Source organism: Blastococcus tunisiensis, from assembly GCF_900112815.1.
Taxonomy (GTDB): domain Bacteria; phylum Actinomycetota; class Actinomycetes; order Mycobacteriales; family Geodermatophilaceae; genus Blastococcus_B; species Blastococcus_B tunisiensis.
The window spans coordinates 1-57032 of record NZ_FOND01000018.1 but is presented as its reverse complement, the minus strand read 5'-3'; the positions used below and the strand labels follow the sequence as shown (position 1 = coordinate 57032).

Sequence of the window (57032 nt, the reverse complement as noted above, 5' to 3'; positions counted from 1 at the left end):
TGCTGAACGCCGTGGGAGGTGTGCGCGACGGGTTCTCCGACGCGCTCGACCTCGTGCCGCGGGTCGGTGCCGCGGTGGGGCAGATGGAAGAGCTGCTGCGCCGGGTGTCCGGGGTCCTCGACCGGGTCGACACGATCGTCGACCGCGCCGACGCGGCGATCAGCGGCATCGAGCGGACCCGGGCGACCGCGGACGAGGCCATCGCCGGCGTCGCGGCGACCCGGGCCAAGGCCGACGCGGCCATCGCCGGCGTCGCGGAGACCAGGGCGACCGCGGACGAGGCCATCGCCGGCGTCGCGGCGACCCGGGCCAAGGCCGACGCCGCCATCGCCGGCGTCGCCGACACCCGCGCCTCGGCCGACGCGGCCATCGCCGGCGTCGAGCGGACCCGGCTGGCCGCGGACGAGGCCATCGCCGGCGTGGGAGCGACCCGGGCGAAGGCGGACGAGGCCATCGCCGCGGTGGGCGGCACCGCCGCCCGCGCCGATTCGCTCGTCGGCCGCGCCGAGGACATGGTCGGCCGGGTCGAGCCGATGCTGGCCGACTACGAGCCGGCGCTGACCGCCCTGGCGCCGTCGATGAGGCGCCTGGCGGCCTCGTTCGACCCTGGGGAGGTCGATGCGCTCATCACCCTCATCGACCGGCTCCCCCAGCTGGTCGTCCACCTGGACGAGGACATCCTGCCCGTCCTGGAGACGCTGGGGTCGGTCGGCACCGACGTGCACGACCTGGTCGACACCGTGCAGGACATGCGCCAGATCGTGAAGGGCTTCCCCGGCTCCCGGCTCTTCCGCCGCCGGGGCGCCGAGGAGATCGCCGACGACGAGGCGCGGGAGAGCGCCGGCGCCTGACCCGGCGCCCTCCCCGTCAGGCCCCGTCCCGAGGCTCGCCCCGAGCTTGCGAGGGGTGAGGAGGACGGGGTCCTTTCACTCCGTCGGGTAGCCCAGGGCGCGCACCACGTCACCGACCCGCTCGTAGGTCTCCCCCGACGGCAGCTTCGCCAGCTCGGCGGCGACAGCGTCCGGGGCCCGGTGATCGCGCGCGGCCTCGACCAGCTCCGGGCCGGTGGCCGGATAATCGGCGCGGTCCAGCCAGCGCGCCAGCTCGGCGCGGACCTCCACCGCGTCGGCATCCATGCCGACCGGGGTTCCGCCGACCAGCGTCCCCGCCGGGTCGGCGTCCACGTCGGGATCGCCCTCGGCGACCGGCTCGACCTCGCGCCACTCCTCGGCGCGGGTGGCACGCTCCCCCTTCAGCATGCCCTGGATCTCGTGCTCCATCTCCTCGTCGACCCGGGGGCTGTGCTTGGTGCTCCGCTGGGAGGCGAACTCCCCGCTGGACTCGGTCACGGTGTCTCCTTCGATGTCGGGCGCGGCCGGGCCGCGTGGTTCAGTCCTCGTGCAGGGCGGCGGGCTTGTGCACCGCCGTCCGGCCGCTCTTGTCGCTGCGCACCTCGTACTGCGGGTCGTCCTCGCTCGCGCGGACGGTGCGTCCCGACGCCTCGGTGTCCTCGGTGATCTCGCGCTCGACGGTGCCCTCCGTCGTGCTGCCGTGGCTCTGCCAGGTGACGTGGTCACCCGCCGAGAGGTCCTTGGCCATGGCTGTCCCCCTGTCGTGCGGCTGGTGCCCTGCCCGTGCCCGGCGCCGTCGCTCCACACACATCACCCGTTCGGGAGCCGACCTCACCCCTAGGGGCCATGGCAGGACCGATTCCGTCACGTAGCGTCGATCGCGACGGACACCCCGGGGGAGTCCACGCAGGTAGGGAACGAGTTCCGGCTACCCAGCGTGATCCTCGGATCCGTCCTCGATCGCCGGCCCGGTCGACTCCATTCCCCCGGAGTCGGCCGGGTCGGCCCGTTTAGGGTGGGTTCCCGTGACGACCGGACCTGCCGACGACGGACTCCGCGCCGCCGACGTCCTCACCGTCGTCTCGGTGACCGACGTGACGCCGTCGGTGCGCCGGGTGGCGCTCTCCGGCCCGCCGGAGGTCGTCGCCGCGGCCGGGCCGACCGTCAACCTGCTGGTCCCGCGCGTGGACGACGCGGCCCCACGCTGGCCGCGGATCCAGCGGGACGGGCGGATCGTCTGGCCGGAGGGCAGCCACGGAGTGGCGTTGCGCAGCTACACCGCCCGTCACCAGGACCCGGCCACGGGCATCCTGGAGATCGACTTCGTGCTGCACGGGGACGGCCCCGCAGCGACCTGGGCGGCGGGCGCGCGCCCGGGCGCGCTGCTCGCCGTCGCGGGCTCCGCCTCGCTGGCCGAGCGCCCCGCCCGGTGGCTGCTGCTGGCCGGGGACGAGACCGCGCTGCCGGCGATCAGCCGCCTGCTCGCGGCGGCTGCGCCCGAGACGACCGGCGTCGCCTTCCTCGAGGTGGCCGGTCCCGAGGAGGAGCAGCAGCTCAGCGGTCCGGCCGGCATCGCGGTGCACTGGCTGCACCGGGGCACACTCCCGCCGGGCGGGAGCACGCTGCTGGTCGAGGCCGTGGCGGCGCTGGACCGCCCGGAGGGCGACGACGTCTTCGCATGGGTCGGCGCGGAGTCCGCGACGGTCCGCGCGATCCGTGCCGACCTGCGGGGCCGGTGGGGGCTGGGGCGGGCGCAGCACCACGCGATCGGCTACTGGCGGCGTGGCCGCGCGATGGGCGGCTGACGACCGTCCAGGCAGTTCACAGGTAGCGTCCAGATCGAGCGCAGCCGAGGGCGCGACCCTCGGGGCATGACGACGGCACCCGCTCGCGCTACCGGAGGAATCGTGGCCGGCACTTCGCAGTCCCGCACCCCGGAGGCGCGGCTCCTCGTCGTCGACGACGAGCCCAACATCCGGGAGCTCCTGTCGGCCAGCCTGCGGTACGCCGGGTTCGAGGTGGCCACCGCCGCCGACGGCCAGCAGGCCCTCGTGCTGGCCGACTCGTTCCGCCCCGACCTGCTGGTGCTCGACGTGATGATGCCCGGCCTGGACGGCTTCGGCGTGGTCCGCCGGCTGCGCCAGAACGGCCGGCACACCCCCGTCCTCTTCCTCACTGCCCGGGACGCCGCCGAGGACAAGGTCTCCGGCCTGACGCTGGGCGGCGACGACTACGTCACCAAGCCGTTCAGCCTCGACGAGGTGATCGCCCGCATCCGGGCGGTGCTGCGCCGAACGGCCGGCCCCCAGCAGGTGGCGGCGGAGGCCCCGCGGCTCACGTTCGCCGACATCGAGCTGGACGAGGAGAGCCACGAGGTCATCAAGGCGGGCACGGTGATCAGCCTGTCCCCCACCGAGTTCAAGCTGCTCCGCTACCTGATGGCCAACGCCGGCCGGGTGCTGTCGAAGGCGCAGATCCTCGACCACGTGTGGAACTACGACTTCAACGGCGAGGCCAACGTCGTGGAGTCCTACATCTCCTACCTGCGCCGCAAGATCGACACCACCGAGCCGCGCCTGCTGCACACCATCCGGGGGGTCGGGTACACGCTGCGGCTGCCGCGGGGGGCGTGAGCGGACAGGTGCGTGAGCATCGCAGCGAGGAGCGGAGCGCACCGGAGGAGCGAACCGGTGATGTCATGACGGCACCCGTATCGCCGAGTGTCGCCGGCCCGCGGTTCCCGCTGCGGGTCACCCTCGTCGCGCTGATGCTCGTCCTGCTCAGCGCCGCCCTGCTCGTCACCGGCTTCGCCACCGCCTCCCTGCTGCGCGACTACCTGCAGCAGCAGCAGGACGAGGAGCTCCGCGCGACGGTCACGTACAACCAGCGGGCCGAGACGCTCGGCGCCTGCCGGCAGCCCGGCTACTCCCAGGCGAGCTCGTTCTACTTCGCGTGCCTGGCGCCGGACAGCGACGAGCCGGTGGTGATCGCGCAGCCACAGGGCCCCGGTGGCCGCGAGTTGCCGAGTCTGAGCAGCAACGTGGTCGAGCGGCTCCGCGAGGGCGGCGCCCCGCTCACGGTGCGGTCCGACGGCAGGAAGTGGCGCATGGCCTCGGGTGAGCTGCCCGACGGGTACACGCTCGTGGTCGGCGCGGACCTCCGCGGCGACGAGCGGACAGTCGCCCGGCTCATCCGCATCGAGCTGGTCGTCGGCCTGGCCCTGCTCGCGGTGCTCGGTGCTGCGGGCTACGGGCTCGTGCGCAACAGCCTCCGGCCGCTCGCGGAGGTGGAGCGGACGGCACGGTCCATCGCGGCCGGCGACCTCTCCCAGCGGGTCCCCGTCGGGGACGACCGCACCGAGGTCGGGCGGCTCTCCCTGGCGCTGAACGGGATGCTCGCGCGGATCGAGAGCGCCTTCCGCGCCCAGCAGGCCTCCGAGGAAGCGGCACGGGGCTCCGAGCACCGGATGCGCCGCTTCGTCGCCGACGCCAGCCACGAGCTGCGCACCCCGCTGACCTCCATCCGGGGTTTCGCCGAGCTGTACCGCCAGGGCGCCATCCGCAGCGACGAGGAGGTCGCGCGCCTGATGGAGCGGATCGAGGCCGAGGGCGCGCGGATGGGTGTGCTGGTGGAGGACCTGCTGCTGCTCGCACGCCTGGACCAGCAGCGTCCGCTCAGCTTCGCCCCCGTCGACCTGGCCGAGATCGCCGGCGACGCCGTCCACGACGCGAAGGCCGTCCAGCCCGACCGGCCGATCAGCCTGCACCTGGACGAGTCGCTCACCGACGTCCCGGTGGTGATCGGTGACGAGGGCCGGCTCCGCCAGGTCGTCGGCAACCTGGTGACCAACGCGCTCAGGCACACCCCGCCCGGCGCACGCGTGACGGTCTCGGTGGCCGAGGCGCCGGACGACGGCGACGTGCTGGTCCTGCGGGTCTCCGACGAGGGGCCGGGCATGGATCCCGCCGACGCGGCCCGGGCCTTCGAGCGCTTCTACCGCGCCGACGCCTCGCGGACCCGCGGCGCGGAGGGCACCACCGAGGCCGGCGGCACGGGACTGGGGCTGGCCATCGTCTCCTCGCTGGTCGCCGCGCACGGCGGGTCGGTCGACCTGGACACCGCCCTCGGCCGGGGCGCCACGTTCAGCGTCCGGCTGCCCCGCTCGGGACCGGCCGACGTCCCCCGGCGCGGGGGTGCCGCGGGCCCCGGCTAGCGGCCCTGCCACGATCCGGAGGTGACTTCGAACGACAGCGGGACGATCCCCGACGCCGAGCCGCTCGCCGCCGCAGCCGACCTGGGGACCGCGTTGCGCGAGCTCATCGAGGTCTCGGTGACCACCACGGTCGCCGCCGCCGAGGTGCGCGGCGCCGCCGAGCTGGTCCGGCAGGCCACCGAGCGGCTCGCCGTCGCCCGCCGTTCACCGGCCCAGCTCCCGGCGCTGGACGACCTGACGAGGGGCCGGCGCGTGTTCAACCCGGTCACCGGAGTCGGCAGCGCGCTCGCCCCACCGCTCGTCGTCCACCGGGACGGGGACGGCGTCGTCGCGCAGGTGACCCTCGGGGTCGCGTACGAGGGACCGCCCAGCTTCGTGCACGGCGGCATGAGCGCGCTGCTGATGGACCAGCTGCTCGGTTCCGCGGCGGCCGCCGCGGGCCTGTGGGGCATGACCGCCCACCTGGAGCTGGACTACCGCGGCCCGCTGCCGCTGGAGACGGCGCTGTCGCTGCGTGCCGGCGTGGCGGAGAGCTCGGGCCGCAAGTCGGTCATCACCGGCACCATCGCGCTGGCCGACGACCCGGACCGGGTCCTCGTCGAGGCCCGCGGGGTGTTCGTGATGCCGCGTCCGGAGAAGGTCGACGCCTACTTCGGTTCGATCACCGATGCGACCGGCCGGCACACCCCGCCGAGCCGGCCCAGCGACGCCACCGCCGTCGACGAACGGAGCTGACCGCGGCCGGAGCCGGCCGGCGGGGTCCTGGCGGCGGCGGCCGGCTGCCGATAGCGGACACTGGTCGGGAATCCGCACCGTGCCGATGGAGTTGGTGGGTGCGGTACGTCGTCCTGATGCCGACCTCTCGGAGCCCGTCCGCATGACCACCCCCGACTACCGGCTCAGCCAGCTCGAGACGCTGGAAGCCGAGTCCATCCACGTTCTCCGTGAGGTGGTCGCGGAGCTGGAACGGCCGGTGCTGCTGTTCTCCGGCGGCAAGGACTCCATCGTGATGCTGGAGCTGGCCCGGAAGGCGTTCGCCCCGGCCCGCATCCCGTTCCCGGTCATGCACGTGGACACCGGCCTGAACTTCCCCGAGGTGCTGGAGTTCCGCGACAAGCGGGTGGCCGAGCTGGGCGTGCAGCTCGTCGTCGCCTCGGTGCCCGACGCCATCGCCGCGGGCACGGTGAAGGAGGAGCCGAACGGCTCCCGCAACCGCATCCAGACCCCGGTGCTGCTCGACGCGGTCGAGGAGCACGGCTTCACCGCCCTGTTCGGCGGCGCCCGCCGGGACGAGGACAAGGCCCGCGCCAAGGAGCGGGTGTTCTCCTTCCGCGACGAGTTCGGCCAGTGGGACCCGAAGAACCAGCGGCCCGAGCTCTGGGACCTCTACAACGGCCGGATCCACCTGGGTGAGTCGATCCGCGTCTTCCCGCTGTCGAACTGGACCGAGCTCGACATCTGGCAGTACATCCTGCGGGAGGACATCGCCATCCCCGCGCTGTACCTCGCGCAGCAGCGGGAGGTCGTCGAGCGCCAGGGGATGCTCTACGCGGTCAACGAGTTCATCACGCCGCGGCACGGCGAGCAGGTGCGCCGGGAGACCGTCCGCTACCGCACCGTCGGCGACGCGAACCTCACCGCGGCCGTGCTGTCCGAGGCGACCACCGTCGAGGAGGTCATCGCCGAGATCGCGGTGACCCGCATGACCGAGCGCGGCGCCACCCGCGGCGACGACAAGGTGAGCGACGCCGCCATGGAGGACCGGAAGAAGGAGGGCTACTTCTGATGAGCAGCGGGCCCACCGACAGCCCCGTCGACGTCCACTCCCCCGTCGCCGAGCACGCCGTCGAGATCGCGACCGCGCGCAAGGACATCCTGCGGATCGCCACCGCGGGGTCCGTCGACGACGGCAAGAGCACGCTGATCGGCCGGCTGCTCTACGACAGCAAGGCGATCTTCGAGGACCAGTACGAGGCGGTCGAGCGCGCCAGCAAGGGCGACTACGTCGACCTGGCCCTGCTCACCGACGGCCTGCGCGCCGAGCGCGAGCAGGGCATCACCATCGACGTCGCCTACCGGTACTTCAGCACCCCCCGGCGCACGTTCATCCTCGCCGACACCCCCGGGCACGTGCAGTACACCCGCAACATGGTCACCGGCGCCTCGACCGCCGACCTGGCGATCGTGCTGGTCGACGCGCGCCGGGGGATGCTCGAGCAGAGCCGCCGGCATGCCTTCCTCGCCTCGCTGCTGCGGGTGCCGCACCTGGTGGTCGCGGTCAACAAGATGGACCTCGTCGGCTGGTCCGAGGACGTCTACGAGTCGATCCGGGACGAGTTCAGCGCGTTCGCCACGAAGCTGAACGTGCCCGACCTGACCGTCATCCCCATCTCCGCCCTGCACGGCGACAACGTGGTCAGCCACTCGGCGAACACCCCCTGGTACGAGGGGACGACGCTGCTGCACCACCTCGAGCACGTGCACGTGGCGAGCGACCGCAACCTGGTGGACCCGCGGTTCCCCGTGCAGTACGTGATCCGGCCCCAGTCCGACGCCCACCACGACTACCGCGGCTACGCCGGCACGGTGGCCAGCGGCGTGCTGCGGCCGGGCGACGAGGTGCAGGTGCTGCCCAGCGGGCTGACCACCCGGATCTCGGCCATCGAGGGCCCCCGCGGACCGGTCGACGAGGCGTTCGCGCCCATGGCGGTCACGGTCCGGCTCACCGATGACGTCGACGTCTCCCGCGGGGACCTGATCTGCCGCCCGGCGAACGCGCCGCAGCCGACCCAGGACGTCGACGCGCTCGTCTGCTGGATGGCCGACGAGCCGCTGCGCCCCCGGCAGCGGATCGCGGTCAAGCACACCACCCGCACCGTGCGGGCCGTGGTGAAGGAGCTGGCCTACCGGCTGGACGTGAACACCCTGCACCGCGACCCCGACGCCGGCGAGCTCGGCCTCAACGACATCGGCCGGGTGCGCCTGCGGGCCACCCAGCCGCTGTTCGTCGACGACTACACCCGCAACCGTGTGACCGGCCGGTTCATCCTCATCGACGAGGCCACGAACGCCACCGTCGGTGCGGGCATGCTCACCCCCGCCGGCTGATGCAGGAGCCCGCTGCCCCCCAGGCCTCGCACACTCGGCCCGGGCCCCTGCAGCGGGGCCGCACCCGTTTCGCGACCGCCCTGCTCGTGGCGGCGATCGTCGCCGTCGCGCTCAACCAGCGGCCGGCCGTCGTCGCGGTGGCGCCGATCCTGCGCGACCTGCGGGCCGACACCGGGCTGTCCTCCGCGCTGGCCGGCCTCCTGACCACGCTGCCGGTGCTGTGCTTCGGCGCGTTCGCGCCGGTCGCGCCGCGGCTGGCCCGGCGGATCGGGCTGGAGACGGCGGTCGGGCTGTCGCTCGGGCTGCTGGCGGCCGGCATCGCGCTGCGGCTGCTGCCGCCGGTCGCGCTGCTGTTCGCCGGCAGCCTGGTCGCCGGGGCCGCGATCGCCCTGGCGAACGTGCTGCTGCCGGCGTACGTGAAGCGGGAGTTCCGCCGGCCCGGCGCCGTGATGGGCCTCTACTCGGCGTCGCTGAACATCGGCGCCGCCGCGGGCGCCGCCCTGACCATCCCGCTCGCCGGAGCCCTGGGGGTGGACTGGCGGTGGGCGCTCGGGACGTGGCTGCTGCTCGCCCTGGCCGCCCTGGCCCTGTGGCTGCCGGTGGCCGGCACCGGTCGCGACCGGCGCACGAACGCACCGCTCGCGGAGGGCGAGGGCTCGTGGTCGCTGCTCCGCCAGCCCCTCGCCCGCCAGGTCACGGCCTACATCGGCCTGCAGAGCGTCCAGTTCTACTCCGTGGCCGCCTGGCTGCCCACCTTGCTCGCCGACGCCGGCGTCCCGGTGAGCGAGGGCGGGCTGCTGCTGGGGCTGGCCAACGTCGTCGGGGCGGTCGGCGCGCTGGTGGCCCCCGCGCAGGCCGGTCGGATGCGCACGCAGCGGCCGCTGATCCTCGCGGTGGCGGTGGCGTACCTCGTGGGGCTGGGCGGGCTGCTGGCCGACCCCGCCGGAGCCACCCTGGTCTGGGTCGCCGCGTTCGGCCTGGCCCAGGGCGGCGGCTTCGCCCTCGCGCTCACCCTCATCGTGCTGCGCAGCCCGACGCCCCTGGTCGCCGCGCGGCTGGGCGGCGTCGCGCAGTGCCTGGGCTACCTGCTGGCGGCGCTCGGCCCGCTCGTGCTCGGCGCGCTGCACGACGGCACCCGCGGCTGGTCCTGGCCGCTGGCGGTGCTGCTCGTCGCGCTGGTCCCCATGACGTGGGCCGGGTGGGGCGCCGCGCGGGCCACCGTCCTCGACGTCGTCCCCGCCGACGGCGTCACCGCAGCTGCACCGGAAGGTGCTCGAACCCCCGCAGCGTCTGCAGATCGCGCCGGACCGGCCGGCCGCTGACCCGCAGCGCCGGGAAGCGCTCGCTGAGGGCACGCAGGCCGATCACCCCCTCCAGCCGGGCGAGTCCGGCGCCCACGCAGTAGTGGATGCCGGCGGAGAAGGCCAGGTGGTCGCGGGCGTTGGGGCGGCCGACGTCGAACCGGGTGGGCTCGTCGAACACGTCCGGATCGCGGTTGGCGGCGCCGAGCAGCACGGTCACCCGGGTGCCCGGCGACACCTGCCGGCCGGCCACGGAGACGGTGCCCGTCGCCGTGCGGCCGGTGATCTGGACCGGGCTGTCGTGGCGGAGGATCTCCTCCACAGCGCCGTCCCAGCCCGAGGGCGCCGCGCGCAGGGCCTCCCACTGCTCGCGGTGGCCGTCCAGCAGCACCACACCGTTGCCGAGCAGGTTCATGGTGGTCTCGAACCCGGCGCCCAGCAGCAGCATCACCGTGGCGTGCAGCTCGCGCTCGGTGAGCGCCTCGTCCTCCGGGAGGCTCACCAGCCGGCTGACCAGGTCCTCCCCCGGGTCGCGGCGCAGCCGCGCCATGTGCTCCCGCAGGAAGGCGTGCATCGCCCGCAGCGCCCGCTCGGCGGCCACGTACCGGCGGAAGGGCAGCCCCGGGTCGAGCGTGGCCGCCGCGGCCGCGCCCCAGCGGAGGAAGTCCGCCCGGCGCTCGGCGGGCACGGCCAGCAGGTCGGCGATGACCAGCACCGGCAGCTGGGCGGCGTAGGTCTCCACCAGGTCGACGACGCCGCTGCGCAGCTCGAGCGCGTCGAGCAGGGAGTCGGCGGTGCGCTGCACCACCGGCTCGAAGGCCGCGACGGCCCGGGGAGTGAAGGCCCGGCTCACCAGCCGGCGGAACCGGGTGTGGTCGGGCGGGTCCACCACCAGCATGGACGGCGGCTCGGCCACCCCCGTGGCGTCCAGCTCGTCCCCGAAGGCCAGCGCCCAGCGGATCGGGCGGGGCGCCTGCGACCGGTCCCAGCCGACGCCGAACCGGTCGGAACGCAGGATCTCCGAGGCCACGGCGTGGGAGGGGGTGACCAGCCCGATGCTGCCGGGCGAGAGCGGGCCGCGCGCCCGGAGCTCCTCGTACAGCGGGTAGGGCTCGTCGCGGACCGCGCCGTCGCGCAGCAACCGGCCGACCGGATCCCCGTGGCGCGCGCCGCGGTCGAGGTAGACGGCCGGGAGCCCGTGCCGCACGGCCCAGCGGACGACGGTCCGCGCGGGACGCAGGGCACGGGTCGCGACGCCGGTCGACGCCGGCACGGTGGAGGTGCTCACCTGCGGGAGTCTGTCAGCGCCGAGCCGCCCGGTCGGTGCCGCGTCGCACCGGCGGGACGGCTGCCGGGGCTACTCAGGCCTGGTCGGGCGGGGCCGGGGCCTCGCCCGGGTCCCCGTTCCAGTCCTTCCCGGCGGTGTCGGCGTGCTCCGATGCGCTGTCGGTCTGACCGGCGACGGTGTCGACCATCTCCTCGTCGGAGACGCCCTCCCCAGCGGTGTGCACGTCTCCGGTGGGCTCGCTCATCACGGGCGTTTCCTCTCTCTCGCGAACATGCCGTCCCCGCAGCCGGTCCCCGATCACCGCGGACGGCAAACCACCGGGACCCGCCCCTGACCGCTGCGAGGTGGGCTGGGCGGGGTGCACGTCCGCCGGCTCAGCGCTGCGGCGGCCGCAGCTCGAACCAGACCCGCTTGCCGCCGCGGTGGTCCTCGACGCCCCAGCGGTCGGCGATCGCCTCGATCAGCTGCATCCCCCGCCCCCGGGCCCTGTCCGGTGACGCCTCTCGGACGACGGGGCGCACCGGCGAGCCGTCGATGACCGCGATGCGCAGCCAGTCCTGGGACACCGCGAGCTCCAGGGTCAGAGGGCCGGAGTCCCCGACGTGGTCGACGACGTTGGCGACGAGCTCGGTGACCAGCAGCGCGGCGTCCTCCCGGTCGTGCGGCACCTGCCACGAGCGGAGCAGCTCGAGGACCAGATGCCGCGAGACCGTCACGCTCGGCGGAATGGCGGGGAGGTCGATGCAGGCGGTGCGGCTGGACACGTCGGGGATCCGTTCTGCTGTCGCGACCGGGCAGCGCTACGGGGCCACTCCGTTGCACACAACCAATCACACAGGGTCGTCAGGCGCAAGGGCCATTGCGTGTCATGGCGGTTGCATGCAACACCTGTTCACTTTGGTAGTGTGCAACCGACATGACCGCCGATCCCCCCGCCGACGTGGCCGAGCGCGCCCTCCAGGACCTCGTCACCGAACTCGACCGCTGCGTGGACGAGCTCGTCCGTGCCCGCGCCCGCGCCGACAAGCTGCTGGCCGAGCGCCGTGCGGGCCGGGCCTGGCTGGACATCGTGGACGGCGAGCCGCGCCCCCTGGTCGTCGAGCGGATCTCGACGGTGCTGGCCTCGCTCTCCGCGGCCGGCCACCGCTGGCGGCGGGAGCAGGCGGCCGCCCTGCAGTCCGAGCAGGTGAGCATCAACCGGATCGCCGCCATGTTCGGCGTCACCCGCCAGCGGATCTCCGCACTGCTCAGGGAGCGATGAGCGCGTCGATCGCCTTGTAGATGCGCTGCTCGGAGATCGGCCGCGGGGTACCGACGGCCTGGGCGAACAGCCCCACGCGCAGCTCCTCGATCATCCAGCGGATCCGCACGACGGGGTCGTCCGGGGCGTTCCCGCCCGGTAGGCGCGCACGCAACGCCTCGTACTCCTCGGTGACGGCGGCGACCTGGCGCATCGCGAGCTCGTCGCGCACGGCGTTGGCCGGCAGCTTCTCCAGCCGGTGGGCCATCGCGCGCAGGTAGCGGGCCAGGTCGGGCAGCCGCCGCCGGCCCGCGGCCGCGACGAACCCGCGGTGCAGCAGACCCGTCATCTGCCGGCGCAGGTCGGCCACGGCGGCCTCGGGGACCCGCCGGGCCGGCGCCCCACCGATGGCAACCGCGACCTCCCGCGCGCGGGTCAGCACGTCCTCGACCTTCTGCACCGCGTCGACGGTCAGCCGGTGCAGCTCCGCCTTCGCCGTCGCCACGAGTGCGGTGAACGCCACCTCGTCCCGGGGCGGGCCGCCGGCCGCGGCGATCAGCTCGTCGGCCGCCGCGTCGACGCAGTCGGCCACGAGGTCCGCGATCTCGCCGTCGGGGTTGAACTGCAGCGCCAGTCGTGTGCGCGGCGACAGCGTCTTCACGACCTGCTTCGCCGGCGAGCCCGCCACCAGCACCAGGAGGCGGCGGGCGCCGCGGCGCATCAGCCGCTCGGCCTCGGCCTCGGTCGGCACCACGCGGATGCCGGCGGTCGCCCCCTCGTCGACCAGCGCGGGGTAGGCGGTCACGACGTGGACGCCGCGATGCACCTCCACGGTCCGCGGCAGCGCGCCGAAGGTCCACCCGGTCAGCCCGCTGCGCTCCAGGTCCGTGGCGGCCCGCGCGAGGCTGGCGCGGGCCCTCGGCGCGACCTGGGCCCGCAACTCCTGCAGGTCCTTGCCGGTCGCCAGGGGACGCTGCTGGTCGTCGAGCACCCGGAAGGTCGCCCGCAGGTGGCCGGGAACCTGCTCGGGCGCCCACGCGTCCGGCGGGATCGTCACCGCCGTCGCCCGGCGCAGCTCGCGCTCCAGGGCCGGCAGTAGCGGCTCCCCCGGGTCGATGCGCGGCAGCACCTCGCGCACCCGGTCCGGGATCGGCACCAGCCCGCGGCGCAGCTGCTTGGGCAGCGTCCGCAGCAGCGACGTCACCAGTTCCTCGCGGAGCCCGGGCACGGTGAACGCCAGTGACTCCCCGGAGGTCCGCTCGGCGACGCCGTCGAGGACGGCGAGGGGGACGTCGACGGTGACGCCGTCCTCGGCCGTCCCGGGGGCGAAGGCGTAGGAGAGCGGCAGCGTGAGGCCCTGGGTCAGCCGGACCTCGTCGGGGTAGTCCTCGACCCGGACCTGCCCGGCAGCGGCCGCATGGCTGAGCATCTCCGGGGTGAAGGTCAGCAGGTCCGGCTGTTCGTGGCGGGCTCGCTTCCACCAGCGGTCGAAGTGCCGGGTCGAGACGACGTCGGCCGGGATGCGGGCGTCGTAGAGCTCGAACACCGTCTCGTCGTCGACACCGATGTCGCGCCGTCGGGCCCGTTCCTCGAGCGCGGCGACCTGCTCCATGGCCCGCTGGTTGTCGGCCCAGAAGCGGTGGTGCGTCGTCCACTGCCCCTCGACCAGGGCGTGCCGGATGAACAGCTCCCGGGAGACGACCGGGTCGATCGAGCCGTACTGGACCCGCCGGCCGACCACCAGGGGCAACCCGTAGAGCGTGACCCGCTCGGTGGCGACGACGGACCCGCGCTTGGCGTCCCACCGCGGCTCGCTGTACTGGCGTTTCACCAGGTGGGCGGCGAGCCGCTCCACCTCCTCCGGGTCGATGCGCGCCACGGTGCGCGCGAACAGCCGGCTGGTCTCGACCAGCTCGGCCGCCACCACCCAGCGCGGGGGCTTCTTCGCCAGCGGGGTCCCGGGTGCGATCACGAACCTGGTGTTGCGGGTGCCGAGGTACTCCCGGCCGGGCCGGCCGGGCTTGCCGTCGCGCCCCTTGACCGGCTCCAGCTGCATGCCGACGTGGGAGAGGAGACCCGCGAGCAGCGCGGCGTGGATGCCCCTCTCGTCGGGCTCGGCGGCCGGCTCCCCCACGGCCATCCCGAGCCGTCGCGCCGTCCCGCGCAGCTGGCCGTGCAGGTCCTGCCACTCGCGGATCCGCAGGTAGTGCAGGAACTCCCGCTTCACCGTGCGCCGGAACTGGTTGCCGCTCAGCACCTCCTGCTGCTCGCCCAGGTAGCGCCACAGGTTCAGCAGGGCGAGGAAGTCGGAGTTCTCGTCGGCGAACCGGCGGTGCAGCTCGTCGGCCGCCTGCTGGTGCTCGCCGGGCCGCTCGCGCGGATCCTGGATGGTGAGCCCGGCGGCGATGACCAGCACCTCGTCCAGCACGCCGCGCTCGTTCGCCTCGACGACCATGCGGGCCATGCGCGGGTCCAGCGGGAGGGCGGCCAGGACGCGGCCGGTCGGCGTCAGCTTCCCCCGCTCGTCGAGGGCGTGCAGCTCCTCGAGCAGGGCCAGGCCGTCGGCGATCGCCCGGCGGTCGGGCGGGTCGACGAACGGGAAGTCCTCCATCGCCCCCAGGTCGAGGGCGGCCATCTGCAGCAGCACCGAGGCCAGGTTGGTGCGCAGGATCTCCGGGTCGGTGAACTGCGGCCGGGCCTCGAAGTCGTCCTCGGAGTAGAGCCGGATCGCGATTCCCGGCCCCAGCCGCCCGCACCGCCCCGACCGCTGCCGGGCCGAGGCCTGGCTGACCGGTTCGATCGGCAGCCGCTGCACCTTGGTCCGATGGCTGTACCGGGAGATGCGCGCCGTGCCCGGGTCGATCACGTACCGGATGCCCGGGACGGTCAGCGAGGTCTCGGCGACGTTGGTCGACAGCACGATCCGCCGCCCGCTGTGCGGGGTGAAGACCTTGTGCTGGTCGGCGGCCGACAGCCGGGAGTAGAGCGGCACGATCTCCGTGAGCGGGAGGGACCGTTCCGCCAGGGCGTCCTGGGTGTCGCGGATCTCCCGCTCCCCGGCGAGGAACACCAGGATGTCGCCGGGCCCCTCCGCCGTGAGCTCGTCGACGGCGTCGAGGATCGCGCTCACCTGGTCGCGGTCCTCGTCCGCCTCCGGATCGTCCGGGTCCACGACCGGGCGGTAGCGCACCTCGACCGGGTACGTACGGCCGCTGACCTCGACGATCGGCGCACCCCGGAAGTGAGCGGCCACCCGTTCGACGTCGATCGTCGCCGAGGTGATGACCAGCTTCAGGTCCGGCCGGCGCGGCAGGATCTGCGCGAGGTAGCCCAGCAGGAAGTCGATGTTGAGGCTCCGCTCGTGGGCCTCGTCGAGGATGATCGTGTCGTACTGGCGCAGCAACCGGTCGCTCTGGATCTCGGCGAGCAGGACGCCGTCGGTCATGAGCTTGACCACGGTGGTGTCCGAGACCTGGTCGGTGAAGCGCATCTTGTAGCCCACGACCTCGCCGAGCGGGCTGTCCAGTTCCTCGGCGATCCGCTCGGCGACGCTGCGCGCGGCGATCCGGCGGGGCTGCGTGTGCCCGATCCGGCCCCGCACGCCGCGGCCGAGCTCGAGCGCGATCTTGGGCAGCTGCGTGGTCTTCCCCGAGCCGGTCTCGCCGGCGACGACGACCACCTGCGCCGCGCGCAGCGCCGCGGCGATGTCCTCCCGGCGGGCGCTGACCGGCAGCTCGTCCGGGTAGGTGACGACGGGGACGGCGGCCCGGCGGCGGTCGATGCGCTCCTCGGCGGAGGCGACGTCGGCCGCGATCCGCTCGCGCTGCCGCGCCCGGGCCTGCGGGTCGCGGGTCTTCCGCAGCCCGTCCAGCCGGCGGCGCAGCCGGTGCTCGTCGAGCAGCGTGAGCGCCGGGAGCCGCTCCCGGAGCGCTGCCTCGTCGGCCGAGACGGTGGGGGCACTCACGGTGGGGCTCGCGTTCCTTCCGGCGGACGGGTGCAGCCGGGAACCCGGCCCGCCCAGGATCCCACTCACTCGTCGGGGTGCGGCGGCGCACCGTCCGCCGACGGATGCGTGTACCTTGCAACTGGTTGCTTGCTCCGCGCAACCACCCCGTCGTCCCCCCGTCCGGAGGTCCCGTGCCCGAGCCCGACCGGCTCGCCGAGGTCCGCGTCCTGTCCGAGCAGCTGCCGCGCTTCATGCGGCTGGTGCACGCGCTCAAGACACAGCAGGCCGGCACCGACCACCGCGACCGCGCCGCCCTCGTGCTGCTCCACCCGCTCGTGCGCCTGGGCCCCCTGCGCCAGGGCGCCCTCGCCGAGCTGGTGCACGCCGATCCGTCGACCGTGAGCCGGCACGTCGCCGCCCTGGTCGACCAGGGCCTGGTCCGCCGGGTGGCGGACGAGACCGACGGCCGGGCCAGCCGGCTGCTGGTCACCGACGCCGGTCACGCCGCGCTCGAGTCGCTCCGGCGCGAGCGGGAGAACCACCTGGACCAGGTCACCGCGGCATGGGACGCCGGGGACCTCGCCACCCTCACCACCCTCTTCGGGCGCCTGCTCGACGACATCACCGCCACCCTCCCCAGCAGCATCGACGCCGCCGCTGCGCCCGACCCCGCGGAAGAGAACCGATGAGCCAGTCCACCCGTACGACCGCGGCCGAGCGCAGGGGCGCCCGTGCGGCGGCCGCGGCACCCGACGCCGACGGCGGTTTCACGCACCGCCAGATCGTCACGATCCTGCTGGGGCTGGTCACCGCCATGTTCCTGGCGGCGCTCGACCAGACCGTCGTCTCCACGGCGATCCGGACGATCGCCGACGACCTGCAGGGCTACGACCTGCAGGCGTGGGCGACGACGGCCTTCCTGATCACCTCGACGATCGCCACTCCCCTCTACGGGAAGCTGTCGGACATCTACGGCCGCCGGCCGTTCTACCTGTTCGCCATCGGCGTCTTCATCCTCGGCTCGCTGGCCTGCGCCTTCGCCACGACCATGTACCAGCTCGCGGCCTTCCGGGCGCTGCAGGGCATCGGGGCAGGCGGGCTGATGTCGCTCGCGCTGGCCATCATCGGGGACATCGTGCCGCCGCGGGAGCGGTCGAAGTACCAGGGCTACTTCATGGCCGTCTTCGGCACGTCGAGCGTCCTGGGCCCGGTCATCGGCGGCTTCCTCGCCGGCCAGGGCTCCCTGCTCGGCTTCGACGGCTGGCGCTGGATCTTCCTCATCAACGTGCCGCTGGGCGCGCTGGCCTTCGCCGTCGTCTACCGGGTGCTGCACCTCCCGCACCAGCGCCGCGACCACCGCATCGACTGGCCGGGGGCGCTGGCCCTGGTCACGTTCCTCGTGCCGCTGCTGATCGTGGCCGAGCAGGGCCGGACCTGGGGCTGGGGCTCCGGCGGCGCGGTCGTCTGCTACGCCATCGGCGCCGTGGGCTTCCTGCTCTTCGTGCTGGCCGAGCGGTCCTACGGCGACGACGCACTGCTCCCCCTGCGGCTGTTCCGCAACCGCAGCTTCGCCGTCGGCGGCGTCGGCAGCATCGTGATGGGTGCCGGCATGTTCGGTGGCATCCTGCTGCTGCCCCAGTACCTGCAGATCGTGCAGGGCTCCAGCGCCACGGTGGCGGGCCTGCAGATGATCCCGCTGGTCGCCGGGATCATGGCCGGTGCGATGGGCTCGGGCATCGCGATCTCGAAGACCGGCAAGTACAAGGTGTTCCCGCTCGTGGGGATCGCCTTCATGGTGGCCGCGCTGCTCGCGATGTCGTTCCTCGTCGAGGCCGACACCTCGATCTGGACGCTGGTGCCGTTCATGGTGCTGCTCGGCCTGGGCCTCGGCTTCAACTTCCAGCCGGTCATCCTCGCCGTCCAGAACGCTGTCTCGCCGCGGGAGATGGGGGTGGCCACCTCGTCGGTCACGTTCTTCCGGCAGATGGGCGGCACGATCGGGGTCGCGGTGTTCCTCTCGATCCTGTTCACCCGGCTGCCCACCGACATCGGCAACGCCGTGCGGACGGCGGCCGGCGAGGATCCCCGCGTCGCCCAGGCGCTGCAGAGCGGGCAGCTGCAGACCGGCGACCTGTCGGACACCTCGTTCATCCAGGAGCTGCCCGACTACCTCGCGCAGCCGTTCAAGGTCGGCTTCTCCGACTCGATCGACCTGGTCTTCCTCATCGCCGCCTGCGTCGTGGCCATCGGGTTCTTCGTCTTCCTGTTCCTCCCGCAGCTGGCGCTGAGCACCAAGAGCGGCATCCAGGCGCGCCAGGAGGAGGCCGGCACCCCACCTCCGGACGACGAGGCGGGCCAGGTCGTCCACGCCGCCGGTACCGCCGCCCCGACCTCGGTCCCGCCCCCGGCCGGCCGCCCGGGCGACACCGCCGGCTGATCGACGGCGTCAGCCGTTCGGGGTGAAGACGGCCCGCACGCAGCCGTCCTGCTTCTCCTTGAACAGCTCGTAGCCGTGCGGGGCCTCGTCGAGCGGCATCACGTGCGTGGCGAGGTGCTCGGTGACGAGGGCACCCGCCGCCATGTGCTCGAGGATCCGCGGGATGTACCGCGGGCCGTGCACCTGCGCCCCGCCGAACCGCAGGCTCTTGTTCATCAGCGCGCCGAGCGGGAACTTGTCCACCATCTCCGCGAAGACCCCGAGCACGAACACGCTGCCCCCCTTGCGGCAGGACATGATCGCCTCCCGGACGGCGGTCGGCCGATCGGTCTGCAGCCGCAGCTGCTGCTTGACCTGGTCGTAGACCCCCTGCGGGCCCGGGCTGTGCGCCTCCATGCCGACCGCCTCGATGCACACGTCGGGCCCTCGCCCCCCGGTCAGCTCGCGCAGCTCGGCGGCGACGTCGGTGCTCGTGTAGTCGATCGTCTCCGCGCCGATGACCTCCCGCACCTGCTGGAGGCGGTCCGGCAGCCGGTCGATCACGACCACCCTCTCGGCGCCGACCAGTTCGGAGATCCGCGCCGCCAGCTGGCCCACGCCTCCGGCCCCCCACACGGCCACCGTGTCGCCCGGCCGCACGCCGGCCAGGTCCACACCGGTGAAGGCGGTGGGCGCGGCGTCGGAGGCGAAGAGCGCCCGGTCGTCGGACACGCCGTCGGGCACCACGAACGTGCTGCCGTCGCCGTACGGCACGCGGATGTACTCCGCGTGGCTGCCGGCGTAGCCACCGACGGCATGCGAGTAGCCAAGGCACCCGCCGATCGCCTGCCCCCAGAGGCCCTCGGTGATCCCCGGGTTCGGATTCGCGTTGTCGCACAGGGAGTACAGCTCCTGCGCGCAGTACCAGCACGAGCCGCAGGCGACGAAGGAGGAGACGACCACCCGGTCACCGACGGCGCGGTGCCGTACCGCCGGGCCCACCTCGACGATCTCGCCCATGAACTCGTGGCCGATCACGTCGCCGGCCCGCATGAACGGGATGTAGCCGCTCAGCAGGTGCAGGTCCGACCCGCAGGTCGTCGTCCGCCGCACCTTGACGATCACGTCGTGGCCGTTGAGCAGCGTGGGTTCGGCGACGTCCTCCACGGACAGCTGGTTGACACCGGTCCAGGTCAGGGCCTTCACAGCACGCCCTCCTTCGGGGCCCGGGCCGCGGCACCCTCCAGGACGCGTCCCTGCGGGGTCTCCGGACGCCGCCCCTCGGGCTGGGGCTCGATGCGCAGCACCTCGCCCGTCTCGATCAGCTGCTTGGCCTGCCTCAGCGCCTCCCGAAGTTTCCCGACCCGCTCGTCGGTCGCATCTGCGGGGGCGGTGAAGCGGGCGGCCAGCTCGGTGCCCTTGCCGGCGGGAGCCGGCGTCGTCCGCACCTCGATGCGGTCCCCGAAGGCCGCCAGCGGCGCCGGGAGATCCGGCCCGGTGCCGATCCGGTCGGTGAGCACGGTGACCGCACGCCATCGGCGGGCGGCGACCTCCGGTGAATCCTTGGCCGACGCAGTCCCCACCCCCGGGAGACGCAGGCTCTGCGCGCGGCCGAGCAGCGCGCCCCCGGCGCTCGAGGCCACCTCGGAGATCCGGGACAGCAGGGACGACGTGGCCATGGCGTTCCTCTCGACGACGGTGGGGGCCACCTACCCCGCCGTCCGGCGGGACGAACCGGCCTACGCTTGGTGCGTGCCGACGCCGTCGTTGATCCTGTCCCGCCGCGACCTGGACTTCCTGCTGCACGAGTGGCTCGACGTCGAATCGCTGACCAAGCGGCCGCGGTTCGCCGAGCACTCCCGCGAGACGTTCGACGCGGCGATGGACCTGGCCGAGCAGATCGCGACCGACCACTTCGCGCCGCACAACCGGACCGCGGACGAGAACGAACCGCACATGGTCGACGGCCAGGCGGTGCTCATCCCCGAGGTGGCCAAGGCGCTGGAGGTGTTCACCGACGCCGGGCTCATGGCCGGGTCCTTCGACGAGGAGTACGGCGGCATGCAGCTGCCGCACACCGTCGGGCAGGCGGTGTTCGCCTGGTTCAAGGCGGCCAACGTCGGGACGTCGGCCTACCCGTTCCTCACCATGGGCAACGCCCGGCTGCTCCTCGCCCACGGCACCCAGGAGCAGATCGACACCTACGTGCGCCCCGAGCTCGAGGGGCGCTGGTTCGGCACCATGGCGCTGTCGGAGCCGCAGGCGGGGTCGTCGCTGGCCGACATCACCACCAGGGCCGTGCCGCAGGACGACGGCAGCTACCGGCTGACCGGCAACAAGATGTGGATCTCCGGCGGCGACCACGAGCTGACCGAGAACATCGTCCACCTCGTGCTGGCCAAGATCCCCGGCGGACCGCCCGGCGTGAAGGGCATCTCGCTGTTCATCGTGCCGAAGTTCCTGGTGAACCCCGACGGGTCGCTGGGCGAGCGCAACGACGTCGTCCTCGCCGGCCTGAACCACAAGATGGGCTACCGCGGGACGACGAACACGCTGCTGAACTTCGGCGAGGGCGTGCACACGCCTGGTGGGCAGGCCGGCGCGGTGGGCCACCTCGTGGGCGAGCCGCACCGCGGCCTGACCTACATGTTCCACATGATGAACGAGGCGCGGATCGGCGTCGGGGTCGGCGCGACGGTGCTCGGCTACACCGGCTACCTGCACGCGCTGGAGTACGCCCGCACCCGCACGCAGGGCCGCCCGGCCGGGGCCAAGGACCCGGCGTCTCCCATGGTGCCGATCGTCGAGCACACCGACGTCCGCCGGATGCTGCTGGCCGCCAAGTCCTACGTCGAGGGCGGCATGGCGCTGGGGCTGTACTGCGCCCGCCTGGTCGACGAGGAGCAGACGGCGGAGACGCCGGAGGAGCGGGAGCGCGCCCACCTGCTGCTGGACATGCTGACCCCGGTCGCCAAGGCGTGGCCCTCGCAGTGGGGCCTGGTGGCCAACGACCTCGCCATTCAGGTGCACGGCGGGTACGGGTACACCCGCGACTACCCGGTCGAGCAGTTCTACCGGGACAACCGGCTCAACCCCATCCACGAGGGCACCCAGGGCATCCAGTCGCTGGACCTGCTGGGCCGCAAGGTGGTCATGCAGGGCGGCGCCGGGCTGGCCCTGCTCGGGAAGACGATCACCTCGACCACCCGCCGGGCGGCCGGCACGGAGTGGGCGGGTTTCGCCGCGGACCTGGACGCCGCCGTGGCCCGCATGGGCGCGGTCACCGCGGCGCTCTGGGGAACCGGCGACCCGGACCTGGCCCTGGCCAACTCGCACGTCTACCTGGAGGCGGCGGGGCACATCGTCGTCGCCTGGCTGTGGCTGGAGCAGGCGCTCGCCTGCGAGGGGTCGACCAGCGACTTCCACGAGGGCAAGCGCCGGGCCGCCCGGTACTTCTGGCGGTGGGAGCTGCCGCGGGTGGGCCACCGCTTCGACCTGCTGGAGTCGCTCGACCGCACCGTCCTGGACACGCCGCCGCACGTGCTCTGAGCCCCGGAGACGACCGAGCCCCGCTCGCTCCGGGCGGAGCAGCGGGGCTTCGGTGGTCCGGCGGTCTCGCCGGGGTGGTGCCTGCGGGACGGCGACTACGCCGCGGCGCGCACCGGCTCGGCGGAGCCGTGCCGCGGACGCTCGACGGTCTGGGCGCGCTCGGCCTCGTACCGGGCGGTGGAGCGGGTGCCCATCGCGATCACCAGGGCCGTCAGAACCAGGAACCCGATCAGGGTCACGGCCGGCCACAACATCATTCTCGTTCTCCCCCTGCAGTCGGATGCGCCGCCGGGACAGGGGCGGCGCACGTCGTCGGACGCTGTGTCCCCCGTCCGACGAGGTCTCAATCGTCGAATCCGATACATCACCTGACGGAGTGTGACCAGCTTCACGGTCATCGGTCGTTGTCTCGCCCAACTTGAGCGGGGCGACGGCGTGGTCTGATCGACGGGTGCCCCGGTCCTCCCCGCCACCCGTACCGGGCACTCCCGTCCGACCCGGCCTGCTCGTCCTCGCGCTCTCCCTCGGGGTCACCACGCTCTCGCTGCTGCAGAGCCTCGTCGTCCCCGTCCTCGGCACGATCGAGGACCAGCTGGACGTGTCCCCCGGCGCAGCCGGCTGGGTGCTGACGGCCAACCTGCTGGCCGCGGCCGTGCTGACCCCCGCCCTCGGCCGGCTCGGCGACCTGCGGGGCGAGCGCCCGGTCATCCTCGGCATCCTGGTGGCCGTCGCACTGGGCACGCTGCTCGCCGTCGTCACGACGTCGCTGCCGCTGCTGCTGGTCGGTCGCATCCTGCAGGGCGCCTCGTACGGCCTCTTCCCGCTCTCGATCAGCGTGCTGCGTCGCGAGCTGCCCGAGCGGCGCCTCGGCGTGGCCATGGCGATCGTCAGCAGCACCCTGGCGGTCGGCGGGGTCGCCGGCCTCGTGGCCACGGGCCTGCTGGTCGGGAACGGCGGGGACTACCGGCGGCCGTTCTGGATCGGGCTGGCCGTCACCCTCCTCTCCCTCGCGCTCGCCGCCCGGGTCCTGCCGCGCCGGCCGTCCTCCGGCACCGGCCGGGTGGACTGGTGGGGGGCGCTGGTCCTGGGGATCGGGCTCGTGCTGCTCCTCCTGCCGCTCTCGCAGGGCAACGCGTGGGGCTGGTCGTCACCCGGCGTCCTCGGCTGCCTGACCGGCTCGGCCGTGGTCATGGCCGGTTGGGTGGTCCTCCAGCGACGGACGGCGCAGCCGCTCGTGCGCCCGGCGATGCTCGCCGACCGGCGCACCATCGTGCCCAACATCGCCGGGCTGATGAGCGGGGTCGCCCTGTTCACCTCGTTCCTCGCGCTGCTGCAGTACGTGCAGGTCCCGGAGGAGGTCACCGGATACGGCTTCGGCGCCACCGTGCTCGAGGCATCGGTGGTCTACCTGCTGCCCGGAGGCGTCGCGGGGATCCTGGTCGCGCCGGTCGCCGGCACGGTGGTCAGCCGGGTCGGGGCGCTGCCGACGCTGCTCGCCGGGGCGGCCACCGGCGTCACGGGATTCCTGCTGCTGGCCTTCCTGCGCGGCGAGCCGTGGCTGGTCGTCGTCGCCGGGGTGCTCACCCAGCTGTCGGTGACGATCGCCTACGCGGCGCTCCCGGCCCTGGTCGTGCAGGCCGTGCACGAGGACGAGACCGGCGTGGCGAACGCGGTGAACTCCATCGCGCGGGCGGTGGGCCAGGCGCTGGGCAGCACGGTGGCGGTGACCCTGATCGCCGCCAGCTACGACGCCGGCACCGGGTACCCGGGGGCCGGCGCCTTCACCGGGGTCGCACTCGTCGGGGCGCTGGCCACGCTGGTGGTCGTGCTGGTGGCCGCCATCGGCATGGTGGCCGACCGCCGCGGCGGCACCGGACGCCGGGCCGATCCGCTCCGCCGAGTGGAGGAGGCCACCGCCCGGGCGGGCGAGTGGTCACCGGTGTCCGGCATCCGCTGAGGTCAGCGGCGCGACCGGACCGTTACCGGCGCGCACGGCATGGAACAGGATCGTCCGGGGCATCCAGAGCGGGAACACTTCCGCCCCGCCACGCCCGACGGAGGACTTCCATGGCTCGATCGACAGGCTCCTCGAGCCGCGCAGCCGAGACGCGCTTCTCGGACAACCAGGCCGGCGACCCCGCGCCCGAGAACGACAAGATCAGCGGCACCCGCGCCGACTACGCGCCCACGGGCGCCAACCCGAAGCCGACCACCGGCGGCACCCTCAAGCGCACGGCGTCGGAGTTCAGCGAGGACGACCTCACCGACTGGGCCGCCGCGCTCACCTACTACGGCGTGCTGGCGCTGTTCCCCGCCCTGACCGCGCTGGCGGCGATCGTGGGCATCTTCACCACCCCGCAGCAGCTCACCGATGCGCTCACCGCGGTCGTCCCCCAGTCCGCGGCGGAGACCCTCGGGCCGGTGATCGACCAGGTCGCGGGGAACAACAGCACCGCCGGCTTCGCCCTCGTGCTCGGTCTCGCCGGTGCCCTGTGGACGGCGTCGGGCTACGTGGGCGCGTTCACCCGCGCGGCGAACGTCGTCTACGAGACGCCCGAAGGCCGCAAGATCTGGAAGCTCAAGCCCCTGCAGCTGCTCATCACGCTGGTCGGCATCCTGTTCGCCGCGCTCATCGTGGCCATGCTGGTGCTCAGCGGCCCGGTCGTGGACGCCATCGGTCAGGCCATCGGCCTCGGCGACACCGTGCTCACGGTGTGGACCTGGGCGAAGTGGCCGGTCATCCTCGTCGTCCTGGCGCTCATGATCGCGGTGCTCTACTACACGACCCCCAACGTGAAGCTGCGCGGCTTCAAGTTCGTGAGCCCCGGCGCCGGCGTCGCCATCCTGGTGGCCGTCGTCGCCTCGGCGCTGTTCGCCTTCTACGTGGCCAACTTCGGCAGCTACAACGCCACCTACGGTGCGCTGGCCGGCGTGGTGATCTTCCTGATCTGGTTCTGGCTGATCAACCTGGCCCTGCTCTTCGGCATCGAGCTGGACGCCGAGATGGAGCGGACCAAGGAGCTGAAGGAGGGCGTGCCGCGGGCGGACAAGGAGATCCAGCTCGACGCCCGCTCCGACCCCAAGGACCAGAAGACGACGTAACCGCCGCACCACCGCACGCGCGTCGGCCCCCTTCCCGTCCGGGAGGGGGCCGACGCGCGTCGTCGGCCCACCGTCCTCGCCGTGCCGCGGCCGACCGCGCGGTGGACGGAGCGGACGGCTGCCGTACCGCGAGGTCGGGTCGGCGGCCGCTCACCTGCCGGTTGAGGTCTCCTGCTCCGCGGGTAGGGGGCAGCGGTGACCGAAGCGACAGCGACGTCGGACTTCTACGACCTCGAGGCACTCCTCGACGAGGAGGACCGGGCGCTGCTGCACCGGGTCCGCGCCTTCATGGACACCGAGGTCCAGCCGATCATCAACGAGTACTGGACCCGCGCGGAGTTCCCCCGCCAGATCATCCCCGGGCTCGCGGAGCTCGGGATCGCCGGCACGCAGTTCTCCGGCTACGGCTCGCCCGGCAAGTCGGCCCTGCTCGACGGCATGATCGCCATGGAGCTCTCGCGCGGCGACCCGTCGGTCTCCACCTTCATGGGGGTGCACGGCGGCCTGGCCATGGGCTCGATGCACCTGTGCGCCTCGGAGGAGCAGAAGGAGCGCTGGCTACCGGCCATGGCGCGCATGGAGCTCATCGGCGCCTTCGGGCTCACCGAGCCCGACTCGGGCTCCGACGTCGCCCGCGGCCTGCGGACGACGGCCCGCCGCGACGGGGACGCGTGGGTGCTCAACGGGCAGAAGAAGTGGATCGGCAACGGGAGCTTCGCCGACCTCGTGATCATCTGGGCCCAGGACGTCGACACCCAGCGGGTGCTCGGCTTCGTCGTCGAGCAGGGCACCGAAGGCATGTCCGCCGTCGACCTCGAGGACAAGATCGCCCTGCGGGCGGTGCAGAACGCCGTCATCACGCTGGAGGACGTGCGGGTCCCGGAGGAGAACCGGCTGCAGGAGGCCAACGGCTTCAAGGACACCGCCAAGGTGCTGAGGACGACTCGCGCCGGGGTCGCCTGGTCGGCGGTGGGGTGTGCCCGCGGCGCCTACGAGCACGCGCTGCGCTACGCCGGCGAGCGCACCCAGTTCGGCAAGCCGATCGCGAGCTTCCAGCTGGTGCAGGACCTGCTCGTGCGGATGCTGGGAAACATCACCGCGTCGGCGGCCCTGTGCATGCGGCTCTCCCAGCTGCAGGACGCCGGCCGGATGACCGACGAGCAGGCCTCGCTGGCCAAGGCCGTGAGCACGGTGCGCATGCGGGAGACCGTCGGCTGGGCCCGCGAGCTGATGGGCGGCAACGGCATCCTGCTGGAGCACGACGTGGGCCGGTTCGTCGCCGACGCCGAGGCCATCTACTCCTACGAGGGCACCCGCGAGGTGAACACCCTCATCGTGGGCCGGGCGATCACCGGCGTCGGCGCGATCGTCTGAAAAGGACCCCGCTGCCCCCCACCACTCGCACGCTCGCGGCGGGCCCCTGCAGCGGGGCCACAGGAATCAGTTCCGTGGGTCCGTGCGGTCGCGGAGGGCGGCCAGGGCGGGGGCGTACATGCGGGCCTTGATGGTGCCGAGGGTGTCGCCCGCCTTGCCGGCCAGCGAGCCGGCCAGCTCCACGGCCGTCGCCCGCACGGCCTGCTCGTCGACGGCACGGTCGACGATGCCCGCCGCCGCGGCCTCCTCCCCGCCGTAGCGGCGACCCGTCGTCATCGCGACGTGCGCGGTCTGCGGGGTCAGCCGCGCCTGGATCAGGGCGGACATCCCGCGGGTGAACGGGATGCCGATGTCGGCCTCGGGCAGGCACCAGAAGCCGCGGTCGGCACGCATGACGCGCAGGTCGTGGGTGAGGGAAAGCATCGCGCCGGCGGCGAAGACGTGCCCCTGCAGCGCCGCGACGGTGATCACCGGGAGGGCGAGCACGCGGGCCAGCAGCTCGTGCACCCGCAGGACGTAGTCCTCGTGCTGGTCGGCGTGCGCGAACAGCCAGTCGAGGTCCAGCCCGTTCGAGAAGAACTTGCCCGTGGCGGCGGTGACCAGCGCGCGGGGGCCCTCGGCACCCTCCACCTCGTCCAGCGCCGCCTCCACCGCGGCGAGCCAGTCGGGCGAGAAGCGGTTCTCGGTGTCGCCGAGGTCGAGCAGGAAGACGTCACCGGAGCGGTCGAGCAGGGGCACGGGATCTCCTAGGGGTCGAGCGGGCAGTCGAGGACGGCGCCGACGGCGGCCGCCAGTCGCCGGCGGGTGAGGGGCTGCACCCGGCCGGCGCGGATCTCGGGGAGGACCAGCGCCGCCGGGAGCTGGACCACGCAGATGGTGACCACGTCCACCGCCGCCCGGTCGGTGCGGTCCCACACCGCGCGGGCGAGCCGGCGCAGCACCGCGGCCAGGTCCCGGTCGAGGCCGCGCAGGTCGGCGACCACCGCCTCGGGCACGCCGTCGGTCAGCAGGTCGTCCCGCCGGAGCTCGGTGAGCAGCCGGGCGGCGGAGGGCTCGATGGCGTGCAGCCGGGCGGGCGAGTCCGCGGCGGCCCGGACCGCCGCCACGGGATCGCCCGCGTCCAGCTCCGCCTCGACGGCCGTCCGCTGCACCTCGAGGAACTGCCGGGCGCGGTGCAGCCAGGTCCGCGCGACGACGTCATCCACCGATCCGAACGCGTGGTAGATGCTGCCGTTCGGCACCCCGGCCCGGCCGGCCAGTGCCCGCACGGTGAGGTTGGCCCGGCCCCGCTCGATGACCAGCTCCTCCGCGGCGTCCAGCAGCGCGCCGGGCGGGTGGAGCCGTGGACGAGCCATACCAGTAGTAGAGCACGTGCTCCATTACCGGTCGCTCACCCGGTGCCCCACCACCGCCGCGCCGCCTCCTCCGGGCTCAGCCCGTCCAGTTCCACCGCGCGGTTGAGCTGCACCAGGTCACCGGTGGTCAGCAGCGCACTGGTCGCGTCGAGGGCCTCCACCAGCCGGGGCCCGAACCGGTCGACCACCTCGGTGCGCACCATGGGCACGACGTTCTCCCGCGGCTGCAGCCCCAGGTCGTCCACCAGCAGCATCACCGGCGCCACCGCCAGCCGGGCGTCGGTCGTCTCCAGCAGGCCGACCTGGATGGAGCCGGCGAGCAGCGCCTCGACCGTGGCGGCCCGGGACGGCATGGCCAGCACCTCGGCGAACTCGAGCCCGTAGACCTCCGCCAGCCCGGGCAGGCAGAGCGGCCGGTCGGGGCACTCGGGCGGGCCACCGAAGGCCAGCTCCGGGGCGAGCGGCACCAGCTCGGACAGCCGGCCCACGTCGTGCTCCGCAGCGAAGGCGGTGGTGACGGCGAACCCGTTCTGGTCCTCGGCCCGCGCGGCGTCGAGCACGAGGACACCGCGCCCCCCGAGGGTCCGGGACAGGACCGCGTGCATGCCCTCCGGCGTCTCGGGCAGATCGGGGAAGGCCGGGCGGGCGAACATCGTCGCGGTCCCGAGGTAGTCGACGACGACGTCCACCACGTCCTGCTGCAGCGCCGGGGCCACGACCTCGCGGGTGCCGACGCCGTGCTGCACGGTGACCGGCAGGCCCGCGCGGCGGACGGCCTCGGCGTAGACCTCCACCAGGATCTGGTTCTCCTGGAAGTCGTAGGAGGCGAACCGGATGGTGCCCGTCGGGCTCGTGGTCGCCGCCGGCCCCCGCTCGCACGCCGCGAGCAGGAGGAGCAGAACCACCCCGAGCAGGGCGGCCGGACGATGTCGCACGACGCGTATCCCCTCTCGCGGGGCGGGCGGGGTCACCGTAGCGCCGCGGGGAGGCGAAAGGGGATGGCCCCGACCCGCTTCGCGGTGCACCATCTGCCGACATGGCGTCCCTGCCGCAGGCCCCGCCGGGACCGGGGCGCCCGGGCCCGGTCCCGCGCCCGGCTCCCCCGGCGATCGCCCGCGTCCGCAGCCGGCGCCGCCCGTCGGGTGAACCGCCGCCGCTGCCCCGGGCCCTCAACGCCTCGGGCCGGTTCTGGCTCGGCCTCAGCGGCGTCGTCCTGGTCGTGTGGGCGGTGGTCGTCGTCACCGGCACGATCACCGTCTTCGACGTCGTGGACACCCGGATCCTGCAGGCGGTCAGCGAGCTGCGCTCCCCCGGGCTGACCGAGGTCGCCGAGGCCGCCGGGATCCTGGCGACGGACGAGGCGATCCACGTGCTGTGGCTGAGCAACCTCGTCCTGCTCGCGGTCTTCCGGCGGTGGCGGCACCTGTTCGTGTGGCTGGGCGTCGGCCTGCTGGTGGCCAACGTGGGCGCGTTCCTCGCCATCACCCTTCAGCGGCCCCGCCCCTTCGAGGTGGAGATCATCGGCGACTGGTCCAGCTTCTCGATGCCCTCGCTGCCGATGACCGTGCTGGCCGCGTTCCTGCTGAGCACGGTGTACGCCCTGGTCCCCCCGGGGCGGTGGCGCACCCGCGGCAAGTGGGCGGTGGGCGGGCTGCTGGCGATCACCGCCGCGTCCCGGATCTACCTCGCGCAGGACCACCCCACCGGCATCCTCGCGGGCATCGTGCTGGGCGTCGCCGTCCCGCTCGCGGCGTTCCGGCTCCTGACGCCCAACGCCGTCTACCCGGTCCGCTACACCCGGGCCCGGCCCGCGCACCTGGACGTCTCCGGGGAGCGCGGCGAGGCCATCGTCCGCGCCCTGCACGACCAGCTGGGCGTGCTGGCCACCGAGGTCGTCCCGTTCGGGTTGTCCGGGTCGGGCGGGTCGACCCCGCTCAAGATCTCGGTGAAGGCCGCGCCCGCCGCCGAGGGCGAGGAGAGCTGCATCTTCGGCAAGCTCTACGCGGCCACCCACGTGCGCTCCGACCGCTGGTACAAGCTGGGCCGGACACTGCTGTACGGGCGGCTGGAGGACGAGAAGCCCTTCCACACCGTGCGCCGGCTGGTCCAGTACGAGGACTACATCCTGCGGCTGCTCTCCGACGCCGGGCTGCCGGTCCCCCATCCCCTCGGGATCGTGGAGATCACCCCGGAGCGGGAGTACCTGCTGGTCACCGAGTTCATCTCCGGCGCCAAGGAGGCCGGAGAGGCCGAGATCGACGACTCGGTCATCGACCAGGGCCTGTCGGTCGTCCGCCGGATGTGGGACATCGGCATGGCCCACCGGGACATCAAGCCGGCCAACCTGCTGGTGCGCACCGGCACGCTGTTCGTGATCGACTCCGCCTTCGCCGAGGTGCGCCCCAGCCCGTGGCGGCAGGCGGTCGACCTGGCCAACATGATGCTGGTGCTGGCGCTGCGGACCGACGCCCAGCGGGTCTACCGCCGGGCGCGGCTGCAGTTCTCCGACGAGGAGATCGCCGAGGCGTTCGCCGCGACCCGCGGGCTCACCATGCCCACCCAGCTGCGCCGGATGCTGCGCCAGCAGGGGCGCGACCTGCACGCGGACTTCCTGCGCCTGCTGCCCTTCCGGCTACCCCCCGTCCGCATCCAGCGGTGGACCTGGCGCCGGTTCGGGCTGACGCTCGTGACACTGGCCGCCGTCGTCGTCGTGGGCGCGATGAGCGTCACCGTCCTCGGATCACCGCTGTGAGCCGCGCCCGCCCGTGGCGGCCGGTGCTGCCGGCCGTCCTCGGCCTGTTCATGCTCTCGGGCTGCGCCGGCGCGGACCCGTTCGGCAGCAGGCTCGTGGCCTGCGCGGAGGGCGACGACGGGACGCCGTCCAACGGCGTGGTCCTCATGGCGCAGGCGGTGCCCAGCGCGTCCTGGGTCCCCTGCCTGGAGGGGATGCCGCTGGGCTGGCACCTCTCCGACGTGGACGTCGACCGCGGCTCGGCCCGCTTCTGGCTGGACTCCGACCGCGACGGCATGCGGGCCATCGAGGTGCGGCTGACCGAGTCCTGCGACACCGAGGGGGCGACGGAGATCCCCAGCGACCGGGACGGGATGCGCCGGCTGGAACGCGTCACCCAGGTCAGCCCGCAGTACGTGGGGCGCCGCTACTACCTGTTCGAGGGCGGGTGCGTCACCGTCGTCTTCACCCTGTCCGGCGAGAACCGCGGCGAACCACTGGCGGTCGCCACCCAGGGCCTGGGCGCCGTCCCCCGCGCGGAGCTGCAGGCGCTGGTGCACGAGAAGAGCGGTGGCCGGCTCGACCTGGACCCACCCGCCACCGGAGGGGGCGACTGATGACCGCCGTGGGGTCGCCTCCCGAGGCCGACGTCCCCCGTGCCCGCCGCGCCGGCTGGCGGCGATGGCTGGGACCGCTGCTCTCGCTCGCGCTCGTCGTCGCCGTCTTCGCCTGGTTCCTCCCGCAGTTCACCAGCGTCTCGGCCGTCTGGACGTCGATCCGCGCGATGACGTGGGCGGAGGTGACCCTCCTGCTGGGAGCGGCGGTGTGGAACCTCGCCACCTACCAGTTCCTGGTCATGACGACGACGCCCGGACTGACGTTCCGGCAGGCCACCGTCGCCACCGAGACGGCGACCGCGGTGTCCAACACGGTGGTGGGCGGGGCCGCGATCGCGCTCGGGCTCACCTACGCCATGAACTCCTCGTGGGGGTTCTCCCGGTCCCGCACCTCGGTCTCCCTGCTGGTCTCGGGGCTGTGGAACAACTTCGCCAAGCTGGGGCTGCCGGTGGTCGCCCTGGTGCTGCTCGCGTTCACCGCACCACCGACCACCGGCCGGCTGGTCGCCGGGCTGCTGGGGGTCGCGGCGCTCGTCGCGGTCGTCGTCGTCCTCGGTCTGCTGCTGCGCAGCGAGGCCGCGGCGGCCCGGATCGGCACCGGCGCCGCCGGGGCCGCGACGGCGCTGCGGCGGGTGCTCGGCCGGGGTCCGGTGAGCGGATGGGACCGGGCCACCACCAAGTTCCGGGCGCGGACCGTGCTGCTGCTGCGCGCCCGGTGGCACGTGATCACCCTGGCCACGCTGGTCAGCCATCTCTCGCTGTTCCTGGTCCTCGTGCTGGCCCTGCGTTCCGTCGGGGTGGGCGCCGAGGAGGTGTCGCTCGCCGAGGCGCTCGCCGTCTTCGCCTTCGCCCGGCTGCTGACGGCGATCCCGTTCACCCCCGGCGGCCTCGGGGTCATCGAGCTGGCGCTGATCACCGGGCTCGCCGCGGCCGACGGGGCCCGGGCGGACGTCGCGGCGGCCGTGCTGATCTACCGGGCGCTCACCTTCGTGCTGCCCATCCCGGTCGGCCTGGGCACGTACGTCTTCTGGCGGCGGAACCACTCGTGGCGGCGCGCCCCCAACACCGCGCCGCGCACCGATCTGGTGCCCGAGACGGCCTGAGCCACCCGGTCTGCCGGGTTCGGGGTGCTGTGGTTCAGTGAAGGGCGTCACACCTGCGCTGGGGGGAACGGCGCGCCTGCCGTCCCCGAGCGCGCCCGGCGCAGCGCAGCGCTCGAAGGAGAACTCGTCGATGGCCCAGCCCGCGACCGATCCGGCAGCACCCGAGAAGAAGAGCCCGCCGAAGGCGGCACCCGAGCGCCCGGCCGACCCCCCGGAGGAGGCCGTCGAGGGGGCCACCGGCCTGGACATGGTGCTCGTCGACGCCGCCCGCGGCCCGCTGCGCCGCCTCGTACCGCCGGCCGGGACCGCACTGCGGTTCGGCACCAGCCTGGCCCGGCAGCCCGGCACGCTCGCCCGCCGCGGCGGCGAGCTGGCCCGGGAGCTCGGCCTGATCACCCTGGGCCGTTCGGAGCTGGCGCCCGGCAAGAAGGACAAGCGGTTCGCCGACCCCGCCTGGACCGGGAACCCGCTGCTGCGCCGGGCGATGCAGACCCACCTCGCCGCTGCCCGGGCCGCCTGGGAGCTGATCGAGGACGCCGGCCTGGACTGGCAGGACGACGAGCGGATCCGGTTCACCGCGACCAACCTGGTCGACGCGCTGGCCCCCAGCAACGTCCCGGTGGTCAACCCCCTGTCGCTCAAGGCGGCCATCGACACGGGCGGCATCAGCGCGCTGAAGGGGGTCGGCCGCATGGTCCGCGACCTGGCCAACCCGCCGCGCGTGCCGTCGATGGTGGAGCCGGACGCGTTCACCGTGGGCGAGGACCTCGCGTCGACCCCGGGGACGGTGGTGTTCCGGACGCCGGTCTTCGAGCTCATCCGGTACACCCCGACGACGGAGACCGTCCGCGAGGTGCCGCTGCTCATGGTCCCGCCGACGATCAACAAGTACTACATCGCCGATCTCGCGCCGGGCCGCAGCATCGTCGAGCACTACGTGAACAGCGGCCAGCAGGTGTTCATGATGTCGTGGCGCAATCCCGACGAGCGGCACGCCGAGTGGGGCCTGGACACCTACGGGCAGGCGATCATCGATGCGATGGACGCCGTCGAGCGGGCCTCGGGCAGCGAGCGGGTGGCCCTGCAGGCCTTCTGCTCCGGCGGGATCATCACCGCGATGGTGCTGGCCCACCTGGCGGCCATCGGGCAGCAGGACCGGGTGGCCGCGGCGAGCTACGCGGTCACCGTGCTCGACTGGTCGCGTGCCGGCACCATCTCCGCGCTCATGGACGAGGAGGCGGTCAACGCCTCGACGGAGAAGTCGCGGCGGAAGGGGTACCTCGACGGCGCCCAGCTGGCCGAGGTCTTCGCCTGGCTGCGCCCCAACGACCTGATCTGGAACTACTGGGTCAACAACTACCTGCAGGGCAAGCCGCCGCCGAACTTCGACATCCTGTTCTGGAACGCCGACACGACCCGGATGACCGCCGCCCTGCACCGGGACTTCATCGACATCGCCGTCGGCAACGCGCTCACCGAGCCGGGCAAGGCGACGATGCTGGGCACGCCGGTGGACCTCTCGACGGTTCCCGTCGACTCCTACATCACCGCCGGGATCGCCGACCACCTCTGCCCCTGGCAGGCCTGCTACCGGTCGACCCAGCTCCTCGGCGGCGACAACCGGTTCATCCTGTCCACCAGCGGGCACATCGCCTCGCTGGTGAACCCGCCGGGGAACCCGAAGTCCACCTTCCAGGTCGCCTCGGACACCCCCGCCGACCCGCAGGAGTGGCTGGCGCGGGCCGAGACGGTGCAGGGCTCCTGGTGGCCGGACTTCATGAGCTGGCTGGGCGAGCGGTCCGGCGACGAGATCGCCCCACCGGCGGCCGGGGACCTCGAGGAGCTGGCCGACGCACCCGGTACCTATGTCTTCGACAAGTAGCCCGGAGCCGCCCGCCCCCGGGCGCGCGGACGTCGTCCGCACGGTGACCGTGGGCCGGCGCACCCTGCGGGTCTCGGTACGGCACGGGACGGATCCGTCCGTCCCGGCCCTGCTGCTGATGAACGGCATCGGCGCCAGCCTCGAGGTGCTGCAGCCTTTCGTCGACGCCCTCGACCGCAAGCGCAGCGTGATCCGCTTCGACGTGCCGGGCGTGGGCGGCTCGCCCCGACCGGTCGTCCCCTACAACCTGCCGACGTTCGGCCCCGTGGTGACCGGCATGCTCGGCCGGCTGGGCTTCGACGACCCGGTCGACGTCCTGGGGCTGTCCTGGGGCGGCGGCCTGGCGCAGCACGTCGCCGTCCAGCACCGCAGACGGGTCCGCCGGCTGGTCCTGGCCGCCACCGGGACCGGCTCCCTGATGGTTCCCGCCCACCCCCGGGTGCTGGCGAGGATGCTCACCCCCCGCCGGCACCGCGACCCCGGGTACGCCCGGAGCATCGCCGGGGAGATCTACGGCGGCACGATGCGCGCCGATCCCGACCGGGCCGCACGGGCGCTGCACTCGGCGTCCCGGCTGGGCCCGCGGCGCGGCTACTACTACCAGCTGGCCGCCAGCACCGGGTGGAGCAGCCTGCCCTTCCTCCGCCTGATCCGGCAGCCCACGCTGGTCGTGGCCGGGGACGACGACCCGATCATCCCGGTGGTCAACGCGCGGATCATGGCCCGGCTCATCCCGGACGCGCAGCTGCACGTGTACGACGGCGGGCACATCGCCCTCATCACCGAGGCGCACGAGCTGGCACCGGTGATCGAGGGGTTCCTGGACGGCTGACCGCCGGTCCCGCCCGGTCGCTCAGCCGCGCCCGGTCCGGATCCCGACGTGCCGCTCGTAGGCCTCCAGGACGTCGTCGATCAGCTGGGCGTGCGTGTAGTTCATGACGTCGTAGCCGGCGGCGTCCCGGCTGCCGGGCTGCACGTGCACGTCCAGCCGGGCGTCGCCCGCGTCCACCGGCGCGTGGGTGCCGGGCCCGCGCCGGGCCGGCTCCCGGGTCTGGATGCGGTAGCGGAACGGCGCGTCCCCGTCGGCCTCCGCCGTGAGCTCGACGTAGGCACCGCCGAGGTCGTCGACGACCCACCGCGCCTCGGAGGACAGCCCCCGCGCCCGCAGCTCGGCCGCCACCTCCTTCAGCGCCGGCCGGGCGGTCTCGTGCAGGTACTCGTCGGCCCTCTCCCGGCCGGTGGGCAACGGTTCCCGGCGCCGTCGCAGCCGGGCCCGGCGGCGGGCCGCCGGCCGGCGTGAGGCGCCCACCCGGTGCCGGCTGCCGGCGTGGTCGGCCTCGCTGCGCAGCGCGCGGTAGAGCCCGACCATGACCAGCACCATGACGAACCCGAACGGCAGTCCCATGATGATCGTCGCGCTCTGCAGCGCCGGCACGCCACCGACCAGGAGCATCGCCGCGGTGAGGACGCCGGTGGCCACGGCCCACAGGATCCGGACCCGGGCGTCCGCGTCGTCCTGCGGTCGCCGGAGCCGCGAGGACAGGTTGGCCATGACCAGCGCCCCCGAGTCGGCGGACGTCACGTAGAAGAGCAGCCCGACGAAGGTGGCGATCGAGGCGACGACGGGGAAGGCCGGGTAGTCCATCAGCAGCGTGTAGAAGCCGCGCTCGGGGGTGTTCATGGCCGTCTCCCCGAAGGCCGCGTCCCCCTGCCGGATCCGGTCGATGGCGCTGTTCCCGAAGATCGACACCCACATCAGGATGTAGCTGAACGGGATGAGCAGCGTGCCGACGACGAACTGGCGGATCGTCCGGCCGCGGGAGATCCGGGCCAGGAACAGCCCGACGAACGATGCCCAGGCGATCCACCAGGCCCAGAAGAACAGCGTCCAGCTGCTGAGCCACCCCTCCGGCGGGTCGAAGGCGAAGGTCTGCATCGTCAGCTCGGGGAAGCTGCTCACGAAGTCGCCGACGTTGAGCACCAGCCCGTTGAGCAGGAACGCGGTGTTCCCGGTGACGAGCACGAAGCCCGCCAGCCCCAGCGCCAGGAGGACGTTGAGCTGGGAGAGCCGCTTGATCCCCCGGTCGACCCCGCTGACCGCGGAGACCGTGGCCACGAGCACGGCCAGCGCGATCAGCCCGATCTGCGCGGCCCGGCCCTCGGGGATGCCGAAGAGCACGGCCAGCCCGTAGTTCAGCTGGACGACGCCGATGCCCAGCGAGGTGGCGACGCCGAAGATGGTGCCGAGGACGGCCGCGATGTCGACGCCGTCGCCCAGCGCACCGTGCACCCGCCGGCCGAACACCGGGTAGAGCACCGACCGCACGGCCAGGGGCATGTTCATCCGGTAGGCGAAGCAGGCCAGCGCCATCCCCATCAGCGCGTACATCCCCCAGCCGCTGATGCCGTAGTGGAACAGCGTCCACACGGTGGCCTCGCGGGCGGCCTGCACCGTCTCGCCCTCGCCGACCGGAGGGGCGAGGTACTGGGTCACCGGCTCGGCGACGGCGAAGAACATGAGGTCGGTGCCGATGCCGGCAGCGAAGAGCATGGCCGCCCACGCGAAGGTGCCGAACCGCGGGGTGGAGTGCTCCGGGCCGAGCTTGACCCGCCCGTACCGGGAGAAGGCGATGCCCAGGACGAAGACGAGGACGGCGGTCGCGAACGCGATGTAGAACCAGCCGAACCACTCCGACGTCCAGCCCACCAGCGAGCCGATGGTCTCCGCCGCCGACGTCGGGCTGAGCATCGCCCAGAACGCCACGACGAGGACGCCGGCGACCGACCCGTAGAGCACCCGCGGCTTCACCCGGCCGCCGGCCGCGGGCTCGGTGCCGGCCGGCCGGGCTCCCGGATCGCTCATCCCCGCCCGCCCGCCGGGACGGTGCGGAGCGCTGACCACGACCTCGGGAACCCGTTCACCGTGCGGATCGTGGCACATCCGGTCGCGTCGGGCGCGCCGCCGACCGGCGCCCGGGCCGTCGGCCGGGGCGTTCGCCCCCCGGTTACACCGGGCCGACCGCCTCGGTGCGGCCGAGCAGCGCCCCGGCCTCGGCCGCGGGCATCGGGCGGTGGAGCAGGTATCCCTGGGCCTGGTCGCAGGCCTGCGACCGGAGCCGCTCCAGCTGCTCGGGCTCCTCGACCCCCTCGGCGACGACGGTCAGGCCGAAGGTGTGCGCCGCCCGGATCATCAGCGCCACGAGCTCGCGGTGCGCCGGCTCGGCGGACCCGACGAAGCTCCGGTCGATCTTGAGCGTGTCCACGGGCATGTCCCGCAGCTGGCCGATCGAGGTGTAGCCGGTCCCGAAGTCGTCGATGGCGATGCTGACGCCCATCGCGCGGAGCTCGGAGAGGTGGTCGAAGGCGACCGGGTCGTCGACCAGCACCGTCTCGGTGACCTCCAGGACGAGCAGCCGGGCCGGCAGCCCGGACGCGGCCAGCGCGTCGGCGACGTCACCCACCACGCGCCGGTCGGCGAGGTGCCGTCCGGAGATGTTGACCGCGACCGTCGGCCCGGGCTCCCCCGGTCGGGCCGGGCACTCCGTGCGCCACTGCGCGAGCTGCCGGGTGGCCTCGTGCAGCACCCAGCGGTCCACGTCACCGATGAGGCGGGAGCCCTCGGCCACCGGGATGAACCGGTCCGGCGGGACCATCCCGTGGCCCGGCCGCTGCCACCGCACCAGGGCCTCGTAGCCGGTGAGGCGGTCGGAGGCCACGTCGATGACCGGCTGGTAGTGCAGCTGCATCTCGCCGTGCGCCAGGCCGTGGGCGATCGCCGCCTCCAGCTCCGCGCGTTCGGTGAGCTGCAGCCGCAAGGTCTCGTCGAAGATCTCCGCCCGGCCCCGGCCGTGGGCCTTGGCGCGGTACGCCGCGGTGTCGGCCTCGGCGAACAGCACGTCGGCGTCGGTGCTGCCGTCGCGGCTGACCGCCACCCCGATGCTCGCGCCGATGCGCACAGGGGTGCGGGCGACGGTGATGGGCTCGCTGACCGACCCGATCAGCCGGTCGGCGAGGTCGAGCAGGTCGTGCTCGCTGTGCACCGGCTCCACCAGCACGACGAATTCGTCGCCGCCGAGCCGGCAGACCACGTCCCCGGGCCGCACGGCGGCGCGCAACCGGCGGGCCACCTCGCGCAGCACCTCGTCGCCGGCCGCGTGCCCGTGCGCGTCGTTGACCGCCTTGAACCCGTCCAGGTCGACGAACAGCAGGCCGGTCATCTCCCCGGAACGACGGCCCCGGTGCAGCGCGGACGTCACGAGGGTGACCGCCTGCGCCCGGTTGGGCAGCTCGGTCAGCGGGTCGTGGGTGGCCTGGTGCGCGAGGGCGAACTGGAGCTCCTCGCGCTGCCGGACCGAGTGCACGATCTCCCGCACCGACGCGTGCACGACCTCGCCCAGCGGACCGGGGAGCGGCTGGTCGAGCAGGGCGTTGTCCAGGTCGCCGCGGGCCACCGCCTGGGCCTGGTCCTGGATGCGGCGCAGCCCGGCCACGGCGGACCCGAGCGCCGCCGACACGGTGCGCACCTCGCGCGGGCCGGCGACCTCGACCTCGACCAGCGAGCCCTGGCTGATCTGGGTGGCCTGGCCGGCCAGGAGGCGCAGCGCCCGGGCGACGCTGCGGCCGAGCAGGAGCGCCCCGAGCACCGACGCGGCGAGCAGGCCGGCGCCCAGGACGAGGACGGACTGCAGGCGGTCGTTGGCCCGCTCGCGGTCGGCGGAGACCAGCGTCTGCGCCTCGTCCACGGCCGTGGCGACGAGCTCGGCGAGCATGGTGCTGCGCTCCTGGCTCTGGAAGAGCAGGGAGGCGATCTCCGGGAGCGCGAGCCGGGTCGCACCACCTCCGTCCACACCGCTGGACAACACCCCGTCCACCCGGGTGACGAGGTCGGAGCTACGCACCTCCCGCCACGCCTCCTGGAGCGACTCCGAGGAGAGGTCGTCCATCTGGCGCTGCGCGTCGGTGTAGTCGAGCCAGGCGGTCTGCCAGGCGGTCGTCGAGCCGACCAGGTTGCCCCCGCCGCCGACGAGCAACGAGCCCAGGAAGAGGGGCATCTGGCGGCTCGCGGACTGGGTGAGCTGGGCGATCGTCTGCACGTCGCGGATGGCTCGCAGGGTGGGCCCGGGGACGCCCTCGGCCGTGGCGGCGGCCGCCGTGGCCTTCTGCGCGGTCATCAGGTCGGTCGAGACGGTGAGGAATCGCAGGTACAGGGCCTCGATGTCCAGGGCGCCGGCGTCGCCCTCCGCGCGGAGCGCCGTCAGATCGGCCTCTGCCCGCTCGGCGGCCGGCCCGCCGATCGACCCCGGCGGGATCTGGCTCAGCGCACGGTCGGTGAGGGCCCGCGCCCGCTCGGCCTCGTCCTGTGCCGCCTGGCGCTGCGCGAGGAGGAGGAACTCGGGCAGGCCGAGCGCGCTGGCGATCGCCGGGTCCTCGATGACGCGGAGCGAGAGGATGGGGACCATCTCCTGCTCCGCGCCGCTCCGGGCGGCGTCGAGCAGGGCGAGGATCCGGACCGCCTCCTCGGCGCGCTCCGCGCTGGCTGCCTCGGTGGCCCGTGCCTGGGCGGCGGCGGTGGCGAGGACGACGACGCCGATCAGCGGCAGCAGCACCAGGGCGGCCAGGTACCGCCACAACGGCACCCCGCGCCGTCGGCCGCCGTTCGTCCGCCTCATGATCCGCACGTTCTCGTATCGGCACGTGCCCGCACGCCTTGAGACCCGGCCCACCCCGTGCGGGTGACGTGTCCGGGGTGGCGCTGCCAGGCACTTCCCAGCCCGCGCGCGCCGAACTGTCAGACCCCTGGTCGATCCTCGGCATCCAGCGCAGCACCGAGGAGACGACGATGACCCATCTGCCCGCCCGCCCCGACCACCCGAGCACCGCGTTCCCGTCCGCGGACCGGCCGCGCCTGCCGGGCCGGCTGCGGGGCCGTCGCCCCCTGGCGGTGCCGCCGGCCGCCGGCCGGTCGGGCACCGGGACGCGCTGACCCGAGGGCGCGCCCTCAGGCGGCGGGGCGCACCACGTGCGCGGTGCCGCCCGCGAACTCGCCGACCTCGAACCCCCGCAGGCGCAGGACGTCGGCCAGCGCCCGGTTCATCACCTGCTGCACCAGCTCCTGCGCCGCGGAGCCGGGCAGCTGCTCGACGCTCATCCGGTCGTGCTGGCGCCAGGTGAGCACGATCCCGCCGAGCCCCGGCTCCGGGCTCAGGCAGACCCCGCCGACCGCGCGACCGTCGCCGGTGGGCTCGTGCAGCTGCAGGCCCGCCTCCGCCAGGGCGGCCGTGACCTCGACGACGAAGGTCGCGAGCGGGTCGTCGTCGGGGAATCCGGCGTCCCAGTCCTCCGGCAGCCGGTCGAGCTGCTCACCGAGGTGGCCCAGCCACGCCCAGTCCTGCGGCGAGGGGCGCCGGCCCAGACCTCCGTCGGGCCGGCGCACGCCGTAGACCGGCCGGACCTGGCCCTGGTGCGCCGGCTCCTCGTGCGACGGGTTCTCGAGCGCATCGGCCGCCCACACCGCGTCGGCACGGTCGGGGTACGGCCCGGCGACGATCCGGCCGGATCCGGCCTCCTCGTCGACCAGCCACCAGCCCTGGCGGACGGCACCGCCGACGACAACTCCACTGCTGGACGCAGCATTCACGAACGACCACTCCCTGGAACGTGGCCGGCGCTGGGGAAGTGCACCGGCCACCGCGCCCATCCATGTGCGCGGTGTCCTCACACGGTAGGTCCCGGCGGGCGGGTGGACGACCAGCCGCGACCGGCCGGGTACGCCGCGTTCCCGAATCGTTGTCGAAGCCATCGACGCCGCACGGTGACCCGCTGCCGCACCGGGGAACATGTCGACAGGTCCGGCCCCGTCGAGCGTGGCGCTGCCCCGGACACCGCCGATGACCCCCGTCCCGCGTCGCCGCGAGCGGCGTGTCGGCGCCTCGGGGTCAGGACCGCGCGGGGCTCGGGAAGGAACGGTCGCCGAACAGGACGCGGCGCGCCGCGGCCCGGCCGACGGGGGTCCTCAGCAGCGCGAAGGCCGCCGTCGCGACCGCGGGTGTACGGACCTGCGCCAGCCCGTGGCGCAGTGCGAGCCGTCCCCGGAAGGAGGTGCGCAGGGCCGCTCCGTCGTAGCGGTCCAGAGCGGCCGCCCGACCGGACCGCAGGGCCTCGTCCAGGACCTCCGCGGCGTGCTCCGACAATCGCAGGCACGGATCGAGGCCGCCGGCCGTGAGCGGGGAAACCGCGCCCGCGGCATCCCCCACCAGCAGCCCCCGCGGGCAGCCGATGCGGCGCAGGAGACCACCGACCGGGATGGGGCCGCCGCGGCGTTCCACCTCGGCGGGCCGCTGCACGCCGGCCAGGCCGGGGGCCGTCGCACCGAACCTCGCCACGGCCCGCCGGAGGCCCTCGGGGAACCGCCGGGGATAGCCGGCCACGCCGACGTGCGCGTGCTGCCCGTCGTTGACCACCCAGGCCAGGTAGCCCGGCGCGAGGCTCGGGTCGAGCACGCAGTGGAACGCCGGGACCTCCGTGCCGGCGGGGACGGCGAAGACCTCCTCGGCACCGACCAGCAGGTGGTCGTTGCGGTCCAGCGCGAGGTCGCGGGCCACGCCCGAACGGGCCCCGTCGGCCCCGACGACGTACCGGGCGCGGATCCGCCGCGGCCCGGCCGGCCCCTCCAGCGCGTAGACGTCGGCCCGCCGGCCGACGTAGCGGGTGCCCAGTTCCATCCGCACGCCGGCGCGGACCGCGGCGCGCGCCGACGCGGCGTACAGCGGCCCCATGTCCCCCACCCGGTACTCGTCGCGGTCGCTGTCCAGGGTCACCGGGCGGCGCAGCGACGGCGGGTAGAGCACCACGCGGCGGATGGCCGGCCCGAGGCAGTCCGGGGGGAGCGGGAAGTCGTCCAGCGTCTTGCGGACGAAGATGCCGGTGGTGCGGACGGCACCGGTGAGCGCCGGGCGGCGCTCGGCCAGGAGCACGTCGTGCCCGCCGCGGGCGAGCAGCGTGGCGGTGTGCAGCCCGGCGAGACCGGCGCCCACGACGAGCACGTCGACGAGTTCCGCGTCCCGGGTCACCGGTTCGCCGCGACGGCCTCGTCGGGGACCCACTCCAGCAGGTCGCCGGGCTGGCACTCGAGCACCCGGCACATGGCCTCCAGGGTGGCGAACCGCACGGCCTTGGCCCGGCCGTTCTTGAGCACGGCGACGTTCGCCGGGGTGAGCCCGACCCGTTCCGCGAACTCCCCCACGCTCATCTTGCGTCTGGCCAGCTCCACGTCGATCCGCACGACGATGGGCATCAGATGACCGCCTCCATGTCGGCCCGCAGGGTCGTCGCCTGCCGGAGCAGCGCCCGGAGCACCACGACGAGCAGGCCGATCACCGCGCCGACCAGGAGGGAGAGGAGCAGGAGCGCCGGCAGCACCGGGTCGTCGCTGACCTCGTCGACGATGAAGTAGTAGGCGCAGACGAAGGTGCCCAGGAGCATTCCCCAGCCGACGACGACGGCCCGCACGATGCCGTTCACCCACGGCATGGCGCCGGCGCTGAAGATGCGGTCGTCGGTGACCAGCGTGAGCAGCTTCCAGGTGCACACGAGGACCACCTGGACGCACACGAGCGCCAGGACCGCGGCCACGAGCATCGTCCACCGCATGAACGACCGCTCCGGCGTCGGCTCGGCCAGGTCGGGCAGCAGCTCGGGAAGTGCCCACACCTGCGCGGCCACGAGGCCGGCGAACACGATCCCGAGCAGGATCCGGAGCGGGAGCACCACTCGGCGCAGATGCGTCATGCGATCGACTCTCGTGGGATGCCTATCGAATGTCAATCGATACACGCCGACAGTCGGCATATCTGACCCGGCCGGAGGAAACCGGGTCCGCCCCACGGCCGGACATGGCAGGCTCGTCGGCGTGACCAGCACGTCCCCCGCCGACCAGCGTCTCCGGGATCTCGCGCGGCTGCGGGGTGTCCGCGACCGGATCGACCGCGAGTATGCGCAGCCGCTGGACGTCGAGGCCCTGGCCCGCGGTGCGCACATGTCCGCCGGGCACCTCAGCCGCGAGTTCCGGGCCGCCTACGGCGAGTCGCCCTACGCCTACCTGATGACCCGGCGGATCGAACGGGCCATGACGCTGCTGCGGCGGGGGGACCTGAGCGTCACCGAGGTCTGCTTCGCCGTCGGCTGCTCGTCGCTGGGCACGTTCAGCACCCGCTTCACCGAGCTGGTCGGTATGCCGCCCAGCGTCTACCGGCGGCAGGAGGGCCGGGCGACGGTGGGGATGCCGCCCTGCGTGGCCAAGCAGGTGACCCGACCGGTCAGGCCCCGTCGATCGATCAGGAATGGAGAAGCCCCGACCTCCGCGCCGTCCCTAGCGTGATCGGCATGACCACCAACGGCACGGACATCACCATCCACTCGAGCTTCCTCCCGCACACCGACCCGGACGCCTCGCTGGCCTTCTACCGCGACGTCCTCGGCTTCGACGTCCGTCTCGACGTCGGGTACGAGGGGATGCGCTGGATCACGGTCGGCCCCGCCGGCCAGCCCGACACGGCCATCGTCCTGCACCCGCCGACCGCCTCGCCGGGCCTCACCGACGAGGACAAGCGCACCATCCTCGAGCTGATGGCCAAGGGCAGCTTCTTCGGCGTCAACCTGGCCACCCCCGACCTCGACGGCACCTTCGCGACGCTGGAGGCCGCCGGCGCCGAGGTCGTCCAGGAACCCACCGACCAGCCGTACGGGGTGCGCGACTGCGCCTTCCGCGACCCCGCGGGCAACATGATCCGCATGCAACAGCTCAGTTGAGCGGCGTCCGGACGTCCTAGCTGGTGCCGAACCAGCCGGCCACCGCACCGAGGGAGACACGATGAGCACGGGCACGCCGACCGACCGGGAGCCGGCCGCGGTCCACGCCGCCGACAGCCACGACATGATCCGCGTGCTCGGGGCGCGCGAGAACAACCTCAAGGACGTCAGCGTCGAGATCCCGAAGCGGCGGCTGACCGTGTTCACCGGGGTGTCCGGCTCGGGCAAGAGCTCGCTGGTCTTCGACACGATCGCCGCGGAGTCGCAGCGGATGATCAACGAGACCTACAGCGCCTTCCTGCAGGGCTTCATGCCGAACCTGGCCCGCCCGGAGGTCGACCTGCTCGAGGGCCTGACGACGGCGATCCTCGTCGACCAGGAGCGGATGGGTGCCAACCCGCGCTCCACCGTCGGCACCGCCACCGATGCCAACGCGATGCTGCGGATCCTGTTCAGCCGGCTCGGGCAGCCGCACATCGGGCCGCCCACGGCCTTCTCGTTCAACGTCCCGACGCGCAAGGCGAGCGGGGTGATGAGCACCGAGAAGTCCGGCGGCCGGGTGGACAAGAGCGTGGTGCGCGACGCGGTCTACCTGGGCGGCATGTGCCCGAAGTGCGAGGGCATGGGCGCGCTCAACGACTTCGACCTCACGGCGCTCTACGACGAGTCGAAGTCCCTGGCCGAGGGCGGCCTGATGGTGCCCGGCTACAGCATGGACGGCTGGTACGGCCGCCTCTTCCAGGGCATCGGCCTCGACCTGGACAAGCCGATCGGGAAGTACACCAAGAAGGAGATGCACGACCTCCTGTACAAGGAGCCGACCAAGATCAAGGTCGAGGGCATCAACCTCACCTACGAGGGCGTGATCCCGAAGGTGCAGAAGTCGATGCTCTCCAAGGACATCGACGCGCTGCAGCCGCACGTGCGCCGCTTCGTCGAGCGGGTGGTGACGTTCACGACCTGCACCGAGTGCGGCGGCACCCGCCTGACCAAGGAGGCGCTGAGCTCGAAGATCCGGGGCACGAACATCGCCGACCTCTGCGCGATGCAGATCAGCGACCTGGCCGGCTGGATCCGCGAGCTCGAGGAGCCGTCCGTGGCCCCGCTGCTCACCGGGCTGCAGCACCTGCTCGACTCGTTCACCGGGATCGGCCTGGGCTACCTCTCCCTCGACCGGCCGGCGGGCACGCTGTCCGGGGGCGAGGCCCAGCGCACCAAGATGATCCGCCACCTGGGCTCCTCGCTCACCGACGTCACCTACGTCTTCGACGAGCCGACCATCGGGCTGCACCCGCACGACATCGAGCGGATGAACGACCTGCTGCTGCAGCTGCGGGACAAGGGCAACACCGTGCTGGTCGTCGAGCACAAGCCCGAGACGATCGCGATCGCCGACCACGTGGTGGATCTCGGCCCCGGGGCCGGCACCGGCGGTGGCGAGGTCGTCTACGAGGGCACCGTCGACGGGCTGCGGACCAGCGGCACGCTGACCGGCCGGCACCTCGACCACCGGGTGGCGCTGAAGCCCTCGGTGCGCGCGCCCTCGGGATCCCTGGAGGTACGGGGCGCGGACACCCACAACCTCCGGGACGTCGACGTCGACATCCCGCTGGGCGTGCTGACGGTCGTGACCGGCGTCGCCGGCTCCGGGAAGAGCTCGCTGATCCACGGCTCCGTGGCGCCGCGGGACGGCGTGGTGGTCGTCGACCAGGGCGCGATCCGCGGCTCGCGGCGCAGCAACCCGGCCACCTACACCGGGCTGCTGGAGCCGATCCGCAAGGCGTTCGCCAAGGCCAACGGCGTCAAGCCGGCGCTGTTCAGCTCCAACTCCGAGGGCGCCTGCCCGACCTGCAACGGCGCCGGGGTCATCTACACCGAGCTGGGGGTCATGGCCACCGTCGAGTCCCCGTGCGAGGAGTGCGAGGGCCGGCGGTTCCAGGCGGCGGTCCTGGAGTACACGTTCGGCGGCCGGAACATCGCCGAGGTGCTCGCGATGCCGGTGGCCGAGGCCGAGGAGTTCTTCGGCGACGGCGAGGCGAGGACGCCTGCCGCGCACGCGATCCTGGACCGGCTGGCCGACGTCGGGCTCGGCTACCTCACCCTGGGCCAGCCGCTGACCACGCTGTCCGGAGGTGAGCGGCAGCGGCTCAAGCTGGCCACCCAGATGGCGGAGAAGGGCGACGTCTACGTCCTCGACGAGCCGACCACCGGCCTACACCTGGCCGATGTCGAGAACCTGCTCGGGCTGCTGGACCGGCTGGTCGACTCCGGGAAGTCGGTCATCGTCATCGAGCACCACCAGGCCGTGATGGCGCACGCCGACTGGATCGTCGACCTCGGCCCCGGCGCCGGCCACGAGGGTGGCCGCGTCGTCTTCGAGGGCACCCCCGCCGACCTGGTCGCCGCGGGTTCGACGCTCACCGGCGAGCACCTGGCGGCGTACGTCGGGGCATGACCGTCAGCTGCTCGTGAGCACCACGAGCTGCTGGGTGGCCCGGGTCATCGCGACGTAGCGGTCGACCGCACCCTCGATGCCCGTCCCGAACCGGTCGGGATCGACGAGGACGACGAGGTCGAACTCGAGCCCCTTCGCCAGCTGCGGGGTCAGCGACCGGATCCGCGGCGTCGACCGGACGGTGGGGTCGCCGATGACGCAGGCGGTCCCGTCGTCGTGCGCGGCCAGCCAGGCGTCGAGGACGGCCGGCAGCTCCGACACCCGCCCGTGGACCACGGGGCGGCCGCTGCTGCGGACCGAGGTCGGCACGTTGGCGTCGGGCAGGGCGGCGCGGATGACCGGCTCGGCCTCGGCCATGACCTCCTCCGGCGTGCGGTAGTTGACGGTGAGCGAGGCGTGGCGGACCCGGCGCAGGCCCACCCGCTCGAGCCGCTCCTCCCACGACTCGGGGAAACCGTGCCGGGCCTGCGCCCGGTCCCCGACGACGGTCAGGCTCCCGGACGGCGAGCGCGCCAGGAGCATCTGCCACTCGGCGTCGGTCAGCTCCTGCGCCTCGTCGACCACGACGTGCGCGAACGGGCCGGCGAGCAGGTCGGGATCGGCGTCCGGGACGGCGTCCTCGTCCACCAGGGCGTCGCGCAGGTCGCCGTGGCGCAGGCTCGTCATCAGCAGCAGCTCGGAGTCGTCGGCCGCGATCAGCTCCTCGATGACGTCGGCCATCGTCGCGCGCTGGTCGGCCACGGCGGCCTCCTGGCGGCGCCGCCGGCGCGAGGTCTCCGGGTCGCCGAGCCGCCGGCGGGCGGCGTCGAGGAAGGGCAGGTCCGGCAGCGTCCACGCGGCGGGCTCCGCGCGCTGCAGCATCCGCACCTCGCCGGCGGTGAGCCAGGGCGCGCAGCGGCGCAGGTAGGCCGGCACCGACCACAGGTCGCCGACCAGGTCGGCCGCGCCGAGCAGCGGCCACGCCCGGTTGAACGTCGCGAGCAGCTCCCGGTCCCGCAGCAGCGCCCGGCGCAGCTGGTCGGCCGGGACGTCGTCGTCGTGCCGGTCCGCGACGATGGCGACGAGCTCGTCCCAGACCCGGTCACGGGCCTCGTTGTGCGGGGTGCCGGGTTCGGCCGCCTCGAACGCCTCCGCCCAGTCGTCGGCGCTGAGCCGGACCTCGACCCACGGCGTCTCGACCGTCGTCCCGGTGGCCGGCGGTTCCTCGTAGAACCGGACGGCCGCCTCGACCGCCGTGACCAGCCGCGCCGAGGCCTTGAGGCGGGCGACGTCCGGGTCCGTCTCCTCCACGGCCACGGCCCCCTCGGGGACCAGGTCGCGCAGCGTGCAGGTCTGGACCCCCTCCTCGCCGAGGCTGGGGAGCACGTCGGAGACGTAGGCCAGGTAGGGCTGGTGCGGGCCGACGAACAGCACCCCGCCCCGGTGGTGGCCCAGGCGGGGGTCGGCGTAGAGCAGGTAGGCGGTGCGGTGCAGCGCGACGACGGTCTTCCCCGTCCCCGGCCCGCCGTCGACGACGAGAGCACCGTCGGAGCCCGCCCGGATGATCGCGTCCTGGTCGGCCTGGATGGTGCCGAGCACGTCGCGCATGCGGGCCGATCGGCTGCCGCCCAGGCTGGCGAGGAAGGCGGACTGGTCGTCGAGCGCCGCGTGGCCCTCCAGCCCGTCGGCGGTGAACACCTCGTCCCAGTAGTCGGTGATCCGGCCGCGGACCCAGCGGTACCGGCGCCGGCTGACCAGCCCCATCGGGGCGGCGTGGGTGGCGGCGAAGAACGGCTCGGCGGCCGGCGAGCGCCAGTCGAGCAGCAGGCGTCGTCCGGTGCTGTCGGTGAGGCCGAGCCGCCCGACGTACACCGGCCGCGGGTCGTCGGCGGCGACGATGCGCCCCAGGCACAGGTCCAGGCCGAAGCGGCGCAGCGCGCGCAGGCGGGCGGTCAGCCGGTGCACCTCGAGGTCGCGGTCCAGCGCCTCCTGACCGGTGCCGCCGGGCGACCTCCGCTCCGCGTCGAGCCGGCCGGACAGCTCGGCGACGGTCTGCCGGAGGGTCTCGGCGATCGCCGCGAAGTGCCGGTCGTCGCCGCCGATCAGCGCCGGGTCGGCCTTCGCGGCGAGGCTGTCGGGTAGGTCGAACGCACTGGTGGTCAGCGGGTGCACGGGATGAGCTCCGATCCGAGGGGCGTGAGCATGAACGCGCAGGTCCAGGCCTCGGTCGACGAGTGTGGAGCCCCACCCGGGCCTTGCCGCAAGCCCCCGGGTGCGCTATACGTTCAGGTGGGAAGAGGAACGGCGCCGTCGGCCGCGCTTCCCGGAACTCCCGGCCGTCAGCCCGGGCCGGCCGGATGGCCGACGTCGTAGGCGCGGGAGACCTTCTTCGGGACGACCATGCGCCACGCGTCCACGACGAGCTCGCGCGCCTCCGTCGGCTCCAGTGCGGCGAGGTCGGCGTGGACCCAGGAGAAGCGCAGGTCCGACGCAGCCGGCAGGGAGAACTTGTGCGGCTCGCCCCGGACGAGCGCCGCCCGCTCCTCCTTGGGGAAGGCGAAGCCCATGACGCTCTCGTCCCGGGAGAACGCCACGTAGACGATCTGCCCGACGCGGAACTTCAGCCGGCCGCGCACGTACACCGGGTAGGGGCGCTCCAGCTCCGCGCCCAGCGCCCGGACGTCGTCGATCACCGCCATGCCCAGCACCGGCCCCTCGTCGCACGCGTCGCCTCCGCACATCCGACCGCGGCGGCACGTGGGAGTCATCGCCTCGTCGCACGCGCCCGCGCGTCGAGTGCTGGACGCCGCTGCGCCGGGCCGGGCATCGTCTCCTCCGCACATGTGCGGCCGCACGAACGGGTGGCCACCACGAGCGAGAGGAGCCGCCCGTGCTGACGCACGTGGCCGACGGTGTGCTGGTCCACCGGAGCGAGCTGCTCCGGAACAACACCGTCGTCGTGCAGGGCCGGTCCGGCGGGGTGCTGGTCGTGGACCCGGGGATCACCGACGGGGAGATGGCCTGCCTCGCCGACGACCTGTCCGCGTCCGGCCGGCACGTCGCGGCGGGCTTCGCGACGCACCCCGACTGGGACCACGTGCTCTGGCATCCCGAGCTCGGCGAGGCGCCCCGGTACGGCACCGCCCGCTGCGCCGCCTTCCTGCGCGATCTGCTGTCCGATCCGGACTGGCTGGCCCGCGTCGCCGAGGGGCTGCCGCCGGAGATCGCCGGGGAGATGACGCTGGACCTGTTCGGCCGCATCACGGGGCTGCCGGCCGGAACCGCGGAGCTCCCCTGGGACGGCCCGCGGGTCCGGATCATCGAGCATCCGGCGCACGCCCCGGGTCATGCGGCGCTGCTGATCGCCGAGCGCACGGTCCTCGTCGCCGGCGACATGCTCTCCGACGTCTTCATCCCGATGCTGGACGACCCCGATCCGCACGGCAGCGCCGACCCGGTCGAGGACTACCTCGCCGGGCTGAACCTGCTCCAGGCCGTCGCGGACGGCGTCGAGGTCGTCATCCCCGGGCACGGGTCCGTCGGCGGGCCCGGTCAGGTGCACGCACGGATCGAGCTGGACCGCGCGTACCTGCACGCCCTGCGCGACGGGCGCGCTCCGGATGATCCGCGGATCAGCACGTCGGCCGAGCCCGGGTGGGAGTGGGTGGGCGACATCCACGAGGGGCAGGCCCAGAGCCTCGCCCGGAGGGGCGAGCATCGCGGGACGCCCGGCCCGTGACCACCGTCGCGATCGACCGATGCGAGCGCCCGAGCCGCGATGGGTGCCGGCGTCCCCCGTAGCCCCCGCTGACGCGCAGTGTGCAGTGCGCACCACAACGCGACCACTTGTGGACGGCCGTCGGCCGAGGGACGTGGACTACGGCGAAGACGTCCGCAGACGCGCCCAGGCGGCGCCTCATCCACCCAGGTCGAGGATGCCTGCACCTGGCGGCGACGGCGACGAGGCGGAGCCTCATTGCTCGCCACGCGGCACGGCCCAGCCCCGTCCGCGTGGTCGCCCCGGACGCCGCTCAGGCCACGGAGTCGAAGGCCCCCTCCAAGTCCGTTACCCCCGCGTCCGGACGGTAGTGGCCACGGACAGGTCCGGCCGGGTCCGTCCCCAGTTCGTTGCCGCAGTGGCTGGACACCCACTCACTAGGCCCGAAGGTGGGCCGCCAGGTCTCGAGGTCGTAGGTGTCTCCGGTCGCGAACCAGGCCGCACCGAAGTGCTGGTGGCACTCGAGCTGGTCATAGATCGTGTCGGCGCGCCCCCCGTAGAGCCCGGCGACGCAGTCTTGGACGGCGTGCCACATGGCGATTGTGGCACCGTTCGCATCGACAGCGACGCGGCTGTGGCCCTTGGGCGTGACGCTGATCTTCTGATGGCCGTCGGCCCAGTCCTCGACTTGGATCTCGTGGACGAACTGGCTCTCACCGCAGTACGGCACCCATGCCGCGGCGCTCGGCGCATTGAGCAACACGACACCAGGGACGGTGACCAGGGCTGCACCAGCGGCTGTGGACCAGCGGGACCGCGACCGGCTGGCGGAAGCATCACCGGCGGCCACGCGTCCGGCGCTGGGGGTAGGCGACTGTTCGGTGCGACCGCGACTCATACGTCGGATCATCGACATCCTGGGACCGCCTTCCTGACGGGCTGGTGGGGTACGTCCCAGAGAACAGGCCGCGGTGCTCACGGGGCCAGCCCGGTGGCGGGCCAACCATGGGCCAACCAGCGGTCAAGATGCGTCGGCGAGGAGGGCCGTGAACGGACACCCCCGAGAGCTTCCCGACCTGCCGTCGACGTGGAGCGCCTTCGGACATGAGTTGGCGGGGTTGCGGGCGGCCAAGCGACTCACCCAACGGGAAGTTGCGGGAGCGTCTGACGGCCAGATCTCGAAGTCGTCGTTGCAACGATACGAGCAGGGCGAGCCGCTGCCTTGGGAGAAGGCGGCTGTCCTGGACTCCATCTATGCCTGCCGGGGATGGGTGACGGCAGGCGTAGCGCATCTCGCGGCGGCGAGCTGGAAATGGCGTCCCGGCACCGCCGGCACCTTCTTTGTGCACCGGTGGCCGGCGGAAGTCAGCGGCTGGGTATGGATCGCAGTCTTGCCAGAGCCAAGGGCAGCCGATCAGCCACACGCCTTGCTACTGAGGTGGGGCCCCTGGAGCCGCCAAGTCCGCGAGCCCCTGCCGGCCGCGGGACTCGCCCTGTGCACCGGCAAGGACGCCGACGGGGACGGACGCGCTGCGCCCTGTCACGTCACCAGTAATCGGAGGGTGTCGGTGCTCTTCGGCGTCCACAGGCCGCCTCCCGAACTGCGCGCCATCGACATTCGTGACGGCTGGACCTAACCTGGCCGGCACATCTTTCCTGGGCGACGCCCTGCACAGTCCCGGACGATGCCTTGCTGAGCACCACTGGCCGGCCACACCTCGCCACTGACCAGGATCTTCAGTGGGCCCCGAGGGGATCGAACCCTCAACCCGCGGATTAAAAGTCCGCTGCTCTGCCAATTGAGCTAGAGGCCCGGCGGTCCGGCGGAGGCCCGGATCCGTCGCGGGCAGCCTACGACGACGGTCGACCGGTGGTCCGGCCGATCGAGCGGACCACGAGCCCGCCCGCACGATCGGCCGTCGCTCCGCTGCAGCGGTGACGGCGTCGTCCCCACGTCCCCGCCGAGCGGACGGTCAGAGGACGTCGAACACCAGCAGCAGCACCAGGGTCAGCAGCGCGGAGACCAGCAGCGAGCCGAGGCAGCCCAGCCGGCTGGAGAAGAGGAAGAACACCACCCTCCCGTGCCCCGGGAGGCCACCGCCCAACCCGGCGTGGTGTGCGCTCCGTCACCGTCGTCGGGGGCATTGCACCCGTTCAGGGGATGCCGGACGCGGTCGACGACTACGTACCGTCATCACCGCTCCGGTCGGGGACCGTGCGACACGCCCGTCCCCCGACCGCAGATCTTCCGCCGGACCGGTGTCCGGCGGTCACGGCCCCGGCCCGGTCGACCCGTTCCCCCCGGGGCGGCCGGGTCGGTCTCTCGTCGCCGGCAGGCACTCAGGCGCACACCCGCTGCACCAGCGCGGCGAGCCCGTCGCGCTGCGCCGGATCCAGCGGCAGGTCCACCGGCACCGGGTCGTCGTCCCCCACCTGCACCGTCAGGGGGAAGCCGTAGGGCTTCTTCGTCTCCGACAGCACGTGCGGATCGCAGGTGGCCGGGGTGAAGGACACCGGCGCCCGGACGGCCCGCTCCCCGCGGTCCAGGACCACCGGCAGCCCCTCCGCCGTCACGTCGACCAGCACGCTGCGCCCCAGGGCGGTCGCCCTCACCCGGTCGTCGCCCTCGCGCCTGGTCAGCTCCAGAGAGCCGGTGAGCACGTCCCCGTCCTCGGCCAAGCCGGTGACGGCGACGTCCACGACCTCCAGCACCGCCCGGACGGCGCACTCCTCGTCGTGGACGACCTGGAGCACCTCGGCCGACAGCGGCGCGCGCACCGGCTCCGCCACGCCGCCGGGGCGGACCAGGGTCAACCGCGCCACCGCCGGGAGCGGGTCCGCGTCGCACACCGGGTCGCCGTAGGGCACGGGCAGGTCGATGACGCGTCCGGGGGCGAACTGCGCCGTGACGGCCGTGTCGGGCAACCCGGCGAACCCCGGCGAGTCCAGGGCCGCCGCGCCGATGGCGAACGCCTCGTCCCCGGTGTTGGTGAGGCGCACCTGCAGGCGCCTCCCGACGGCCTCGTCGGTGCGCAGCCGCACCACCTCGGCCTGCAACCCCGCAACCGGTTCCACCGACGGCGACGGCTCGACCGGGCCGGCCGTCGTCCCGCACGCGGCGGTTCCCGCCACGAGGAGTGCGACCACCGTCCGCCTCACGAGGCGGAAGCGTAGGGCGCGGACCGGCCTACCGGTTGCGTCCGGGCAGCCGGGCCATGACCCGGCCCGCCTCCATCCGCACCTCGAGCTTCTCCTGCGGGCTGGCCGCCGGGCCGCGGCGCGGTGAACCGCTGTCCAGGTCGAAGGCGGACGAGTGCCACGGGCACACCAGGCAGTCCCGGCCCCGCACCTCCTCGACCCGCCCCTCGTACAGCGGGCCGGCCAGGTGCGAGCAGGCGCCGATGAAGACGTCGACCGTCGTCCCCCGCCGGACGGCGGCGAGGGGGACGGCGACGCTGCCGCCCGGCCCGGTCCGCAGCGCCGGCCGCCCCTCGGGCAGGTCGTCGAGCGGGCCGAGGTCGATCCAGTCGGAGGTGAGGGCCCGGGCCGCGGTCGCGGAGTGCGAGACGCCGGAGGACTGCGCGTAGGACATGTGCCCACCGATCGCCGCCGACCCACTCGCGATCCCCAGTCCCGCGTAGGAGAGGACCCGCCCCAGGGTGCCGCGTCCCTTGCTGCGCGCCACGAGCGAGCCGACGTACAGGCCCAGCGCGGCGCTGTTCGCGACGGCGTGCAGCGCGCCCAGGCGGCGCACCCCGGCGTCCTGCTCGGACCAGTCCGCCGCACCGGTCAGCGACGCCGGCACGGCCGCGGCCACGCCGGTGCCGATCAGCACCGTCGCCGCGGGGCGCAGCGGCGGGATGGCGTCGAGCAGGCCGGCCGAGATCCAGCTGCCCACCGGCACCTGCACCACGACCGGGTGCAGGGAGTGACCCAGCCACGTCCCGTGCAGCAGATCCTTGACCGCCTGCGGGCGCAGCGCCGCGTTCACCGCCCGCCGCGCGGGCTCGATGACCTTGTCGAAGGTCTGGACGTCGGCAACCCGGTCGAGGATCCCCATCAGGCTCATGGGCGCTCCCCTACCCGCTCCACCCGCCCGCGACGCCCTCAAGAACCGGCGGTGATCGGCCGATCGTGAGGTAACCGACAGGGAATCAACAGGGTGAGCAGGCATGTTTCCGCGTGACAAGGGTCGGCGTGGAGAGGAACGTTGACCCGACGACCGCTGCGAGAGGAACCCCGTGACCTGCCCCGCCCTGCTGCGCCGCCGACAGGAGGCCGCCACCGGCTCCGAGGGCGACGTCGCGCAGGGCCCGCTGCAGCCGGTCGCCGAGGTCGCGCACGTGGCCTCCGAACGGCTCCGCCGGGACGACACGCTGGGCCAGTTCGTGCGTTTCGTGCTCGTCGGCGGCTCCTCGACGGCCCTCTACGCCCTGCTCTTCCTCGGCCTGGAGAGCCTCGGCTACCTGGCGGCGCACATCGTCGCCACCGTCGCCTCCTCGATCCTGGCCAACGAGCTGCACCGCCGCACCACCTTCCACGCCGACGAGCGGGTCGGCTGGCTCGCCGCGCAGGTCGAGGCCGGCGGGGTGTCCCTGTTCGGCCTCGTGACCACCAGCGTCGCGCTGGGCTGGCTCGACGCGAGCGTCGGCGCGGCCCACCCGGTCCTGCAGATCCTGCTCGTCGTCACGGTCACCGGGCTCATCGGACTCATCCGATTCGTCGCCCTCCGCTGGATCTTCCGTCCGACGGGGGCACCCGCTCAGTAACGTGAGCGCGATGATCGAGCCGACGGACCCGGGCCCTCCCCGATGGGAACGGTCCGCGCGCGTGGCCGGGCGCTGGACGCTGCGGGTGGCCGTCGCCCTCGTCGGCGCCCTCCTGGCCGTGCTGCTCTTCGGCCGGATCTCCGCGCCCATCGGCCCGTTCGACGCCTCGCTGGCCTTCCGGCCGGCCGGCGGCAACGCCACGGTCGCCGTCCCTCCGCTGGGGTCGATCACCGTCGACGTCTACGACGGGCCGCTGCGCCTCGACGTCGCCCTGCAGCGGGTCGACCAGGAGCGCGCCGAGGCCCTGGCCAACGACCCGGTCCGGCTGGCCGGGGTGGTCACCGAGGTCAGCGAGGACCTCCAGTCCGCCGTCGTCCGCCTGGTGTGGACGACCGCGGGGCTCGCCGTGCTCGGCGCCGCCGTCACGAGCCTGGTCGTCACCCGTCGCCGCAAGGAACCGCTGATCGCGGCCGGTGTCACCACCGTCCTGCTGCTGGGGACGGCCGGGCTGGGCGCGGCGACCTGGCGTCCCGAGGCGCTGTCCCAGCCCACCTACAGCGGGCTGCTGGCGAACGCGACCTCGCTCATCGGCAGCGCCGAGGACATCGTCACCCGCTTCGACGCCTACCGCGCCTCCCTCGAGGACATCGTCGGCAACGTCGGCACCCTCTACGCCACGCTGTCCTCGCTGCCGGCCCCCAGCGGTGGGGGGGACACCGTCGTGCTGCTGCACGTGTCCGACCTGCACCTGAACCCGTCGGGCTTCGACCTCGTGCGGCAGGTGGTCGACCAGTTCGGGGTGGACGGCGTGCTCGACACCGGCGACATCACCGACTGGGGCAGCGGGCCGGAGAACCGGCTGATCACCTCCGTCGGCACCCTCGGCGTGCCGTACGTCTTCATCCGCGGCAACCACGACTCGGCGGTGACCGCCGGGCTGGTGGCGGCGCAGCCGAACACGACCGTGCTCGACGCCTCGACGGTCACCGTGGCCGGGATCGAGATCGCCGGCATCCCCGATCCCCGCTTCACCCCGGACAAGAGCACCGGCGACGACGACGCCGGCGTCGACGTCCTGGAGGAGTCCGGCGAGGAGCTCGCCGACGTCGTCGAGGACCTCCCCGAGCCGCCGGCGATCGCCATGGTCCACGACCCGAGGCAGGCGCAGCCCCTCGACGGGCTGGTGGACGTGGTCCTCGCCGGCCACACCCACGACCGGAAGGTGTCCGAGCTCGACGACGGGACCCTGCTGATGGTCCAGGGCTCGACCGGCGGCGCCGGCCTGCGGGCGCTGCAGGGCGAGTACCCCGAGCCACTGACCTGCACGGTGCTCTACCTGGATGCGGAGACCGGGCGGCTGCAGGCCTACGACGAGATCACCCTGGGTGGCCTGGGCGAGACCGAGGTGATGATCCAGCGGCACACCCTGCCGACCGGCGAGCAGCAGGAGTCGACCGGCGGCACGGAGGACGGCGCCCTGGACGAGTACCTCCCGCCCGGTGACGCGAGCGCTCCGGCCTCCCCGGCGGAGTGACGACGGCGACCTACGCTCGGAGGATGTCCTCGACGCCGACGGCTTCCCGAACCGCCGCCACGCTGCTGGCCGGCGCGCTGCTGCTGCCGCTGTCCGCCTGCTCCGTGACCGCCAACGGCATCAGCTGCTCCACCAGCTCCTGCACGGTCACCCTCTCCGGTGACGGCGCGGAGGCCGACCTCTTCGGCACCACCCTCACCTTCGTCGGCGCCCAGGACGGGCGCGCCTCGCTGAGCGTCGGCGACACCCGGGTCTCGTGCGGGGAGGGGGAGTCGGTCGTCGCCGGCCCGCTCGAGCTCGAGTGCTCCAGCGTGACCGGGGACTCCGTCGAGCTGCGGGCCTCCCTGGGCTGATATGTAGTCCCTCGCTGTCAAGAGGGCAGGGCGAGGCGCCGCCGGGGCTGGGTGCTCTGGCGGCGCCTCGCTTTTGTGCTGGCTCGGATCGGCGGTGCGACGGGGTGAGCGTGTCGGTGCGACGCGCGGTCGATGCTGATATTCGCGGGTTGGTTCCGCAGGACGGCGTTCGGCGGGGGGCGCTTCGGCGTGTCTGAGGTCGAGCGTCACGCTCGTCGAACCGTACTGGTGGGTCGGCGTCGTGGCTCACAGCCCAATCGCCGGTTCGGCCCCTCGCGCTGCTGCCCGTCGGTGCCCGATACGAGCCAGGTCTGTGATGGGTCGGCTTGCTCCTGCTCCTG

At 73.5% G+C, this 57032-nt stretch carries 52 protein-coding genes and 1 tRNA gene (1 of these 53 running past the window's edge); 29 read left to right on the top strand and 24 right to left on the bottom strand.

Translation table 11 applies throughout. The features are described 5' to 3' along the window. On the top strand, window positions 1–851 hold the 3' portion of the coding sequence (locus BM142_RS19395; RefSeq protein WP_092202393.1) for a hypothetical protein. It extends 34 nt beyond the left edge of the window; the window shows 851 of its 885 coding nt (coding positions 35–885); its start codon lies off the left edge, out of view; its stop codon occupies window positions 849–851. Window positions 852–926: 75 nt separating this feature from the next. On the opposite strand, the gene BM142_RS19390 is transcribed toward BM142_RS19395, so the two are convergent. After that, on the bottom strand, window positions 927–1349 hold the full coding sequence (locus tag BM142_RS19390; protein ID WP_092202310.1) for a DUF2795 domain-containing protein: 423 nt from the start codon (window positions 1347–1349) through the stop codon (window positions 927–929). Between the two features lie 40 nt (window positions 1350–1389). After that, window positions 1390–1599: a hypervirulence associated TUDOR domain-containing protein gene (locus BM142_RS19385; protein ID WP_092202308.1), complete on the bottom strand. Its 210-nt coding sequence runs from the start codon at window positions 1597–1599 to the stop codon at window positions 1390–1392. A gap of 277 nt (window positions 1600–1876) precedes the next feature. Here BM142_RS19385 and BM142_RS19380 point away from each other — a divergent pair, with 277 nt between their 5' ends. From BM142_RS19380 to BM142_RS19350, 7 genes are all read left to right on the top strand, one after another. Then, window positions 1877–2656 (top strand): siderophore-interacting protein, encoded by a 780-nt coding sequence (locus BM142_RS19380; protein WP_092202306.1) that lies wholly within the window; start codon window positions 1877–1879, stop codon window positions 2654–2656. A 102-nt stretch (window positions 2657–2758) separates the two neighbouring features. Further along, window positions 2759–3484, top strand: coding sequence for a response regulator transcription factor (locus BM142_RS19375; protein ID WP_092202304.1), 726 nt, complete (start codon window positions 2759–2761; stop codon window positions 3482–3484). 65 nt (window positions 3485–3549) lie between these two features. Next, window positions 3550–5064, top strand: a complete 1515-nt coding sequence (locus BM142_RS19370; RefSeq protein WP_092202302.1) for a sensor histidine kinase — start codon at window positions 3550–3552, stop codon at window positions 5062–5064. A 21-nt stretch (window positions 5065–5085) separates the two neighbouring features. Continuing rightward, the gene (locus BM142_RS19365) at window positions 5086–5799 is read left to right on the top strand and encodes a PaaI family thioesterase (protein WP_092202300.1); all 714 of its coding nucleotides are present in this window, start codon (window positions 5086–5088) and stop codon (window positions 5797–5799) included. Window positions 5800–5941: 142 nt separating this feature from the next. Beyond that, entirely contained in the window at window positions 5942–6850 is a 909-nt protein-coding gene (gene cysD, locus BM142_RS19360; protein ID WP_092202298.1) for a sulfate adenylyltransferase subunit CysD, read from the top strand. Continuing rightward, window positions 6850–8172: a sulfate adenylyltransferase subunit 1 gene (locus BM142_RS19355; RefSeq protein WP_092202296.1), complete on the top strand. Its 1323-nt coding sequence runs from the start codon at window positions 6850–6852 to the stop codon at window positions 8170–8172. The genes cysD and BM142_RS19355 overlap by 1 nt, the downstream gene beginning before the upstream one ends. Then, on the top strand, window positions 8172–9494 hold the full coding sequence (locus tag BM142_RS19350) for a CynX/NimT family MFS transporter (protein ID WP_092202294.1): 1323 nt from the start codon (window positions 8172–8174) through the stop codon (window positions 9492–9494). Before BM142_RS19355 ends, BM142_RS19350 begins: the two co-directional genes overlap by 1 nt. Here the strand turns inward: BM142_RS19350 and BM142_RS19345 are convergent. From BM142_RS19345 to BM142_RS19340, 3 genes are all read right to left on the bottom strand, one after another. Next, on the bottom strand, window positions 9421–10761 hold the full coding sequence (locus BM142_RS19345; RefSeq protein ID WP_092202292.1) for a cytochrome P450: 1341 nt from the start codon (window positions 10759–10761) through the stop codon (window positions 9421–9423). The two genes, BM142_RS19350 and BM142_RS19345, sit on opposite strands and share 74 nt — an antisense overlap. A gap of 73 nt (window positions 10762–10834) precedes the next feature. Continuing rightward, on the bottom strand, window positions 10835–11005 hold the full coding sequence (locus BM142_RS24715; RefSeq protein ID WP_175527365.1) for a hypothetical protein: 171 nt from the start codon (window positions 11003–11005) through the stop codon (window positions 10835–10837). Window positions 11006–11135: 130 nt separating this feature from the next. Next, complete coding sequence (locus tag BM142_RS19340; RefSeq protein ID WP_092202290.1) at window positions 11136–11525, bottom strand: ATP-binding protein; 390 nt, start codon at window positions 11523–11525, stop codon at window positions 11136–11138. A 152-nt stretch (window positions 11526–11677) separates the two neighbouring features. Here BM142_RS19340 and BM142_RS19335 point away from each other — a divergent pair, with 152 nt between their 5' ends. Beyond that, window positions 11678–12022 (top strand): hypothetical protein, encoded by a 345-nt coding sequence (locus BM142_RS19335; protein WP_092202288.1) that lies wholly within the window; start codon window positions 11678–11680, stop codon window positions 12020–12022. On the opposite strand, the gene hrpA is transcribed toward BM142_RS19335, so the two are convergent. Next, window positions 12009–15965, bottom strand: a complete 3957-nt coding sequence (gene hrpA, locus BM142_RS19330) for an ATP-dependent RNA helicase HrpA (protein ID WP_092202286.1) — start codon at window positions 15963–15965, stop codon at window positions 12009–12011. The genes BM142_RS19335 and hrpA overlap by 14 nt on opposite strands. Window positions 15966–16138: 173 nt before the next feature. Between hrpA and BM142_RS19325 the strand changes: the two genes are divergently transcribed. Then, on the top strand, window positions 16139–16636 hold the full coding sequence (locus BM142_RS19325; protein ID WP_254791082.1) for a MarR family winged helix-turn-helix transcriptional regulator: 498 nt from the start codon (window positions 16139–16141) through the stop codon (window positions 16634–16636). Then, on the top strand, window positions 16633–18384 hold the full coding sequence (locus BM142_RS19320; RefSeq protein ID WP_092202284.1) for an MDR family MFS transporter: 1752 nt from the start codon (window positions 16633–16635) through the stop codon (window positions 18382–18384). Before BM142_RS19325 ends, BM142_RS19320 begins: the two co-directional genes overlap by 4 nt. 9 nt (window positions 18385–18393) lie before the next feature. Here BM142_RS19320 and BM142_RS19315 read toward each other — a convergent pair whose 3' ends face one another. Beyond that, window positions 18394–19569 (bottom strand): zinc-dependent alcohol dehydrogenase, encoded by a 1176-nt coding sequence (locus BM142_RS19315; protein WP_092202282.1) that lies wholly within the window; start codon window positions 19567–19569, stop codon window positions 18394–18396. Beyond that, entirely contained in the window at window positions 19566–20042 is a 477-nt protein-coding gene (locus BM142_RS19310; RefSeq protein WP_092202389.1) for a hypothetical protein, read from the bottom strand. Before BM142_RS19310 ends, BM142_RS19315 begins: the two co-directional genes overlap by 4 nt. Here BM142_RS19310 and BM142_RS19305 point away from each other — a divergent pair. Continuing rightward, the gene (locus tag BM142_RS19305; RefSeq protein ID WP_092202280.1) at window positions 20041–21912 is read left to right on the top strand and encodes an acyl-CoA dehydrogenase; all 1872 of its coding nucleotides are present in this window, start codon (window positions 20041–20043) and stop codon (window positions 21910–21912) included. The genes BM142_RS19310 and BM142_RS19305 overlap by 2 nt on opposite strands. A 95-nt stretch (window positions 21913–22007) precedes the next feature. Here BM142_RS19305 and BM142_RS24710 read toward each other — a convergent pair whose 3' ends face one another. Beyond that, entirely contained in the window at window positions 22008–22169 is a 162-nt protein-coding gene (locus BM142_RS24710) for a hypothetical protein (protein WP_175527364.1), read from the bottom strand. A gap of 194 nt (window positions 22170–22363) precedes the next feature. Here BM142_RS24710 and BM142_RS19300 point away from each other — a divergent pair, with 194 nt between their 5' ends. From BM142_RS19300 to BM142_RS19290, 3 genes are all read left to right on the top strand, one after another. Further along, window positions 22364–23869, top strand: coding sequence for an MFS transporter (locus tag BM142_RS19300; RefSeq protein WP_092202278.1), 1506 nt, complete (start codon window positions 22364–22366; stop codon window positions 23867–23869). A 110-nt stretch (window positions 23870–23979) separates the two neighbouring features. After that, window positions 23980–25014, top strand: a complete 1035-nt coding sequence (locus tag BM142_RS19295; protein WP_092202276.1) for a YihY/virulence factor BrkB family protein — start codon at window positions 23980–23982, stop codon at window positions 25012–25014. A gap of 195 nt (window positions 25015–25209) precedes the next feature. Further along, the gene (locus tag BM142_RS19290) at window positions 25210–26388 is read left to right on the top strand and encodes an acyl-CoA dehydrogenase family protein (protein ID WP_092202274.1); all 1179 of its coding nucleotides are present in this window, start codon (window positions 25210–25212) and stop codon (window positions 26386–26388) included. A 66-nt stretch (window positions 26389–26454) separates the two neighbouring features. Here the strand turns inward: BM142_RS19290 and BM142_RS19285 are convergent, their stop codons facing one another. From BM142_RS19285 to BM142_RS19275, 3 genes are read right to left on the bottom strand one after another with little or no spacing between them, the layout of a single operon-like run. After that, window positions 26455–27126, bottom strand: a complete 672-nt coding sequence (locus tag BM142_RS19285) for an enoyl-CoA hydratase-related protein (RefSeq protein ID WP_092202272.1) — start codon at window positions 27124–27126, stop codon at window positions 26455–26457. Window positions 27127–27134: 8 nt separating this feature from the next. Continuing rightward, window positions 27135–27743 (bottom strand): TetR/AcrR family transcriptional regulator, encoded by a 609-nt coding sequence (locus tag BM142_RS19280; RefSeq protein ID WP_092202270.1) that lies wholly within the window; start codon window positions 27741–27743, stop codon window positions 27135–27137. Window positions 27744–27778: 35 nt separating this feature from the next. After that, window positions 27779–28678, bottom strand: a complete 900-nt coding sequence (locus tag BM142_RS19275) for an ABC transporter substrate-binding protein (RefSeq protein ID WP_254791081.1) — start codon at window positions 28676–28678, stop codon at window positions 27779–27781. Between the two features lie 101 nt (window positions 28679–28779). On the opposite strand from BM142_RS19275, the gene BM142_RS19270 reads away from it, so the two are divergent. The 5 genes from BM142_RS19270 to phaZ all read left to right on the top strand — a co-directional run bounded on the left by BM142_RS19270 (window position 28780) and on the right by phaZ (window position 34908). Further along, window positions 28780–30495: a phosphatase PAP2 family protein gene (locus tag BM142_RS19270; protein ID WP_092202266.1), complete on the top strand. Its 1716-nt coding sequence runs from the start codon at window positions 28780–28782 to the stop codon at window positions 30493–30495. Beyond that, window positions 30492–31091 (top strand): hypothetical protein, encoded by a 600-nt coding sequence (locus BM142_RS19265; RefSeq protein ID WP_254791080.1) that lies wholly within the window; start codon window positions 30492–30494, stop codon window positions 31089–31091. The genes BM142_RS19270 and BM142_RS19265 overlap by 4 nt, the downstream gene beginning before the upstream one ends. Next, a complete protein-coding gene (locus BM142_RS19260) occupies window positions 31091–32194 on the top strand; it encodes a lysylphosphatidylglycerol synthase transmembrane domain-containing protein (protein ID WP_092202264.1) in 1104 nt (367 codons plus the stop codon). The genes BM142_RS19265 and BM142_RS19260 overlap by 1 nt, the downstream gene beginning before the upstream one ends. 130 nt (window positions 32195–32324) lie before the next feature. Next, window positions 32325–34076 (top strand): PHA/PHB synthase family protein, encoded by a 1752-nt coding sequence (locus BM142_RS19255; RefSeq protein WP_092202262.1) that lies wholly within the window; start codon window positions 32325–32327, stop codon window positions 34074–34076. After that, window positions 34060–34908, top strand: a complete 849-nt coding sequence (gene phaZ, locus BM142_RS19250; protein WP_092202260.1) for a poly(3-hydroxyalkanoate) depolymerase — start codon at window positions 34060–34062, stop codon at window positions 34906–34908. Before BM142_RS19255 ends, phaZ begins: the two co-directional genes overlap by 17 nt. 21 nt (window positions 34909–34929) lie before the next feature. Here phaZ and betT read toward each other — a convergent pair whose 3' ends face one another. Both betT and BM142_RS19240 read right to left on the bottom strand, forming a co-directional pair. After that, on the bottom strand, window positions 34930–36939 hold the full coding sequence (gene betT, locus BM142_RS19245; protein WP_092202385.1) for a choline BCCT transporter BetT: 2010 nt from the start codon (window positions 36937–36939) through the stop codon (window positions 34930–34932). Between the two features lie 142 nt (window positions 36940–37081). Further along, a complete protein-coding gene (locus BM142_RS19240) occupies window positions 37082–39745 on the bottom strand; it encodes a putative bifunctional diguanylate cyclase/phosphodiesterase (RefSeq protein WP_139228951.1) in 2664 nt (887 codons plus the stop codon). A gap of 170 nt (window positions 39746–39915) precedes the next feature. Between BM142_RS19240 and BM142_RS24915 the strand changes: the two genes are divergently transcribed. Continuing rightward, window positions 39916–40059, top strand: coding sequence for a hypothetical protein (locus BM142_RS24915; protein WP_217640800.1), 144 nt, complete (start codon window positions 39916–39918; stop codon window positions 40057–40059). A gap of 15 nt (window positions 40060–40074) precedes the next feature. Here BM142_RS24915 and BM142_RS19230 read toward each other — a convergent pair whose 3' ends face one another. The 4 genes from BM142_RS19230 to BM142_RS19215 form a co-directional block, all read right to left on the bottom strand. Next, complete coding sequence (locus BM142_RS19230; RefSeq protein ID WP_092202254.1) at window positions 40075–40713, bottom strand: hypothetical protein; 639 nt, start codon at window positions 40711–40713, stop codon at window positions 40075–40077. A gap of 298 nt (window positions 40714–41011) precedes the next feature. Then, window positions 41012–42145: an NAD(P)/FAD-dependent oxidoreductase gene (locus BM142_RS19225; RefSeq protein ID WP_092202252.1), complete on the bottom strand. Its 1134-nt coding sequence runs from the start codon at window positions 42143–42145 to the stop codon at window positions 41012–41014. Next, window positions 42142–42369 (bottom strand): helix-turn-helix domain-containing protein, encoded by a 228-nt coding sequence (locus BM142_RS19220; RefSeq protein WP_092202250.1) that lies wholly within the window; start codon window positions 42367–42369, stop codon window positions 42142–42144. The genes BM142_RS19225 and BM142_RS19220 overlap by 4 nt, the downstream gene beginning before the upstream one ends. Next, the gene (locus BM142_RS19215; protein ID WP_092202248.1) at window positions 42369–42863 is read right to left on the bottom strand and encodes a DUF2975 domain-containing protein; all 495 of its coding nucleotides are present in this window, start codon (window positions 42861–42863) and stop codon (window positions 42369–42371) included. Before BM142_RS19215 ends, BM142_RS19220 begins: the two co-directional genes overlap by 1 nt. 121 nt (window positions 42864–42984) lie before the next feature. Here BM142_RS19215 and BM142_RS19210 point away from each other — a divergent pair, with 121 nt between their 5' ends. From BM142_RS19210 to BM142_RS19200, 3 genes are all read left to right on the top strand, one after another. Next, window positions 42985–43452: a helix-turn-helix transcriptional regulator gene (locus tag BM142_RS19210; protein WP_092202246.1), complete on the top strand. Its 468-nt coding sequence runs from the start codon at window positions 42985–42987 to the stop codon at window positions 43450–43452. Window positions 43453–43457: 5 nt separating this feature from the next. Beyond that, the gene (locus BM142_RS19205) at window positions 43458–43883 is read left to right on the top strand and encodes a VOC family protein (RefSeq protein ID WP_092202384.1); all 426 of its coding nucleotides are present in this window, start codon (window positions 43458–43460) and stop codon (window positions 43881–43883) included. A 61-nt stretch (window positions 43884–43944) separates the two neighbouring features. Beyond that, window positions 43945–46338, top strand: coding sequence for an ATP-binding cassette domain-containing protein (locus tag BM142_RS19200; protein WP_092202244.1), 2394 nt, complete (start codon window positions 43945–43947; stop codon window positions 46336–46338). 3 nt (window positions 46339–46341) lie between these two features. On the opposite strand, the gene helR is transcribed toward BM142_RS19200, so the two are convergent. Then, window positions 46342–48489 (bottom strand): RNA polymerase recycling motor ATPase HelR, encoded by a 2148-nt coding sequence (gene helR, locus BM142_RS19195; RefSeq protein WP_092202242.1) that lies wholly within the window; start codon window positions 48487–48489, stop codon window positions 46342–46344. Between the two features lie 167 nt (window positions 48490–48656). Then, a complete protein-coding gene (locus BM142_RS19190; protein WP_217640798.1) occupies window positions 48657–49058 on the bottom strand; it encodes an MmcQ/YjbR family DNA-binding protein in 402 nt (133 codons plus the stop codon). Window positions 49059–49207: 149 nt separating this feature from the next. Between BM142_RS19190 and BM142_RS19185 the strand changes: the two genes are divergently transcribed. Then, window positions 49208–50056, top strand: coding sequence for an MBL fold metallo-hydrolase (locus BM142_RS19185; RefSeq protein ID WP_092202240.1), 849 nt, complete (start codon window positions 49208–49210; stop codon window positions 50054–50056). A 292-nt stretch (window positions 50057–50348) separates the two neighbouring features. Here BM142_RS19185 and BM142_RS19180 read toward each other — a convergent pair whose 3' ends face one another. Beyond that, a complete protein-coding gene (locus BM142_RS19180; protein ID WP_175527363.1) occupies window positions 50349–50798 on the bottom strand; it encodes a DUF2599 domain-containing protein in 450 nt (149 codons plus the stop codon). A gap of 208 nt (window positions 50799–51006) precedes the next feature. Here BM142_RS19180 and BM142_RS25700 point away from each other — a divergent pair, with 208 nt between their 5' ends. Continuing rightward, window positions 51007–51672, top strand: coding sequence for a helix-turn-helix domain-containing protein (locus BM142_RS25700; protein WP_092202236.1), 666 nt, complete (start codon window positions 51007–51009; stop codon window positions 51670–51672). 104 nt (window positions 51673–51776) lie between these two features. On the opposite strand, the gene BM142_RS19170 is transcribed toward BM142_RS25700, so the two are convergent. The 3 genes from BM142_RS19170 to BM142_RS19160 all read right to left on the bottom strand — a co-directional run bounded on the left by BM142_RS19170 (window position 51777) and on the right by BM142_RS19160 (window position 54104). Then, a tRNA-Lys gene (locus BM142_RS19170) sits at window positions 51777–51849 on the bottom strand. Window positions 51850–52375: 526 nt separating this feature from the next. Next, window positions 52376–53194, bottom strand: a complete 819-nt coding sequence (locus BM142_RS19165; RefSeq protein ID WP_139228949.1) for a hypothetical protein — start codon at window positions 53192–53194, stop codon at window positions 52376–52378. A gap of 28 nt (window positions 53195–53222) precedes the next feature. After that, the gene (locus BM142_RS19160; protein ID WP_092202232.1) at window positions 53223–54104 is read right to left on the bottom strand and encodes a Rieske (2Fe-2S) protein; all 882 of its coding nucleotides are present in this window, start codon (window positions 54102–54104) and stop codon (window positions 53223–53225) included. Between the two features lie 172 nt (window positions 54105–54276). On the opposite strand from BM142_RS19160, the gene BM142_RS19155 reads away from it, so the two are divergent. The 3 genes from BM142_RS19155 to BM142_RS19145 are packed head-to-tail and all read left to right on the top strand — an operon-like array spanning window position 54277 to window position 56691. Further along, window positions 54277–54804: a GtrA family protein gene (locus tag BM142_RS19155; RefSeq protein ID WP_254791079.1), complete on the top strand. Its 528-nt coding sequence runs from the start codon at window positions 54277–54279 to the stop codon at window positions 54802–54804. Window positions 54805–54814: 10 nt separating this feature from the next. Then, window positions 54815–56338, top strand: coding sequence for a metallophosphoesterase (locus BM142_RS19150; RefSeq protein WP_092202378.1), 1524 nt, complete (start codon window positions 54815–54817; stop codon window positions 56336–56338). Window positions 56339–56361: 23 nt separating this feature from the next. Continuing rightward, window positions 56362–56691: a hypothetical protein gene (locus tag BM142_RS19145; protein ID WP_092202230.1), complete on the top strand. Its 330-nt coding sequence runs from the start codon at window positions 56362–56364 to the stop codon at window positions 56689–56691. The last annotated feature ends 341 nt before the right edge of the window (window positions 56692–57032 follow it).

Bases quoted from the DNA above. Each gene is read 5' to 3' on its own strand.
- BM142_RS19385 (WP_092202308.1), bottom strand. From the start codon at position 1,599: ATGGCCAAGGACCTCTCGGCGGGTGACCACGTCACCTGGCAGAGCCAC.
- BM142_RS19370 (WP_092202302.1), top strand. From the start codon at position 3,550: ATGACGGCACCCGTATCGCCGAGTGTCGCCGGCCCGCGGTTCCCGCTG.
- cysD (WP_092202298.1), top strand. From the start codon at position 5,942: ATGACCACCCCCGACTACCGGCTCAGCCAGCTCGAGACGCTGGAAGCC.
- BM142_RS19355 (WP_092202296.1), top strand. From the start codon at position 6,850: ATGAGCAGCGGGCCCACCGACAGCCCCGTCGACGTCCACTCCCCCGTC.
- BM142_RS19350 (WP_092202294.1), top strand. From the start codon at position 8,172: ATGCAGGAGCCCGCTGCCCCCCAGGCCTCGCACACTCGGCCCGGGCCC.
- BM142_RS24715 (WP_175527365.1), bottom strand. From the start codon at position 11,005: ATGAGCGAGCCCACCGGAGACGTGCACACCGCTGGGGAGGGCGTCTCC.
- BM142_RS19335 (WP_092202288.1), top strand. From the start codon at position 11,678: ATGACCGCCGATCCCCCCGCCGACGTGGCCGAGCGCGCCCTCCAGGAC.
- BM142_RS19320 (WP_092202284.1), top strand. From the start codon at position 16,633: ATGAGCCAGTCCACCCGTACGACCGCGGCCGAGCGCAGGGGCGCCCGT.
- BM142_RS19305 (WP_092202280.1), top strand. From the start codon at position 20,041: ATGGCGTTCCTCTCGACGACGGTGGGGGCCACCTACCCCGCCGTCCGG.
- BM142_RS19310 (WP_092202389.1), bottom strand. From the start codon at position 20,042: ATGGCCACGTCGTCCCTGCTGTCCCGGATCTCCGAGGTGGCCTCGAGC.
- BM142_RS24710 (WP_175527364.1), bottom strand. From the start codon at position 22,169: ATGATGTTGTGGCCGGCCGTGACCCTGATCGGGTTCCTGGTTCTGACG.
- BM142_RS19295 (WP_092202276.1), top strand. From the start codon at position 23,980: ATGGCTCGATCGACAGGCTCCTCGAGCCGCGCAGCCGAGACGCGCTTC.
- BM142_RS19280 (WP_092202270.1), bottom strand. From the start codon at position 27,743: ATGGCTCGTCCACGGCTCCACCCGCCCGGCGCGCTGCTGGACGCCGCG.
- BM142_RS19270 (WP_092202266.1), top strand. From the start codon at position 28,780: ATGGCGTCCCTGCCGCAGGCCCCGCCGGGACCGGGGCGCCCGGGCCCG.
- BM142_RS19260 (WP_092202264.1), top strand. From the start codon at position 31,091: ATGACCGCCGTGGGGTCGCCTCCCGAGGCCGACGTCCCCCGTGCCCGC.
- BM142_RS19255 (WP_092202262.1), top strand. From the start codon at position 32,325: ATGGCCCAGCCCGCGACCGATCCGGCAGCACCCGAGAAGAAGAGCCCG.
- phaZ (WP_092202260.1), top strand. From the start codon at position 34,060: ATGTCTTCGACAAGTAGCCCGGAGCCGCCCGCCCCCGGGCGCGCGGAC.
- betT (WP_092202385.1), bottom strand. From the start codon at position 36,939: ATGAGCGATCCGGGAGCCCGGCCGGCCGGCACCGAGCCCGCGGCCGGC.
- BM142_RS19240 (WP_139228951.1), bottom strand. From the start codon at position 39,745: ATGAGGCGGACGAACGGCGGCCGACGGCGCGGGGTGCCGTTGTGGCGG.
- BM142_RS24915 (WP_217640800.1), top strand. From the start codon at position 39,916: ATGACCCATCTGCCCGCCCGCCCCGACCACCCGAGCACCGCGTTCCCG.
- BM142_RS19220 (WP_092202250.1), bottom strand. From the start codon at position 42,369: ATGCCCATCGTCGTGCGGATCGACGTGGAGCTGGCCAGACGCAAGATG.
- BM142_RS19215 (WP_092202248.1), bottom strand. From the start codon at position 42,863: ATGACGCATCTGCGCCGAGTGGTGCTCCCGCTCCGGATCCTGCTCGGG.
- BM142_RS19205 (WP_092202384.1), top strand. From the start codon at position 43,458: ATGACCACCAACGGCACGGACATCACCATCCACTCGAGCTTCCTCCCG.
- BM142_RS19200 (WP_092202244.1), top strand. From the start codon at position 43,945: ATGAGCACGGGCACGCCGACCGACCGGGAGCCGGCCGCGGTCCACGCC.
- BM142_RS19190 (WP_217640798.1), bottom strand. From the start codon at position 49,058: ATGTGCGGAGGCGACGCGTGCGACGAGGGGCCGGTGCTGGGCATGGCG.
- BM142_RS19160 (WP_092202232.1), bottom strand. From the start codon at position 54,104: ATGAGCCTGATGGGGATCCTCGACCGGGTTGCCGACGTCCAGACCTTC.
- BM142_RS19150 (WP_092202378.1), top strand. From the start codon at position 54,815: ATGATCGAGCCGACGGACCCGGGCCCTCCCCGATGGGAACGGTCCGCG.
- BM142_RS19145 (WP_092202230.1), top strand. From the start codon at position 56,362: ATGTCCTCGACGCCGACGGCTTCCCGAACCGCCGCCACGCTGCTGGCC.